The 56,102-nt window shown below is 67.4% G+C and carries 53 protein-coding genes, 4 tRNA genes and 1 pseudogene (2 of these 58 cut by a window edge); 30 read left to right on the top strand and 28 right to left on the bottom strand.

All coding sequences use genetic code 11. The features are described 5' to 3' along the window. Together ACOGI4_RS02625 and ACOGI4_RS02620 are read right to left on the bottom strand one after the other, a co-directional pair. Nucleotides 1-1,504 carry the 5' portion of a heterodisulfide reductase-related iron-sulfur binding cluster gene (locus ACOGI4_RS02625; protein WP_419842396.1) on the bottom strand. It extends 674 nt beyond the left edge of the window, so 1,504 of the gene's 2,178 nt are visible here — the first part of the coding sequence; it begins with the start codon at nt 1,502-1,504; its stop codon lies off the left edge, out of view. 111 nt (nt 1,505-1,615) lie between these two features. Continuing rightward, complete coding sequence (locus ACOGI4_RS02620) at nt 1,616-2,047, bottom strand: Crp/Fnr family transcriptional regulator (RefSeq protein WP_419842395.1); 432 nt, start codon at nt 2,045-2,047, stop codon at nt 1,616-1,618. A gap of 313 nt (nt 2,048-2,360) precedes the next feature. On the opposite strand from ACOGI4_RS02620, the gene ACOGI4_RS02615 reads away from it, so the two are divergent. Beyond that, nucleotides 2,361-2,714 (top strand): P-II family nitrogen regulator, encoded by a 354-nt coding sequence (locus tag ACOGI4_RS02615; RefSeq protein ID WP_419842394.1) that lies wholly within the window; start codon nt 2,361-2,363, stop codon nt 2,712-2,714. A 33-nt stretch (nt 2,715-2,747) separates the two neighbouring features. Here the strand turns inward: ACOGI4_RS02615 and gpmA are convergent, their stop codons facing one another. Beyond that, nucleotides 2,748-3,464, bottom strand: coding sequence for a 2,3-diphosphoglycerate-dependent phosphoglycerate mutase (gene gpmA, locus ACOGI4_RS02610; RefSeq protein ID WP_419842393.1), 717 nt, complete (start codon nt 3,462-3,464; stop codon nt 2,748-2,750). Nucleotides 3,465-3,772: 308 nt separating this feature from the next. Between gpmA and dnaK the strand changes: the two genes are divergently transcribed. The 12 genes from dnaK to purQ all read left to right on the top strand — a co-directional run bounded on the left by dnaK (nt 3,773) and on the right by purQ (nt 17,325). Then, nucleotides 3,773-5,605 (top strand): molecular chaperone DnaK, encoded by a 1,833-nt coding sequence (gene dnaK / locus ACOGI4_RS02605; RefSeq protein ID WP_419842392.1) that lies wholly within the window; start codon nt 3,773-3,775, stop codon nt 5,603-5,605. Then, on the top strand, nt 5,602-6,408 hold the full coding sequence (locus tag ACOGI4_RS02600) for a nucleotide exchange factor GrpE (protein ID WP_419842391.1): 807 nt from the start codon (nt 5,602-5,604) through the stop codon (nt 6,406-6,408). The genes dnaK and ACOGI4_RS02600 overlap by 4 nt, the downstream gene beginning before the upstream one ends. Nucleotides 6,409-6,429: 21 nt before the next feature. After that, nucleotides 6,430-7,416: a DnaJ C-terminal domain-containing protein gene (locus ACOGI4_RS02595; RefSeq protein ID WP_419842390.1), complete on the top strand. Its 987-nt coding sequence runs from the start codon at nt 6,430-6,432 to the stop codon at nt 7,414-7,416. After that, nucleotides 7,413-7,880 carry a heat shock protein transcriptional repressor HspR gene (locus tag ACOGI4_RS02590; protein ID WP_419842389.1) on the top strand — a complete coding sequence of 156 codons (468 nt, stop codon included), beginning with the start codon at nt 7,413-7,415 and terminating at the stop codon, nt 7,878-7,880. The genes ACOGI4_RS02595 and ACOGI4_RS02590 overlap by 4 nt, the downstream gene beginning before the upstream one ends. A gap of 130 nt (nt 7,881-8,010) precedes the next feature. After that, nucleotides 8,011-10,581, top strand: coding sequence for an ATP-dependent Clp protease ATP-binding subunit (locus ACOGI4_RS02585; RefSeq protein WP_419842388.1), 2,571 nt, complete (start codon nt 8,011-8,013; stop codon nt 10,579-10,581). A 46-nt stretch (nt 10,582-10,627) separates the two neighbouring features. Continuing rightward, nucleotides 10,628-11,908: an adenylosuccinate synthase gene (locus tag ACOGI4_RS02580; RefSeq protein WP_419842387.1), complete on the top strand. Its 1,281-nt coding sequence runs from the start codon at nt 10,628-10,630 to the stop codon at nt 11,906-11,908. A 97-nt stretch (nt 11,909-12,005) separates the two neighbouring features. Beyond that, nucleotides 12,006-13,355: a phosphoribosylamine--glycine ligase gene (purD, locus tag ACOGI4_RS02575; RefSeq protein WP_419842386.1), complete on the top strand. Its 1,350-nt coding sequence runs from the start codon at nt 12,006-12,008 to the stop codon at nt 13,353-13,355. Between the two features lie 84 nt (nt 13,356-13,439). Continuing rightward, on the top strand, nt 13,440-13,886 hold the full coding sequence (gene purE / locus ACOGI4_RS02570; RefSeq protein WP_419842385.1) for a 5-(carboxyamino)imidazole ribonucleotide mutase: 447 nt from the start codon (nt 13,440-13,442) through the stop codon (nt 13,884-13,886). Nucleotides 13,887-13,901: 15 nt separating this feature from the next. Beyond that, on the top strand, nt 13,902-15,335 hold the full coding sequence (purB, locus tag ACOGI4_RS02565) for an adenylosuccinate lyase (RefSeq protein WP_419843071.1): 1,434 nt from the start codon (nt 13,902-13,904) through the stop codon (nt 15,333-15,335). A gap of 90 nt (nt 15,336-15,425) precedes the next feature. Continuing rightward, nucleotides 15,426-16,331, top strand: coding sequence for a phosphoribosylaminoimidazolesuccinocarboxamide synthase (locus tag ACOGI4_RS02560; RefSeq protein WP_419842384.1), 906 nt, complete (start codon nt 15,426-15,428; stop codon nt 16,329-16,331). 8 nt (nt 16,332-16,339) lie between these two features. Then, nucleotides 16,340-16,612, top strand: coding sequence for a phosphoribosylformylglycinamidine synthase subunit PurS (purS, locus tag ACOGI4_RS02555; protein ID WP_419842383.1), 273 nt, complete (start codon nt 16,340-16,342; stop codon nt 16,610-16,612). Beyond that, a complete protein-coding gene (purQ, locus tag ACOGI4_RS02550) occupies nt 16,609-17,325 on the top strand; it encodes a phosphoribosylformylglycinamidine synthase subunit PurQ (RefSeq protein WP_419842382.1) in 717 nt (238 codons plus the stop codon). The genes purS and purQ overlap by 4 nt, the downstream gene beginning before the upstream one ends. Before the next feature lie 23 nt (nt 17,326-17,348). Here the strand turns inward: purQ and ACOGI4_RS02545 are convergent, their stop codons facing one another. Beyond that, a complete protein-coding gene (locus ACOGI4_RS02545; RefSeq protein WP_419842381.1) occupies nt 17,349-17,750 on the bottom strand; it encodes a hypothetical protein in 402 nt (133 codons plus the stop codon). A 74-nt stretch (nt 17,751-17,824) separates the two neighbouring features. On the opposite strand from ACOGI4_RS02545, the gene purL reads away from it, so the two are divergent. The 4 genes from purL to ACOGI4_RS02525 all read left to right on the top strand — a co-directional run bounded on the left by purL (nt 17,825) and on the right by ACOGI4_RS02525 (nt 24,544). Further along, on the top strand, nt 17,825-20,197 hold the full coding sequence (purL, locus tag ACOGI4_RS02540) for a phosphoribosylformylglycinamidine synthase subunit PurL (protein WP_419842380.1): 2,373 nt from the start codon (nt 17,825-17,827) through the stop codon (nt 20,195-20,197). Continuing rightward, on the top strand, nt 20,197-21,900 hold the full coding sequence (gene purF, locus ACOGI4_RS02535) for an amidophosphoribosyltransferase (protein WP_419842379.1): 1,704 nt from the start codon (nt 20,197-20,199) through the stop codon (nt 21,898-21,900). The genes purL and purF overlap by 1 nt, the downstream gene beginning before the upstream one ends. Further along, a complete protein-coding gene (gene purM, locus ACOGI4_RS02530; protein ID WP_419842378.1) occupies nt 21,897-23,000 on the top strand; it encodes a phosphoribosylformylglycinamidine cyclo-ligase in 1,104 nt (367 codons plus the stop codon). Before purF ends, purM begins: the two co-directional genes overlap by 4 nt. Before the next feature lie 128 nt (nt 23,001-23,128). Next, nucleotides 23,129-24,544: an NAD-dependent malic enzyme gene (locus ACOGI4_RS02525; RefSeq protein ID WP_419842377.1), complete on the top strand. Its 1,416-nt coding sequence runs from the start codon at nt 23,129-23,131 to the stop codon at nt 24,542-24,544. A 165-nt stretch (nt 24,545-24,709) separates the two neighbouring features. Here ACOGI4_RS02525 and ACOGI4_RS02520 read toward each other — a convergent pair. From ACOGI4_RS02520 to ACOGI4_RS02490, 7 genes and pseudogenes are all read right to left on the bottom strand, one after another. Further along, nucleotides 24,710-24,782 (bottom strand) — tRNA-Phe (locus ACOGI4_RS02520). A gap of 1 nt (nt 24,783) precedes the next feature. Beyond that, a tRNA-Asp gene (locus ACOGI4_RS02515) sits at nt 24,784-24,858 on the bottom strand. A 197-nt stretch (nt 24,859-25,055) separates the two neighbouring features. Beyond that, entirely contained in the window at nt 25,056-26,201 is a 1,146-nt protein-coding gene (locus ACOGI4_RS02510) for a winged helix-turn-helix domain-containing protein (protein WP_419842376.1), read from the bottom strand. A 151-nt stretch (nt 26,202-26,352) separates the two neighbouring features. Continuing rightward, the gene (gene rpmG / locus ACOGI4_RS02505) at nt 26,353-26,517 is read right to left on the bottom strand and encodes a 50S ribosomal protein L33 (protein WP_419842375.1); all 165 of its coding nucleotides are present in this window, start codon (nt 26,515-26,517) and stop codon (nt 26,353-26,355) included. After that, nucleotides 26,517-26,753, bottom strand: coding sequence for a 50S ribosomal protein L28 (gene rpmB / locus ACOGI4_RS02500; protein ID WP_419842374.1), 237 nt, complete (start codon nt 26,751-26,753; stop codon nt 26,517-26,519). Before rpmB ends, rpmG begins: the two co-directional genes overlap by 1 nt. Before the next feature lie 64 nt (nt 26,754-26,817). Beyond that, complete coding sequence (locus ACOGI4_RS02495; RefSeq protein ID WP_419842373.1) at nt 26,818-27,480, bottom strand: LLM class flavin-dependent oxidoreductase; 663 nt, start codon at nt 27,478-27,480, stop codon at nt 26,818-26,820. Nucleotides 27,481-27,542: 62 nt separating this feature from the next. Further along, nucleotides 27,543-27,797, bottom strand: a pseudogene (locus tag ACOGI4_RS02490) (LLM class flavin-dependent oxidoreductase); the annotation flags it as partial. Nucleotides 27,798-27,988: 191 nt separating this feature from the next. On the opposite strand from ACOGI4_RS02490, the gene ACOGI4_RS02485 reads away from it, so the two are divergent. Further along, nucleotides 27,989-28,408, top strand: a complete 420-nt coding sequence (locus tag ACOGI4_RS02485) for an NUDIX hydrolase (RefSeq protein WP_419842372.1) — start codon at nt 27,989-27,991, stop codon at nt 28,406-28,408. 56 nt (nt 28,409-28,464) lie between these two features. On the opposite strand, the gene ACOGI4_RS02480 is transcribed toward ACOGI4_RS02485, so the two are convergent. From ACOGI4_RS02480 to ACOGI4_RS02465, 4 genes are all read right to left on the bottom strand, one after another. Beyond that, nucleotides 28,465-28,537, bottom strand: a tRNA-Glu gene (locus ACOGI4_RS02480). Between the two features lie 13 nt (nt 28,538-28,550). After that, complete coding sequence (locus ACOGI4_RS02475; protein WP_419843070.1) at nt 28,551-29,033, bottom strand: DUF2017 family protein; 483 nt, start codon at nt 29,031-29,033, stop codon at nt 28,551-28,553. A gap of 50 nt (nt 29,034-29,083) precedes the next feature. After that, nucleotides 29,084-29,356, bottom strand: coding sequence for an ATP-dependent Clp protease adapter ClpS (clpS, locus tag ACOGI4_RS02470; protein ID WP_419843069.1), 273 nt, complete (start codon nt 29,354-29,356; stop codon nt 29,084-29,086). Nucleotides 29,357-29,553: 197 nt separating this feature from the next. Next, a complete protein-coding gene (locus tag ACOGI4_RS02465) occupies nt 29,554-30,633 on the bottom strand; it encodes a COX15/CtaA family protein (RefSeq protein ID WP_419842371.1) in 1,080 nt (359 codons plus the stop codon). Nucleotides 30,634-30,824: 191 nt separating this feature from the next. Between ACOGI4_RS02465 and ACOGI4_RS02460 the strand changes: the two genes are divergently transcribed. The 8 genes from ACOGI4_RS02460 to ACOGI4_RS02425 all read left to right on the top strand — a co-directional run bounded on the left by ACOGI4_RS02460 (nt 30,825) and on the right by ACOGI4_RS02425 (nt 39,730). Then, the gene (locus ACOGI4_RS02460) at nt 30,825-31,709 is read left to right on the top strand and encodes a heme o synthase (protein ID WP_419842370.1); all 885 of its coding nucleotides are present in this window, start codon (nt 30,825-30,827) and stop codon (nt 31,707-31,709) included. Between the two features lie 252 nt (nt 31,710-31,961). After that, nucleotides 31,962-33,749, top strand: coding sequence for a cbb3-type cytochrome c oxidase subunit I (locus tag ACOGI4_RS02455; protein WP_419842369.1), 1,788 nt, complete (start codon nt 31,962-31,964; stop codon nt 33,747-33,749). Next, nucleotides 33,749-34,396: a cytochrome c oxidase subunit 3 gene (locus tag ACOGI4_RS02450; protein ID WP_419842368.1), complete on the top strand. Its 648-nt coding sequence runs from the start codon at nt 33,749-33,751 to the stop codon at nt 34,394-34,396. Before ACOGI4_RS02455 ends, ACOGI4_RS02450 begins: the two co-directional genes overlap by 1 nt. A 6-nt stretch (nt 34,397-34,402) precedes the next feature. Further along, on the top strand, nt 34,403-35,218 hold the full coding sequence (locus ACOGI4_RS02445; protein ID WP_419842367.1) for a hypothetical protein: 816 nt from the start codon (nt 34,403-34,405) through the stop codon (nt 35,216-35,218). A gap of 38 nt (nt 35,219-35,256) precedes the next feature. Then, entirely contained in the window at nt 35,257-36,378 is a 1,122-nt protein-coding gene (coxB, locus tag ACOGI4_RS02440; protein ID WP_419842366.1) for a cytochrome c oxidase subunit II, read from the top strand. 100 nt (nt 36,379-36,478) lie between these two features. Then, on the top strand, nt 36,479-38,587 hold the full coding sequence (ctaD, locus tag ACOGI4_RS02435; RefSeq protein ID WP_419842365.1) for a cytochrome c oxidase subunit I: 2,109 nt from the start codon (nt 36,479-36,481) through the stop codon (nt 38,585-38,587). Beyond that, entirely contained in the window at nt 38,580-39,266 is a 687-nt protein-coding gene (locus tag ACOGI4_RS02430; RefSeq protein ID WP_419842364.1) for a cytochrome c oxidase subunit 3, read from the top strand. Before ctaD ends, ACOGI4_RS02430 begins: the two co-directional genes overlap by 8 nt. A 35-nt stretch (nt 39,267-39,301) precedes the next feature. Next, nucleotides 39,302-39,730 carry a cytochrome C oxidase subunit IV family protein gene (locus ACOGI4_RS02425; protein ID WP_419842363.1) on the top strand — a complete coding sequence of 143 codons (429 nt, stop codon included), beginning with the start codon at nt 39,302-39,304 and terminating at the stop codon, nt 39,728-39,730. Between the two features lie 81 nt (nt 39,731-39,811). Here the strand turns inward: ACOGI4_RS02425 and ACOGI4_RS02420 are convergent, their stop codons facing one another. Together ACOGI4_RS02420 and ACOGI4_RS02415 are read right to left on the bottom strand one after the other, a co-directional pair. Continuing rightward, nucleotides 39,812-40,498 (bottom strand): hypothetical protein, encoded by a 687-nt coding sequence (locus tag ACOGI4_RS02420; RefSeq protein ID WP_419842362.1) that lies wholly within the window; start codon nt 40,496-40,498, stop codon nt 39,812-39,814. Between the two features lie 813 nt (nt 40,499-41,311). Continuing rightward, nucleotides 41,312-43,054 (bottom strand): uracil-xanthine permease family protein, encoded by a 1,743-nt coding sequence (locus ACOGI4_RS02415; RefSeq protein WP_419842361.1) that lies wholly within the window; start codon nt 43,052-43,054, stop codon nt 41,312-41,314. A 187-nt stretch (nt 43,055-43,241) separates the two neighbouring features. On the opposite strand from ACOGI4_RS02415, the gene serS reads away from it, so the two are divergent. Further along, nucleotides 43,242-44,495 (top strand): serine--tRNA ligase, encoded by a 1,254-nt coding sequence (serS, locus tag ACOGI4_RS02410; protein ID WP_419842360.1) that lies wholly within the window; start codon nt 43,242-43,244, stop codon nt 44,493-44,495. A gap of 15 nt (nt 44,496-44,510) precedes the next feature. Here the strand turns inward: serS and ACOGI4_RS02405 are convergent, their stop codons facing one another. The 6 genes from ACOGI4_RS02405 to orn form a co-directional block, all read right to left on the bottom strand. After that, the gene (locus ACOGI4_RS02405) at nt 44,511-45,170 is read right to left on the bottom strand and encodes a poly-gamma-glutamate hydrolase family protein (protein WP_419842359.1); all 660 of its coding nucleotides are present in this window, start codon (nt 45,168-45,170) and stop codon (nt 44,511-44,513) included. Nucleotides 45,171-45,176: 6 nt separating this feature from the next. Then, nucleotides 45,177-46,139: a cytochrome c biogenesis CcdA family protein gene (locus ACOGI4_RS02400; protein WP_419842358.1), complete on the bottom strand. Its 963-nt coding sequence runs from the start codon at nt 46,137-46,139 to the stop codon at nt 45,177-45,179. Nucleotides 46,140-46,280: 141 nt separating this feature from the next. Beyond that, nucleotides 46,281-46,913 (bottom strand): TlpA disulfide reductase family protein, encoded by a 633-nt coding sequence (locus ACOGI4_RS02395; RefSeq protein ID WP_419842357.1) that lies wholly within the window; start codon nt 46,911-46,913, stop codon nt 46,281-46,283. Nucleotides 46,914-47,203: 290 nt separating this feature from the next. Then, entirely contained in the window at nt 47,204-47,590 is a 387-nt protein-coding gene (locus tag ACOGI4_RS02390) for a WhiB family transcriptional regulator (RefSeq protein ID WP_419842356.1), read from the bottom strand. 927 nt (nt 47,591-48,517) lie between these two features. Further along, a complete protein-coding gene (locus ACOGI4_RS02385) occupies nt 48,518-49,615 on the bottom strand; it encodes an MBL fold metallo-hydrolase (RefSeq protein ID WP_419842355.1) in 1,098 nt (365 codons plus the stop codon). 105 nt (nt 49,616-49,720) lie between these two features. Continuing rightward, nucleotides 49,721-50,329, bottom strand: coding sequence for an oligoribonuclease (orn, locus tag ACOGI4_RS02380; protein WP_419843068.1), 609 nt, complete (start codon nt 50,327-50,329; stop codon nt 49,721-49,723). 152 nt (nt 50,330-50,481) lie between these two features. Between orn and ACOGI4_RS02375 the strand changes: the two genes are divergently transcribed. Further along, nucleotides 50,482-51,672: a potassium channel family protein gene (locus ACOGI4_RS02375; protein WP_419842354.1), complete on the top strand. Its 1,191-nt coding sequence runs from the start codon at nt 50,482-50,484 to the stop codon at nt 51,670-51,672. Nucleotides 51,673-51,810: 138 nt separating this feature from the next. On the opposite strand, the gene ACOGI4_RS02370 is transcribed toward ACOGI4_RS02375, so the two are convergent. The 3 genes from ACOGI4_RS02370 to ACOGI4_RS02360 all read right to left on the bottom strand — a co-directional run bounded on the left by ACOGI4_RS02370 (nt 51,811) and on the right by ACOGI4_RS02360 (nt 53,208). Further along, a complete protein-coding gene (locus ACOGI4_RS02370) occupies nt 51,811-52,395 on the bottom strand; it encodes a hypothetical protein (protein WP_419842353.1) in 585 nt (194 codons plus the stop codon). A gap of 108 nt (nt 52,396-52,503) precedes the next feature. After that, complete coding sequence (gene dut, locus ACOGI4_RS02365; protein WP_419842352.1) at nt 52,504-52,992, bottom strand: dUTP diphosphatase; 489 nt, start codon at nt 52,990-52,992, stop codon at nt 52,504-52,506. A gap of 143 nt (nt 52,993-53,135) precedes the next feature. Next, nucleotides 53,136-53,208: transfer RNA gene (locus tag ACOGI4_RS02360), tRNA-Lys, on the bottom strand. 445 nt (nt 53,209-53,653) lie between these two features. Here ACOGI4_RS02360 and ACOGI4_RS02355 point away from each other — a divergent pair. Next, complete coding sequence (locus tag ACOGI4_RS02355; protein ID WP_419842351.1) at nt 53,654-54,127, top strand: hypothetical protein; 474 nt, start codon at nt 53,654-53,656, stop codon at nt 54,125-54,127. Nucleotides 54,128-54,204: 77 nt separating this feature from the next. On the opposite strand, the gene ACOGI4_RS02350 is transcribed toward ACOGI4_RS02355, so the two are convergent. Further along, nucleotides 54,205-55,176 (bottom strand): hypothetical protein, encoded by a 972-nt coding sequence (locus ACOGI4_RS02350; protein WP_419842350.1) that lies wholly within the window; start codon nt 55,174-55,176, stop codon nt 54,205-54,207. Then, on the bottom strand, nt 55,173-55,394 hold the full coding sequence (locus ACOGI4_RS02345; RefSeq protein WP_419842349.1) for a hypothetical protein: 222 nt from the start codon (nt 55,392-55,394) through the stop codon (nt 55,173-55,175). Before ACOGI4_RS02345 ends, ACOGI4_RS02350 begins: the two co-directional genes overlap by 4 nt. A 323-nt stretch (nt 55,395-55,717) precedes the next feature. Between ACOGI4_RS02345 and ACOGI4_RS02340 the strand changes: the two genes are divergently transcribed. Then, nucleotides 55,718-56,102 carry the start of a PDZ domain-containing protein gene (locus ACOGI4_RS02340; protein ID WP_419842348.1) on the top strand. It continues 959 nt past the right edge of the window, so 385 of the gene's 1,344 nt are visible here — the first part of the coding sequence; the start codon lies at nt 55,718-55,720; the stop codon falls past the right edge of the window.

Below are 56,102 nucleotides of genomic sequence, written 5' to 3'. Positions count from 1 at the left end.
TGGCTACCGAGACGCGACGGTTCTTGTCGTCGAATGACCCCGCGCAGCCCACCCAGTACAGGTATTCGTGACTGAAGGGATCGTCCGACTCGACGACCTCCACGCCTAAGCCGTCGGCCCAGGCGGCCCGTTCGCCGTTGTTCAGATTCCACGGGTTGGCGTTGTTCTCCATGCCCCGGAATGCTCCGCCCAGCTCGCTGGGGAACTCGCTCTCCATGAGCGTCAGGTAGCGGCGCATGTCCAGGATCTTGTCCAGGATCTCGATGTTGACCGGGCAGTGTTCGTCGCAGGCCCTGCACGTCGTGCATGCCCAGAGCTCGTCATGGGTGATGCGTTCGAACACCGAATCCGCGGTCACCGTGATCTCGGTGTCGGTGCCGATCGGCGGCGACACTCGGCCGTGCTCCCCCGTGGCCGCCATGATCTCGCCGGTCTTCAGCACAATTTCGCGAGGGTCCAGCGGCTTGCCCGTGGCGTGCGCCGGGCACACCGCCGTGCAGCGGCCGCACATGGTGCAGGCATCGGTGTCGAGCAACTGCTTCCACGTGAACTCCGGCACGGCCGAGACGCCGATGGTCTCGATGTCTTCGGCCTCGGCGAGGTCCGGCACCATCCGCATCGCGCCTTTGGGCCGTTCTCGGTCGCGCAGGTACATGTTGAGCGGCGAGGTGAACATGTGCCGCAGCATGGTGATGGGCAGCATCAACAAGAACGCCATGAAGCAGCCCACATGCGCGATCCACAGCGCCTGATGGGCGCCGTGAATGTTGGCCATGCCGTCGAAGACCGCCGACAGCGGGTAGCCGATGAACGACCACTGCTCGTAGGCGGGTCGCCCGTCGATCACGATGCGCATCGCTTCGGCGACGAATCCGGTGGCGCCGAGCACCGCGAGCACGACGAGGATGACCGCGTGCTCAGGCCGTGACTTGATCCGGATGCGGTAGGGGCGAGCGACGTAGCGCCGCACGATCGCCCACACTGCGCCGACCATGAAGATCACCCCGGCCAAGTCGCCGACGAAGCTGAAGCCTTGGTAGGTGGGGCCGATGAGGAACTTGGCCCCTGTTGGCAGCTGGTGATTGATCTCGAGCGTCGTGGTGACCGCCAGCAGCACCAGGAAGCCGTAGTAGAGCAGCGCGTGCATCACGCCGGCGCCCCGGTCTCGCAGCAATGTACGCATCAGCACGCCGCTGCGGTAGTCGCCCAGGCGCCGCCGCAGATTGGCCACCGTGGTAGCGCGCCGATCGGGCGCGCCGCGTTGCCAGTTGCGGGTGCGCTGGGCGCAGTTCCATGCTCCGTAGACGATCAGCACGCAGGTCAGGGCGTAGAACGCGAATTTGACGCCGTCCGGCACGTTGCCGAACACCTCACGGTGCGCGTCGTCGGTGTCCTCGTGGAATCCGAACACTGCCGCCGCGATGCCCGAGGCAGCCGTGATTGCTGCGAAGGCAATGCCGATGCCCAGCACCAGCTGGGGCGGCTTGAGTTTCGGCTGGCTCACGGCGGGCAAGCTAGCCTGACGGTCTCGGATCAGCTTGCGGCCCGATATGTCGGCAGCGGGCCAAAGCCAAGGTGCTGACGGCCGGGATGGAGCGAGGAGGCCCGAGGCGGCTCAGCCGTAGAGCTTGCGATTCGCCTTGCGCAGGCGACCGGCGAGTTCCGACAGCAGCTTGTGCGCCACCGACGGCGTGCTGTCGATGATGCCCTTCAGCTCGCGGCGCGCCAGCATGATCGTCTCCATGTCGGTTGCCGCTACCACTGAGGCAGTACGCGGGCCGTCGTCGAACAGCGCCATCTCGCCGATGGACTCGCCCGGGCCGATCTCTGCGACCTTGCGTCCGTTGCGCCGCACCACCGCGGTGCCGTGGACGATCACGAATGCATAGCCGGCCGATGCGCCGCCGCTGCCTTCCTCCACGATGTTGTCACCGGCGACGAAGTCGACTTGCTCGGCCTTGCGCGCGATGTGCTGCAGCTCCTTCTTGTTGCAATCGGAGAACAGCTCAACCTCGCGAAGACTCTCCGCACGGTTCGCTACAGACATATCCCGCTCCTTGCCGCAGTCGCCCGTCGCCCAGAGGCACGGTATCCCCAAGGCATGGTGGCCCGTCCGAGTGCGCCGTCCGGCACGCGCCCGGCACATCAAGACGCCGCACACGTTAGCGTGCGCCGCCGACTCGGTCGCGCATCTGCGAGACGGTCGGCGCGCGAGCAGCCTGGGAGGGCAGGACGCTGATCGCTCACGATGCCGCCAGGACGCCGGACGAGTAGTCGGGCAGGATTCCAGACCGGTCTTCGGGCAGGATGTAGGCCAAGACGCCGGCCGGGAAGTCCGGCAGGGCACCGCGGAGGTCGCAATGGTCGAGGCTGCAGTCGCGCTGGTGACAGCGGTCATCAAGCCGCACCGGCTGGAGATGGTGCTCGAGGCGCTGCGAGAACTGGACGTCGCCGGGCTGACCGCGTCTGAAGTACGAGGATTCGGGCGTCAAGGCGGCCACACCGAGACGTACCGGGGCACCGAGTACCACGTCGACTTCGTTCCGAAAGTGCGCATCGAGGTGCTGGTGTCGAGCCGTCTGGCCGAGCGTGTGGTGGACGCGATCGTCGAGTCAACTCGCACCGAACGCATCGGCGACGGCAAGGTGTGGGTGACCTCGGTGGACAGCGTGGTGCGAATCCGCACCGGCGAGCGCGGCATCGACGCGTTGTAGCGGTCATCCGGCAGCGGTAACGGGTGCAGCCGCTCAGCGCAGGTAGCGATCCTCCAGCGGACACTGCGCCACGACGTGCGCTTCGGCGTCGAGTTCGTACACCAGCGGACTGCCGGTCGGGATGTCAAGTTCGGCGATCTCGGCATCGCCGATGCCGTCAAGGTGCTTCACCAGCGCCCGCAGGCTGTTGCCGTGGGCTGCCACCAGGACGGTGCGCCCCGCCCGCAGGTCCGACGCGATGTGGTCACGCCAGTACGGCAGCAGCCTGGCCTGCACGTCGGCCAGGCACTCGGTGCGCGGCGTGTCGTCGTCGGACAACTCGGCATAACGCGGATCATCGCTGACGTCGAAGTCATGTCCGAGCGGCATCGGCGGCGGCGCCACGTCGTAGCTGCGCCGCCAGGTGCGCACTTGCGCGTCGCCGTGCTGGGCTGCCACTTCGGACTTGTTCAGCCCCGTCAGTGCGCCGTAGTGCCGCTCGTTCAGTCGCCAGTGCCGCCGGACTGGCAGCCAGCTCCGGCCCATGGCCTCCAGCGTCGCTTCGGCGGTCCGGATGGCGCGCCGCAGCAACGACGTGTGGACAACGTCGGGCTTGATGTCGGCCGCAGCCAACCGCTCCCCTGCGGCTCGTGCTTGGGTGAGTCCGTCGCAGGTGAGGCCGACATCCCACCAGCCGGTGAAGCGGTTCTCGAGATTCCAAGCGCTCTGCCCGTGACGCAGCAGCACGAGCGTGTGCGTACGGCCGGGCATCGCATCCGGCTGCTCAGGTGCGCCTCGCCGATCTGTTCTGAGATCTGTGCCGATACCGGCCGCCGATGCCATCAGCCTGCACGGTAGCTCGGCCTGCACGGTCTCTCGCCGCGCGATCAACGAGGTCGTGCGAGGCAAGACTGCGAGACACGCCGCGGAGCCAGCAGGACACTGAACTAAGTTGTGTGTAACGGACTCAACTTATATGCTCGTACCCATCTGGCCAGTTCCATATGGCCAGCTCCACACAGCCAAGCCACGTTCTCGGCCAGCCTCGGCCGGGACGTCCGACGAAGAAAGGTGCAGCAATGCCGAAAGCTGTCGGAATCGACCTCGGGACCACGAACTCGGTCGTGGCCGCCATGGAAGGCGGCGAAGCCACCGTGATCGCCAACGCCGAGGGTGACCGCACGACCCCCTCGGTGGTGGCGTTCGCCCGCAATGGCGAGGTGCTGACCGGAGAGGTGGCCAAACGCCAGGCGGTGACCAATCCCCATCGGACCATCGCCTCGGTCAAGCGCCACATGGGCACCACCTGGGGCAAGGACATCGACGACAAGACCTACACACCGCAGGAGATCTCGGCGCGGGTGCTGCAGAAACTGAAGCGCGATGCCGAGCAGTACCTCGGCGACACGGTTCACGAAGCCGTCATCACGGTGCCCGCCTACTTCGACGATGCGCAACGAACGGCCACCACCGAGGCAGGCAAGATCGCGGGTCTGGAGGTGCTGCGGATCATCAACGAGCCCACGGCTGCTGCGCTGGCGTACGGTCTCGACAAGGAGACCGAGGATCAGACGATCCTTGTGTTCGACCTCGGCGGCGGCACCTTTGATGTGTCGGTGCTCGAGATCGGCGACGGCGTGTTCGAGGTGAAGTCCACTGCGGGCGATACCCACCTTGGAGGCGACGACTGGGATGCAGCGGTGGTGTCGTGGCTGGTGAGCGCCTTCAAGGGCGATCACGGGGTCGACCTGAGCACCGACCCGATGGCCGGCCAGCGTCTGCGCGAGGCCGCCGAGCAAGCCAAGAAAGACCTGTCGTCCAAGCAGACCACCCAAGTCAACCTGCCGTTCATCACCGCGACCGACAGCGGTCCGCTGCATCTGGACTACGAGCTGACTCGGGCCAAGTTCGAGGAGCTCACGTTCGACCTGCTGAAGCGCTGCCGCGGTCCGTTCGAGCAGGCGATCTCTGATGCCGGCTTGGCGAGAGCGGACATCGACCACGTGATCATGGTGGGCGGCTCTACCCGCATGCCCGCAGTTCACCAGCTGGTCACCGAGCTGACCGGCCGCGAACCGCACAAGGGCGTGAACCCCGACGAAGTCGTTGCCGCTGGCGCCGCCATCCAAGCCGGCGTGCTGAAGGGCGACGTGACTGACGTGCTGTTGCTCGACGTGACGCCGCTGAGCCTTGGCATCGAGACCAAGGGCGGCGTGATGACGCGGCTCATCGAACGCAACACCACAATCCCCACTCGCCGGTCGGAGATGTTCACGACGGCCGAAGACGGCCAGCCATCGGTCGAGGTCCACGTGCTGCAGGGCGAGCGTGAGATGGCGTCGGGCAACAAGACGCTCGGCAAGTTCCAGCTCGTCGGCCTGCCGCCGGCGCCGCGCGGCATCCCGCAGATCGAAGTGGCGTTCGACATCGACGCCAACGGCATCGTGCATGTCTCCGCCAAGGACAGTGCTACGGGCAAGGAGCAGTCCATCACCATCACGGGGCAGTCGGCAATGTCTCCTGAGGAGATCTCCCAGATGGTGGCTGACGCCGAGGCGCACGCCGCTGAGGACTCTCGCCGTCGCGAGGAGGCGGAGATTCGCAACAACGCGGACACGCTCGTCTACCAGACCCGCAAGCTGCTCGAGGAGCAAGGCGAGGGCGTCGCCGACGAGGACAAGGCGCCGGTGGAGTCCGCGTTGGCTGCTGCCGGCGAGGCGCTCGACAGCGGCGACCTGGATGCGATCCGATCCTCGAGCGAGGCACTCGCCGCTGCCAGCAGCGCATTCAGCCAGAAGCTGTACGAATCTGCTGCTGCGAGCGCCGGAGCGGCTTCGGCCGCCGGGGCGCCAGACGGCGCCGGTTCCGACGATGACGTCGTGGACGCGGAGATCGTGGACGAGCAGAAGTGAGCGTCTCAGGTGCCGCGCCGTCTGAGTGCGCCGCGGACGGTGTCGGCGACGACCGTGCCGAGCCTGCCGTCGCCGGACCCGGTCTTTGGACCGCGCCCGATGGCGAATCCGAGACCGCACCTGAGGCCGCAGAGCCTGCATCTGCTGCACCTCCAGCCGATGCGTCGCCTGCCGGCGAAGCACGGTCGGTCCCCGATGAGCCCGATCTGAGCAAATTGCCCAGCGCTGTTGAGCTTGCGGCGCAGCTCGATGCCGTCATGGTTGAGCGGGACGACTATCTGGATCAGCTGCAGCGTCAGCGCGCGGAGTTCCAGAACTTCCGCAAGCGCGTCGAAGCCGAGCGCAGCAAGCAGGTCGCAGCCGGGGTCAGCCGTTTGGTCGAGTCGCTGCTGCCAGTGCTCGACGGTTGTGACGAAGCGGAGGCGCAGGGCCACACCGAGGTGGCTGCCGTGGGTCAGTCGCTGATGGTGGCACTCGCCAAGGCAGGACTCGAGCGGATCGACGCCGTCGGAGAAGCCTTCGACCCCACCGTGCATGCCGCGGTCGCCATCGAGGAGGCGCCCTCCGCCGACCCAGCGGATCCGAACGGGGCCGCTGACCGTGCGCCTGCCTGCGAGGACGACTCGTCGCCCGAAGACCCGTCGTCTCGCCAAGACGCAGCAGCTGCGTACTCAGCAGCGGTTGCGACACAGCAGGGGACAAGCGATGTGGTGACGCAGGTCGTGACCGAGGAACTGCGTAGCGGCTTCCGTTTTGACGGCCGTGTGCTGCGTGCCGCCATGGTCAAGGTGCGTACGGGATAGCGCACGCAAGAGGAGGTCTCGATGGACCCACGACGCGAGTGGTTCGAGGTGGACTACTACGCAGTCTTGGGAGTGTCGCCCGATGCGTCGGCCACCGACATCACCAAGGCCTACCGCAAGCTCGCTCGCAAGCACCATCCGGATGCCGAGGCAGGCGACGAGGAGCGCTTCAAGCAGATCTCCGCGGCGTACGACGTCGTGGGCGATGCCAAAAAGCGCACCGCCTACGACGAAGCGCGACGCTTGGGCCCCGCCAGGATGGGCGCAGGCATGGGCGGCTTCGCTGCGGGCCCGGGCGGCTTCAGCATCCGGCTCGAGGATTTGGGCGACCTCGGCGGCATCTTCGGCGACCTGTTCGGCAACGGTCGCGGACCGTCCGGTCCAGGCGGAGCGATACCCATGCGGGGCCGCGATCTGGAGGCGCGCGTCGGCATCTCGTTTCGCGATGCCGTGCGTGGGGCCGTCGCCGAGGTATCGGTGCCGAACGCGTCGTCAGGCAGCTTCCGCAAGGTCAAGGCGCGCATTCCCGCCGGAGTCGCCGACGGCGGACGGATCAGGCTCGCGGGCAGAGGCTCGCCCGGTTCAGGCGGCGGCCCGAACGGTGATCTGTTCGTGCTCGTCGATGTTGCGCCCGACGCCGAGTTCGGGCGAGACGGCAGGAATCTCACGCTCAGTGTGCCGCTGACGTTCCCCGAGGCGGCACTCGGCGCCGATGTGACGGTGGTGGACTTCGACGGGAACTCGATCACGCTGCGCATCCCGCCGGGCACGCCGTCGGGCAAGACCTTCCGGGTCCGCGGCCGCGGTATCGCCACCCGCCGCGGCACGGGGGATCTGCTCGTGAGCGTCGAGATCATCGTGCCGGCCAAGCTGTCGCCCGCAGAGCGGGCTGCCATCGAGGCACTGCGCAACGTCACCGACTTCGAGCGGGGCGCCGGCGAGGATGCCGCCGATGACGGGCCGGAACCCGCGACGCTCGCTGACGCAGCAGCAGGAGTGCCGACATGAGCGAGCAGCCACGTCGACCGTCGTCTGCGTCCGAACGACATCGTGCGCTCTACATCATCTCGGTAGCCGCCGAGCTGGCCGGCGTTCACGCGCAGACGCTGAGGATCTACGAGCGCAAGGGCCTGCTGGCGCCTGCTCGAACCTCGGGCGGCAGCCGTCGCTACAGCGACCGTGACATCGCCATGCTGAACCGCATCAGCCAGCTCACCAGCGAAGGACTCAACCTCGCGGGCGTCAAGCGCGTCCTGGAGCTCGAGGAGCGCGTGGCAACGCTGGAGCGCGAACTCGCCGAAGCTCGTGCCGCCGCCGCCGCTGCGGTGGCGCAGACGCACCGCCACTACCGCCGCGACTTGGTGCCGATGCCGCGGTCCGACCTCGTGCCGCATCGCCCGATCCCACCGAATCCCGCCGCGTCGAGTCCTGCCGCACAGCGCCCCGGTTCGGGTCCCGGGGCGCGGCCGTGACACCCGGAGCGATGCGTTCGGCCGACGGTTCCGAGCGAATCGCGCTGGGCGCTCTCGTCTGTTCGCTCTAATCCTCCGTATCAATAAATCTGAGTGTTGGACCATCAAGTTTAGTGATATGCTTGACAGCATGAATAGTGACATCGACCCCCGCAATCATCCGCTGCCCTCCAGTCCTCTGACCCACAAGTGCCAGGAGGCACTCGCGGCGGCCGCGGGTGCCGCGCAGAGCCAAGGACACCCGGAAGTCACTGCGGACCACGTGCTGATGGCACTGGTCTCGCAGCCGGAGGGCCTCGTGCTGCCCGTGCTCGCGCACGCCGGAATCGAACCGGCCAGTGTGCGCTCGCGTGCGATGGATGCTCTCGGACGCCTGCCGCGCAGCTTCAGCACACAAGCACAGCCGCAGCCCGGGCTCGCCCGTGACCTGGTCCAGACGCTGGCCGCTGCCGACGCCGAGCGTTCCCAGATGGGCGACGACTACCTGTCCACCGAGCATCTGCTCATTGCGCTCGCGGACAGGCTCGGCGCCGATCGGGACACGTTGGCGACCATGGTCGGCGAGTTGCGCGGCAACACACGCGTCACGTCGCCGTCGCCGGAGAACTCCTTTGCGGCGCTGGAGCGATACGGCCGAGATCTCACCGAGGAGGCTCGCGAGGACAAGCTCGATCCCGTCATCGGCCGCGATGACGAGATCCGCCGGATCATCCAAGTGCTGTCACGACGCACCAAGAACAACCCGGTCCTGATCGGAGAGCCGGGCGTCGGCAAAACGGCCATCGTCGAGGGCCTGGCCCAGCGCATCGCCCAAGGCGACGTTCCCGAGGGCCTGCGCGGCAAGCGAGTCGTGGCGCTCGATCTGGCGGCCATGGTGGCCGGCGCCAAGTACCGGGGCGAGTTCGAGGAACGGCTCGAAGCAGTGCTGGGCGAGATCGTCGAGTCCGACGGCGAGATCATCACCTTCCTGGACGAGGTGCACACGCTGGTCGGCGCGGGCGCCGGCGGCGACAGCTCGCTGGACGCTGCCAACATGCTCAAGCCGATGCTGGCCCGGGGCCAGCTGCGGCTCGTCGGCGCGACCACGCTGGACGAGTACCGCCGGCACATCGAAGACGACGCCGCCCTCGAACGGCGCTTCGCGCCGGTCTACGTAGGCGAGCCGGCGGTCGACGACGCGGTGGCCATCCTGCGAGGCCTGAAAGAGCGCTACGAAGTGCACCACGGCGTTCGCATCACCGATGCGGCCGTGGTTGCCGCAGTCACCTTGTCGGACCGGTATCTGCGAGAGCGCTTCCTGCCCGACAAAGCCATTGACCTCATGGACGAGGCCGCCAGCCGTCTGCGCATCGAGATCGACTCGGTTCCGCTGGAGATCGACGTGTGCGAGCGGCGTATGCGTCAGCTCGAGATCGAAGAGCTGGCACTGCGCGGCGACGAGGTCTCCGGCGGGCGCGCCGAACAGCAGCGGCTCGACGACATCGCGCAGGAGCTGGCCGCCGAGCGCGAACGCGCGGCAGCCCTCAAGGCACATTGGCAAGCAGAGAAGTCAGCCATCGCTGAGATCAGAGCGCTCAAGTCCACCGCAGAGTCCCTCGCTGCCCAAGTGGAGCGCGCGACCGACCTCGAACAGGCGGCGGAGATCCGCTTCGGGCAGCTTCCCGAGGTGAATCGGCGCCTCGACGAAGCCGCGCAGGAGTTGGCGCGGTTGCAAGCCGACAAGCGGATCCTTCGAGAAGAAGTGGATGCCAACGACATCGCCGAGGTGGTGTCGCGCTGGACCGGCATCGCCACGAACCGGCTGCTGGAAGGCGAGGCACACAAGCTGGTGCATCTCGAAGAGACGCTCGCCCGCCGGGTGGTCGGTCAACGGCACGCCGTGACCGCGGTGGCAAACGCCATCCGCCGAAGCCGAGCGGGGTTGAACGAGCCTGATCGGCCCATCGGGAGCTTCCTGTTCCTCGGCCCGACCGGCGTCGGCAAGACCGAGCTGGCCCGCGCGCTGGCCCAAGCGCTGTTCGACGACGAGCGCGCCATGGTTCGCATCGACATGTCCGAGTACCTGGAACGGCATTCGGTCAGCAGGCTGATCGGCGCGCCGCCTGGCTACATCGGCCATGACGACGGAGGTCAGCTGACCGAAGCGGTACGGCGGCGCCCGTACTCGGTGGTCCTGCTCGACGAGATAGAGAAGGCGCACACCGACGTGTTCAGCGTGCTGCTGCAAGTGCTCGACGACGGCCGGCTGACCGACGGTCAGGGGCGCACCGTGGACTTCTCCAACGCGGTGCTCATCATGACCTCGAATCTGGCGGTGCCGCCCGAGGAGTTCTTCGCCCCCGAGTTCGTCAATCGCGTCGATGAGATCCTGCGCTTCGATCCGCTCAGCAGAGCCGATGTCGCGGCCATCGCCGGTCTGCAGATCGAGATCCTGCGCCGCCGACTCGCCGAACGTGACATCACGCTCGAAGTGAGCCCGGCCTCCGTCGAGCTGCTGGCCAACCGCGGCTACGACCCGGCCTACGGTGCCCGGCCGCTGCGCCGACTGATACAGCGGGAGCTGACGGATCGCTTGGCCGCCGGCCTGCTCGCCGGCACTTTCGCCGAGGGTGACACCGTAGCTGCGGACAGCATCGACGGCGAGCTGGGCCTGACCAAACGAGCATCGTCCGCCACAGCCGACCCAGGACGCGTAGGCTGACTTGGTGACGACGAGTCCATCTCGCCGGTCGGCCGCGGGCTGAGCCGTGCCGGGCTCGATCGTGGTGGGAATGCAGTGGGGCGACGAAGGCAAGGGCCGGATCGTCGACATCGTTGCGAAGGACTGCCAGCATGTCGTCCGCTACCAAGGCGGCCACAATGCAGGGCACACCATCGTCGTCGACGGCCAGACGTTTGCGTTGCAGCTCATCCCCAGCGGAGTGTTGTACGACCATGTGACGCCGATCATCGGCAACGGCGTAGTGGTCAATCCCTGGGTGCTCATCGACGAAATCGACATGCTGAGCAATCGGGGAGTGGACTGCAGCCGACTGATGCTCAGCCCGGCGGCGCACCTCGTGCTGCCGTATCACCAGCTCGCCGACGAGCTCGCCGAAACCCAGCGAGGCGATGCCAAGCTCGGCACCACCAAGCGCGGCATAGGGCCGGCGTACGCCGACAAGGCAGCGCGGGTCGGGCTCCGGGTCGAGGATCTGCTGGAACCGCAGACGCTGCGCGCCCGACTGTTCGGCGTGCTGGCTGAGCGCAACGCGTACCTGCAGAACGTCTACTCGCATCCCGGAGTCGATCCTGACGAACTGGCTGACGAACTCATCACGCACGTAGCGCCGCGGCTGGCACCCTTGATCGGCGACACGGTGGGCTGGCTGCACGAAGCGCTGCACGCAGGAGAACGCGTGCTGTTCGAAGGCGCCCAGGCGACCTTCCTGGACCTCGACCACGGCACCTACCCATTCGTCACGTCCTCCAATCCGGTTGCCGGATTCGCCTTGGTCGGCTCTGGCATCGGACCCGGCGCCGTCGATCAGGTCATCGGCATCGCGAAGGCGTACACCACCCGGGTCGGCTCGGGACCCTTCGTGACCGAACTGACCGACGCCATCGGCGACGTCTTGGTCGAACGCGGCGCCGAGTTCGGCACCAACACCGGGCGTCGTCGTCGCTGCGGATGGTTCGACGCCGTCATGGGCCGCCAAGCTGCCCGCCTCAATGCCTGCACGGAGCTCGCGCTCACCAAGCTCGACGTGCTCGACGAGCTGGACACGATCCACGTCTGCGTCGCCTACGAAGTGGACGGCCGCCGCTATGACTACCTGCCGCATCTGCGCTCGCTGTGCGACCGAGCGCAACCGGTCTACGCGACGCTGCCCGGCTGGAAGACACCGCTGGAACACGTGACCGAGCGGTGGCAACTGCCCCGCCAGGCAGTGGACTACATCGTGTTCCTCGAACGTCAGCTCGGGTTGCCCATCCGCTACGTGTGCGTCGGCCCGGGCCGCGAGCAGTACATCCGCTTCGCCGCGTGAACGGCCCGGCTGTATCTGAATGGGCAGATGAGAACGGCTACACCAGAACATTCGCACCAGAACGGCCACCTGAGAGCCGCCAGATGACGGCCGGCCCATGAGAGTCTGTGTGGTCGGCCATGGCGGGCGCGAGCACGCCTTCGCGAGCGTTCTGGCACGAAGCGCGGATGTCGTCGTCACGCCGGGCAATCCAGGCATCCCGGGCAGCATCGACGCTGCTCCCACAGAGATCGATGCCGACCTGTACGTCATCGGACCAGAGGGTCCGCTGGCCGACGGCCTCGCTGACCGCCTGCGCGCAGCGGGTCGACTTGTCTTCGGGCCGAACGCAGCCGGAGCCGCACTGGAGAGTTCCAAGGCATGGATGAAAGCGGTGGTCAGCGCAGCCGGCGTGCCGACGGCGGCGTACGCCACCTTCGCCAACGCGCCGACCGACCGCCGGGCGGCACACGCCTACTTGGAGACCCTGTCGCCTCCGTATGTCATCAAGACGAGCGGGCTCGCGGCCGGAAAAGGCGTGCTTGTCACCGACGACGCCGCAGCAGCGCACAGCGACATCGACGCCAAGCTGGACGGGAGCGCGTTCGGCGAGGCAGGCCGCCGCATCGTGATCGAGCAAGGGATGCGCGGCCCAGAGGTGTCGCTGTTCGCGTTCTGCGACGGCCGTCGCGCAGTGCTGCTGCCCACGGCCGTGCGCGACCACAAGCGCCTCGGCGACGGCGACACGGGACCCAACACCGGCGGCATGGGCTGCGTGTCCCCGTTGGCCGATGTGGACCGGGCCGCCTGTGCCGAATTGGCTGCGCTGGCGTTCGAGCCCACGCTGACCGAATTGTCCCGACGCGGTGTCGAGTACCGAGGCGTGCTCTACGCCGGCTTCATGCTGACTTCCGACGGACCCCGACTGCTGGAGTTCAACGTCCGCTTCGGCGATCCCGAAGCCCAAGTCACGTTGCCGCGCATCGACAACGATCTCGCCTCGCTGCTGGCGGGCGCAGCGGCAGGCGAGTTGGCCGAAGACGTCGAACTCTCCGACGACGCCATGGTGTGCGTGGTCTGCGCCGCGCAGGGCTACCCGGCGGCACCGCGCGCAGGCGACGTGATCGCAGGTCTCGACCGTGCACGCCAAGTCCGCGGCGCCACCGTTTTCTGTGCGGGTGTCGGGGTCCGACGCTCCCCTCCCGCCGGGACCGAACACAGCCCTGCCGCCGCTTCGCCGCCTGCATCGTGGGTGACCGCGGGCGGCCGCGTGCTGAGCGTGTGCGGTCGCGGACCCGATGTGGCTGCCGCACGTGAGCGTGCCTACGAAGCTGTCGGGTGCCTCAGCTGGCCCGGCATGACCTACCGAACCGACATCGCCGCGCCGCCGCCAGTGACGCCGCCTGCAACGACGCACTCGGCGGATATGTCCCGTTCGACGCCTCCGTGCGGCGAGACTCGCGCATGACGGGTGCCTGTCGATGACGAGGGCTTGCGTCGTCGATGGTCTGCGGGCCCGTGACAACCGTGAACAAGCAGGGAGAGCCACGCCATGAAGGTCGCCATCTTGATGGGTTCGGCGAACGATGCAGCCAAGATGGCGCCGGCCACGGACATGCTCGACAGGTTCGGCATCGACCACGTGAGCGAAGTGATGAGCGCCCATCGCACGCCCGCCGCAGTGGCATCGTTCGCTGCGGCGGCGCGCCGGGACGGCTTCGCCGCGGTGATCTGCGGTGCCGGCATGGCCGCGCACTTGGCCGGTGTGGTGGCGGCGCACACGACCCTTCCGGTGATCGGTGTGCCGCTGAGCGGCGGCCTCGCCGACGGGCTCGACGCCTTGCTGTCCACGGTGCAGATGCCCAAGGGCATCCCGGTGGCTACCGTCGCGGTGAACGGATCGGCGAACGCGGCTGTGCTGGCTGTGGAGATCTTGGCGGTGAGCGATCCAGGGCTCGCTGCACAGCTCGACGAGTTTCGCGCTGCAGGCGCCCGGTGAACCCGTCGTGAGCCCATCGTGAGTACAGTCGAAGTGCCCAACGTCTTGGCGACGCGTTACGCCACCGAGGAAATGGCTGATCTGTGGTCGCCGCGCCACAAGGTGGTGCTCGAACGACAGTTGTGGATCGCCGTGCTCGAAGCTCAGCGGGATGCTGGTGTGCCCGTGCCGGACGGTGCCGTGGACGCGTATCGCAAAGTGGTGACCCAGGTGGACCTCGACTCGATTGCCGCACGGGAGCGCATCACGCGCCACGACGTGAAGGCGCGCATTGAGGAGTTCTGCGCACTCGCCGGCTACGAGCAGATCCATCGAGCCATGACCTCGCGCGATGTCACCGAGAACGTCGAGCAGTGCCAGATCAGAGCAGCATTGGACCTTGTCGCCGGCCGGATGGCGGCAGTGATCGTTCGCATCGCCGCATTGGCGAGCGCTCACCGAGACGTGGTCATGGCCGCTCGCACGCACAATGTGCCGGCACAGGCAACCACGCTGGGCAAGCGCTGGGCGACGCTCGGCACCGAGGCGCTCGTCTCGCTTGAGCGCATCGAAGGACTCATCGAGCGCTATCGGTTGCGCGGCATCCGGGGACCGGTGGGCACACAGCAGGACATGCTTGAGTTGTTGGGCGGCGACCCCGAGGCAGCAGATCGCCTTGAGCGACGGATCGCCGCCGAGCTGGGCTTCACGCGGGTGCTCGGTGCAGCGGGGCAGGTCTATCCGCGTTCGCTGGACCTCGACGTAGTCGCCGTGCTGGTGGGTGCTGCAGCGCCGCTGGGCAATCTGGCGCTCATGGTACGACTGGGTGCCGGCCATGAACTGGTGAGCGAAGGATTCGCTGCCGGGCAAGTCGGTTCCTCGGCCATGCCGCACAAGATGAACACCCGCTCCTGCGAGCGAGTCACCGGCTTGGTCACCATCTTGCGAGGACACCTGACAATGGCGTCGCAGCTCGCCGGCGCCCAGTGGGACGAAGGGGACGTCAGCTGCTCGGTCGTGCGGCGCCTCGTGTTGCCCGATGCGTTCTTCGCGCTCGACGGCGCGCTGGAGACTGCCTTCAGCATTCTGGAGGGCTTCGCCGTCTTTCCGGCACGGGTAGAGGCGGAACTCGCGACCTACCTGCCGTTCCTCGCGACCTCTCGCCTGCTCGCCGCAGCCGTGGCTGCGGGCACCGGCCGCGAAGCAGCTCACCGCCGCATCGGCGCCCACGCGACGGCCGCTGCGTTGGCGCTGCGCCAAGGCGGCGCCGACCAGAACGACCTCGCCGCCCGCATCGCCGCTGATCCGCAGCTGCAGCTCACCGCAGCCGATGTCGCAGCAGCGCTGAGCGATCCGGCGTCGTTCAGCGGCCGGGCCGGCGCTCAGGTCGACGACTTCGTCGCCGCGGCGCACGACGTGGCGCAGCGGTATCGCGACGCCGTCGACTACGAGCCGAGTCCCGTGCTGTGAACCCGGTGCAGTCGACCCGGCGCCATGAACCCGGACGGCCTCTGGCTGCCCAGCCATGCCGAGCCGGCACAGGACCAGCAAAGGAGCAACGTGAACGAGCTTGAGTTAGTCCACAGAGGCAAGGTGCGCGAGATGTACAGCGTCGACGACGAGCACCTGTTGATGGTCGCGAGCGACCGCATCTCGGCCTTCGATGTCGTGTTCGAGGCGCCGGTGCCCGACAAGGGACGTGTGCTGACCGCAATGACCGCGTGGTGGTCGGCGTGGCTCAGCGACCTAGCGCCCACGCATGTGGTCTCGGCTGATCCCGCGGACTTTCCGGCCGCTGCGCATCACAGCGACTGGGCCGGTCGCGCATTGCTCGTGCGTCGAGCGCACATGCTGCCGATCGAGTGCATCGTGCGCGGCTACATCACGGGCTCGGCGTGGAAGGAATACCGAGACCACGGCACCATGCACGACGAACCGCTGCCCGCCGGCCTCCTGGAGTCGCAGCAGCTCCCCGAGCCGGTCTTCACGCCGTCCACCAAGGCGACTGATGGGCACGATGTGAATGTCTCTTTCGCTGCGGCCGTAGAGCTAGTCGGCGCCGAAGCTGCTCAGGCCGCGCGCCGCATGAGTGTTGAGGCCTACAGCGCCGCTGCCGCGTATGCGGCAGAGCGGGGCATCATCATCGCCGACACGAAGTTCGAGTTGGGCTACGTGGACGGCGAACTGGTCATTGCTGACGAATTGCTCACTCCCGACTCTTCCCGCTTCTGGCCCAGGGAACACTGGCAGCCCGGTACCTCGCCGCCGTCGCTCGACAAGCAGCCGGTGCGCGACGCCACCGAAGCCACTGGCTGGAACAAGCAGCCGCCGCCGCCGCCGCTGAGCGACACGGTGGTCGATGCCACCCGCGCCCGCTACCTCGAGGCGTATGAGACGTTGACCGGCGAACCGTTCAACCGCTGGCTGATGTCTTCGGGCATTCCGACGAGTGCCGCGAGCACATGAATGGGCACGTGAGCCGCTGGGATGTGTTGGTTGAAGTCTCGCCTCGTGCCGAGATAGCCGACCCAGCCGGTGCCACCACAGAACGAGCTCTCGGTGCACTGGGCTTCTTGGGCGTCAGCGGGGTCAGGGTGGGCAAAGCGATTCGCATGGAGATCGCAGCCGCCGACGTCGCGCAAGCCCGCTCGATGGCCGAGCAGATGTGCGGCCGCCTGCTGGCGAATCCGGTGATCGAAGTTGCTCGCATCGAGGTGCATGCCGTACCGCAGCATCACGATCCATGAGCGTCACGGTCGGCGTCGTACGATTTCCGGGCACGAACTGCGACCTCGACACGTTCGACGCCTTGGCCGATATCGGGACGAGAACCGAACTCCTGCGAAGTGATGCGGCCTCGCTGGGCAACGCCGATGCCGTGATCATTCCGGGCGGCTTTGCCTATGGCGACTACTTGCGCACCGGCGCCATCGCCCGATGCTCGCCGGTCATGTCAGCAGTGAAGGCGTTCGCCGCCGCTGGAGGTCCCGTGGTCGGCATATGCAACGGATTCCAAGTGCTGACCGAGGCCGGACTGCTGCCGGGAGCGCTGCGCCGCAATGCCGGACTGTCGTTTGTCTGCTCGCCGCAGCGGGTGGTCATGGCGTCGGTGAAGCATGTGCTGGGCCACGGGTTGTCGCCCATGGAAGAACTGAGCATTCCGATCAATCACTTCGAAGGCAACTATGTGTGCGACGCTGCGACGCTGCGACGCCTGCACGCCAGCGGACAAGTCGTCATGCGCTACGTCGACAATCCGAACGGGTCGACCGACGACATCGCCGGCGTGCGCAACGAGTCGGGCAATGTGGTGGGTCTGATGCCGCATCCGGAGCGGGCGACATCGGAACTCCTGGGTTCGGCGGACGGGTGCAGGCTGCTCGGCGCGTTGACACATGCCGCAGCAGGCTTCCGCCGTTCGGGTGGCCGGTGCCGTACTCCGGGCATCGGCATCCGATGACCCGGTGTTCAGCAGTGCCGGGTTCAGTTGCTCCGGACGATGCCTGCGCGCGCCAAGACGTCCGCCGGAACGCCGAACTCGCGCCAAGTCGCGTACTGAATTCCCTTGCGCTGTCCGTAGCCGGCTGCGTGCGTCACAAAGCCTGCTTCGGCGGAAGCCATATCGGGTTCGACCTGCAGCCGCTCGATGGCCGTCTCGACATCTCGACGTTCCTGCATCAGCAGCAGACGCTTGATCGGCTTCGCCTCACCCATCTGTGCGTCGATGGCATCCCGCTTGGCATGCAGCGATTCGGCCGTCGGCTTGCGACCCCGCCGGGGCCGGTGTGCGTCCAGAGCCTCCAGATAGTCCCGCACCGCCGCGGCCTCGATACGGCCCGCGGCAATGGCGGCTTTGTGTTCATCGGTCATAGTGCGTTCACTCATGACATCTGTATAGCACATATTCCTGGCATTTCCACTGAACCCACCGACCAGTCCACTGACGAAGCCGGTGTGGCGTGACCGCCGAGCCGTCCGGGTCGTCGAGCATGCACGTGGCGCTTGGCTTGAGCGACGCCGAGTACCGCCGCATCTGCGAACTCCTGGATCGGGTGCCGAATCATCTGGAACTCGCGATGTATGCCGTGATGTGGTCCGAGCATTGCTCGTACAAATCGTCGCGCCACCATCTACGGCGCTTGCCGACCGACGCGCCCTGGGTGCTCGTGGGCCCGGGCGAGAATGCAGGCGTGGTCGATGTGGGCGACGGCTTGGCCATTGCCATGCGCATCGAGAGTCACAACCATCCTTCCGCGATCGAGCCCTACCAGGGTGCGGCGACCGGAGTCGGGGGCATCCTGCGGGACATCTTCACTATGGGGGCGCGACCCATTGCGCTCGCGGATCCGTTGCGCGTGGGCCCGCTCGACGAGCCGCGCAGCAACTGGATTGCCGCGGGCATCGTGAGCGGAATATCGGGTTACGGGAACAGCGTCGGGGTGCCCACGATCGCGGGAGAGTTCGTGTCGTGCGAGTCCTATCGCGACAATCCGTTGGTCAACGTGGCTGCGCTCGGGATCATGCCCGTCGAACGCTTGGTGCTCGGTCGTGCCACCGAGCCGGGCAGCGCAGCCGTGCTCATGGGAGCGGCCACCGGTCGCGACGGCATCGGCGGCGTCAGCGTGCTTGCGTCGGCAGGATTCGCCGAGTCCGACGACGAGTCGGCGAAGCGCCCGAGCGTTCAAGTCGGCGACCCATTCGAGGAGAAGCGTCTCATCGAAGCCTGCCTCGAGCTGCTCGACGCAGGTCTCGTCAGCGGCATTCAGGATCTCGGCGGCGCCGGCTTGACGTGTGCCGCGAGCGAGACTGCTGCTCGGGGCGGTACTGGCATGGAAGTCGATGTCACAGCAGTGCCCCTGCGCCAGCGCCCCATGGCCCCGTTTGAGATCATGACCTCCGAATCCCAGGAGCGCATGCTGGCAATCGTGTCGCCTGCCGATGTCGGTCGAGTGCTGGAGATCTGCGCTCAGTGGGAGGTCACTGCGACAGTGGTCGGACGCGTGACCGGCGACGGCCTGTTGCGGGTCACCGACGGCCTGGACGGTCCGGTGCTGGCAGAGGTTCCTGCTGCCACGCTGCATGACGATGCGCCGTCCTATGACCGTCCACGCCGTCCGCCGCTGGACTTGGAGACTCGCCGCAGTATCGACCCAGCCTGTGTCGCCCCAGCCGGTACTGAGCGCTGGGCCGACGACTGTGCCGGTGATCTGACGGCGATGCTGGCCGACCCGAGCTGGGTCTACCGCCAGTACGACCACCAGCTGTTCTTGAATACCGTGGTCGGCCCCGGGCACGACGCCGCGCTGCTGCGGCTGCGCGATCCTCGCAACGGCATGTCGGTCGGCCGCGGACTCGCAGTGACCGTCGACGGCAACCATCGCTGGTGCCATGCGGAACCCCGTCGTGGCACCGCCATGGTGGTGCTCGAGGCGGCACTGAACCTGGCATGTGTGGGTGCGGACCCGCTGGCGGTGGTCAACTGCCTCAACTTCGGCAATCCGACGCATCCCGAGGTCATGTGGCAGCTCAGCGAGGCCGTCGACGGAATGTCGGAGGCGTGCCGTGCGCTCGGCGTGCCGGTCGTCGGCGGCAACGTCAGCCTCTACAACGAGACCGACGGCGTGGACATTTGCCCGACGCCGGTGGTGTGCATGGTCGGCGTGCATCCCGATCTGCAGCGACGGCCGATTGCCGAGGACCTGCCGCAGGGCACACAGCTCCTGATGCTGGCCTTCGACCCAAGCCTCGTCGCCGGCGCTGCACCATCTGGCCTTGACCCACCGTTCAGCGCGCCGTTGGGCGGCAGCAGGTGGGCGTGGGAACGCCGCGGCTGCCGTGACGGAGCGCTGCCCGAGCTCGACCTCGCAGGTGTCATTGCCACGGTCCGCTTCGTCGCCTCTGCCGTGCGCGACGGTCTCGTGCTGCTCGCGCACGACGTCTCCGACGGCGGCCTCGGCGTGGCTCTCGCAGAGATGTGCTGTCACGGTCGCGTCGGCGTGCAGGCGCGCATACCGCTGCTCGGCTCGCCTGAGCCGGTCCCGAGAGCGCTGTTCGCCGAGCTGCCCGGTCGCGTCCTGGCAGCCGTTGCGCGCGAAGACGTCGAGCGTCTTGTGCGCGCCGCCGCCGCCGCGGGAATCGCGTGCGGCCATCTGGGCGTGTTCGGCGGATCGAGCGTGCAGATCGGTTGCCTCGGCGGACGGGGCAGAGACGTCGATCCCGCTGCTGATCCCGATGTCGACATTTCGCTCGACGACCTGCTCGAACGGTGGCGCGGGGCACTGCCGCAGACGTTCGCCCAGCCCGCCGCCGCGACGGCGCCACGAGGCGCGTGATGAGCGGCGTCGACCTCGACAAGCCACGCGAAGCCTGCGGTGTCTTCGGGGTGTACCTGCCCGGCGGTCCGGTGGCTCACTTGAGCTACCTCGGGCTGTACGCGCTGCAGCATCGAGGCCAGGAGTCGGCCGGCATCGCCGTGTCCGACGGCACTCACCTCACGGTCGTGAAGGACATGGGACTCGTCGCCAGTGCTTTCGACGACCGGGTGCTGGCAGGGCTGACGGGCGATCTTGCTATAGGCCACACCCGCTACTCCACGACGGGGTCGAGTTCCTGGCGCGCCGCCCAGCCGTTCTACCGGGATGTCGGCGGCACGGAGTTCGCACTCGGCCACAATGGGAATCTCACCAACACCGCCGAGCTGGCGTCCTCGTCGGGAATGCTCGACGGCACGGTCACCAGCGACAGCGACTTGGTCGCAGAGCTCATTGCCCAGCGCATCAATGCCTCGCCCCAAGCCACGCGCCTGCGCCCGCGCGAGGCCGTCACCGAGGCAATAGCGGATGTGCTTCCCCGCCTTCGTGGCGGCTTCACGTTCGTGGTCGCCGACCGTGAGCGCCTCATCGGGGTACGCGATCCTCACGGCATCTGGCCGTTATGCCTCGGCCGGTTCCCTGCAGACCGATACAGCACAGATCAGCACCGCACAGACCAGAACGGTGCCCACCAAGCCCGCGCGCAGTCGGGTACCGCTGCTCGACACAGCGGCTGGGCGCTGGCCTCGGAGAATCCCGCGCTGGAGGTGGTCGGCGCAACGTTCGAACGCGAGGTTCGGCCGGGGGAGATGATCGCCATCGACGCTGCCGGATGCCGTTCGCTGTGGCCGTTCGCCGCCCGTCCGGCAGGCAGCACACCGTCAGGCGGCAGCTCGGCACCTGCCGCCGCGGTACGCAGCGATGAGCTGTCCTCGCATCTGTGCGTGTTCGAGTTCGTCTATTTCTCGCGACCGGACACGTCCTTGGCCGGCCAGAACGTGCATGCGGCACGGCAGCGAATGGGCGCGCATCTCGCATCGAACGCGCCGGTCGACGCGGACTTGGTGATGCCAGTGCCGGAGTCCGGCATTCCAGCAGCGCAGGGCTACGCGCGCGCCAGCGGCGTGGCCTACGGCGACGGGCTGGTCAAGAATCGCTACATCGGACGCACCTTCATCGCCCCGAACCAGCACGTCCGATCCTTGGGCGTGCGAACCAAGCTGAATCCGATCCGGCCGAACATCGACGGTCGTCGGCTCGTGGTGGTCGACGATTCGATTGTGCGGGGCACGACCACCCGATCGATCATCGAGATGCTGCGCACCAGCGGCGCTGCGGAGGTGCACCTGCGCATCTCCTCGCCGCCGTATCGCTGGCCGTGCTTCTACGGCATGGACACCGGCACCTACGACGAGCTGCTCGCGGCGAATCGTGACCTGGCGCAGATCCAGGAGTATCTGGGCGTCGATTCGCTGGCGTACCTGAGTCTCGAGCAGCTCGTCGAAGCCACCGGTGTGCCCGGCGGCGGCTTCTGCCATGCGTGCCTCACCGGCGACTATCCGGTGGAGATCGGCGCGAGAGCGCAGGCAGAGGTCTTCGCCGACACGACGGGTGAGCCGCGTCGTTCGTTGATTGCGACGGGCATTGCAACAGGCGGCATTGCAACAGGCACGGCAGAGGCCAACGCGCACGCCGGCACCGTCACCGTGCCCAGCGCACGATGAAGCCCCCAAGGGCACTCGACGCCGCCGAAGCAGCGACGCCGCACACCTACGAGGCGGCCGGTGTGAGCATCGCCGTGGCCGACGAAGCGGTGCGACGTCTGGCGCCGCACGCACGCAGCACCTATCGGCCCGAGGTGCTGAGCGACATCGGCGCGTTCGGCGCAGTCACTGCGCTTCCGCCAGGTTTGCGTGATCCGGTGCTGGTGAGCGCGAACGACGGCGCCGGTACCAAGCCGCTCATCGCCGCGGCGCTGGGCCGATGGGACACGATCGGCATCGACGTGGTGGCCATGTGCGTCGACGACATCGTCACGCTCGCGGCACAGCCGTTGCTGTTCCACGACCAGATCACCGCCGGCCGGCTTGACCCCGACATTGTCGAGGCCATCGTGAGCGGCTTGGCCACGGGCTGTCGCAGCGCCGGCTGCGCCCTGGTCGGCGGCGAGCTGGCAGAGCACCCCGACTCGCTGGCGCCAGGCGAGTTCGACGTCGCCGGCTTCGCGGTCGGCGTCGCGCAGCGCGCACATCTGCCGAGTCCGCTGAGCGGCGATCGGTTGGCGCTGGTCGGGCTGGCGTCGGGCGGGCTGCGCTGCAACGGCTACAGCCTCGCCCGTCGCGTCCTGTGCGGCAGGTCGCTCGACGCGGCCCAGCTGGGCGAGCCGTGCTGGCCGGGCGCGGATCGCACGCTGGGCGACGAGCTGTTGCAGCCGTCGGTGATCTACGCCCCGGCGGTGCTGTCGATGTTCCGCGACAGCGACGCTCGCGGCGCCGCCCACATCACCGGGGGAGGCCTGGCCGCCAACGTTGCACGAATGCTGAGTCCGCACGCAGATGCCCTGCTGCGCCGCGGTACCTGGCCCGAGCCGGCCATCTTCGGCCGCATTGCCGGTGCCGGCCCCGTGTCCCCAGCGGAGATGGAACGTGTGTTCAATCTCGGCATCGGCATGGTGGTGGCGGTGCCGACATCGAACGTGGGTGTCGCCATTGACTCCGCTCACGCCGGCGGGCACGACGCTTGGGTGGTCGGCGAGATCCGATCGGGCACCGGCGTTGCTCACCTCGTCGGCCCGCACGAATCCGTGAGCGGTCGCAACTCCTGAGTGCCCAGGCGTCTAACCAGACTCGGCAGGTCAACTTCCCGACATCAGACCCTATGGTCAGACCCAATAGCCTGCCGGCGCTGCACACGCGCAGGAGCGCCCATGACTGTCCATGACTGTCACTGCCCATGACGGCCACCGAAGCGTCTCGACCCACCGCCGCGTACTCGGCCACCCTCGAAGTCGAGTTGGCACACCAGCCCGGCACTCTCGGCCGCCTGTGTACCGCGATCGGCGATGTCGGCGGCAACATCCAGAGCCTCGACGGATTCACGATCACCCACGGCGTCCTGCGCCAGCACATCGTGGTGGACGCGTCGAGCGAGCACCATGTCGAGCGGATCTGCGCGGCAGTGAACGGCCTCGAGGGCATCACCGTCATCTCAGCGCTCGACCGCACCTTCGAGTTGCACGCCGGCGGCAAACTCGAGACCGTCAGCCGGATCCCACTGCGCGGCGCCGACGACCTGTCCATGGCCTACACGCCGGGCGTGGCCCGCGTCTGTCGGGCGATCGCGGAACAGCCCGAGCGGGTTCACGACCTGACGATCAAGGCCAACACTGTCGCCATCGTCACCGACGGCACTGCGGTGCTCGGCCTCGGCGACATCGGCCCCGCAGCAGCCATGCCGGTCATGGAAGGCAAGGCGCTGTTGTTCAAGGAGTTCGCCGACGTGGACGCCTTCCCGATCTGCCTCGACGTGAGCGAGCCCGAACAGATCGTGGAGACCGTCATCCGGCTCGCGCCGACCTTCGGTGGGATCAACCTGGAGGACATCGCGGCGCCCGGAGCGTTCGAGGTCGAAGAAGCGCTGCGCGCAGCGCTGGACATCCCCGTCTTCCATGACGACCAGCACGGAACCGCAGTGGTCGCCTTGGCAGCGCTCGAGAACTCGGCACGGCTCGTCGGCAAGGAACTGGCAGACCTGCGCTGCGTCATCCTGGGCGCCGGTGCGGCCGGTGTGGCGACGGCCAAGATCCTGCTGGGTGCCGGAATCGGCGACGTGATTGCCTGCGACCGCCAAGGCACCATCCATCCCGGACGCGTCGAGCTGAACCACGCCAAGGAGTGGCTGGCTGCCAACACCAACGCCGAGCGCGTCGCCGGTCCGGCGTCGGCTGCCATGGCCGGCGCTGACGTGTTCCTCGGCCTCAGCGGACCCGGCCTGATCACACGGGACGACGTGGCGACGATGGCGAAGCGGCCGATCGTGTTCGCCATGGCAAATCCCGACCCCGAGATCCTGCCCGACGCCATCGGCGACCTCGCAGCGGTGATCGCCACGGGCCGCAGCGACTACCCGAATCAGATCAACAACGTGCTGGCGTTTCCGGGGATCTTTCGCGGCGCGTTCGACGCCGGCGCCACCGACATCACCGAGAACATGAAGATCGCAGCAGCCGAGGCGATCGCCACTGCGGTGTCGGTCGACGATCTGCGCCCCGATCTGGTCATCCCGACGGCCTTCGACCGTTCAGTGGTGCCCGCCGTTGCAGCGGCTGTCGCCCGAGCCGCCCATGCGGACCGCGTGACGCGCTGCTGATCTCTCAGGCGAGACTCGCTGCCCGAACGCTCGACAGCTCACTGCTGCGGCAAGCGAACTCGCATGCTCGGCGCAGCGGCCGTTGCCGCCACGCCGAGGGTGCAACGCGGCCGAGCGACACGTCCGGCCGAGCCAGACGCGCCGCCATGCGCGCGCACTCGTCGGTGGTCGGGACCGGCGTCGATCCGGTGACCTCACGCTTTTCAGGCGCGCGCTCTGCCAACTGAGCTACCCGACCGCGGTCCCGACGGGATTTGAACCCGCGACCTCTGGCTTGACAGGCCAGCGTGAACTCCAGACTTCACCACGGGACCAGTTGTGCTGCATGTGTTGCTGCGCCGGCTGCCGCGCCCCGCCGCATCGCGGAGGCTCGCCGCCGCACGGACGCCCAGTCTCCAACGAAGACTCAGCCTCCGCTCATGCAAGCGACGCAACGATAGCCACCCCAACCCCGCAAACACCGCCTCCGCTCAGCGCAGCCACCTTCGCGTCGCTGCAGTGCCGTTGTCAATCATGCCATCCGTCGAGCCACGGCCGACCTCAGGCGGCCAGCGAGATCGCCGCCGCTCAGCACCGACACTCCCTCGCCGCCGCACCACGCGGCCAGCGCACGCAGCTCCGCGGCCAGTGCTTCCAGCGCCGTGCGCTCGGCTGCACGTTCGTCGGGCCAGGATGCTGGCTCGGTCCAGCTCGCCGGCACCTCCAGTCGGCGTCGCGCCCGGTCGAAACGTACGTCGACACGTGCCACCAGCGCATGCTCGTGCAGGAAAGGCATCACGAAGTAGCCGTACCGGCGCTTGGACTTGGGCGTGTAGATCTCGATCCGATAGCGAAATCCGAAGAGCCGCTCGGCTCGAGGGCGGTACCACACCAGCGGGTCGAACGGGCTCAGCAGCACCGAGCGGGACCGCCGCGGAGCAGCACGCTCGGCGGCGGGCAGGTACCCAGGCCGATCCCAGCCCTCCACCGCGACTTCGCGCAGCCGCCCGTCGGCCACGAGCTCGTTGATGCGAGCGCGTGCGTCGCGTTTGGGAAGCCGGTGATAGTCGATGAGGTCGTCAGCGGCCCCGACGCCGAGGCACCCGACAGCATCGGTCAGCAGCGCCCGATGCGCCTCGGGCTCGTCCACGACCGATGCAACGACCGATGCCGGCAGCACACGTTCGATCACGTCGTAACGGCGGACGAAACCGACGCGGTCGGCCACGCCGACGCGCCCGGCCCAGAACAGCCACGCCAGAGCCAGCTTGCCGTGGCTGCGCGTCCCCCACGGACCGCGTTCTCCGGGTCCCCAGCCCAGTGCAGCATCCAGCTCGGCACTCCCGGCGGGGCCATGAGCTTCCAGCCACGCGAGCGCCTCGCGCACCTCGGACTGCCGCTCGCGCCCGAAGCGTGCGTAGCCGCTCCACATGTCACCGGCCGCGCCTCGCCGCATCCTCCAGCCGAACAGCGGCCAGTCGGCCACACGCACGTAGCACGCCTCGTGACCCCAGTACTCGGTCAGCTCGCACCCGCCCGCCCGCTGCGGGTACGCCGCTCGTGCGAGCAGTCTTGCGACCGAATCATGCGTGCCGCCCATACGGGCGCGCAGCACGAGCAGGTGTGAGCGTGCAAGCACGTTGACCGCATCGATCTGCAGCAGACCCAGCGCATCCATCGCCCGTCGCAAGTGTCGAGCGTCCAGCCGTCCCGCCGGCAGCGGCGCGGACAACCCTTGCGCGCCGACTGCGAGCCGCCTCGCGGTCCTGATGCTGAGACGAGTTGGGCCCAGACGAGCCGGTGCCTGACGAGCAGTGCTCAGACGAGCCTCAGCGCTCTTCTCGGAAGATGACGTGCCGTCTCAGCACCGGGTCGTACTTGCGCAGTTCGAGCCGGTCGCGCGTGTTCGTCTTGTTCTTGCGGGTGGTGTACGTGTAGCCGGTGCCCTCGGTGGACTTCAGCTTGATGACGGGACGCTTGTCGCTCTTGGGCATCAGACCTTCTCTCCGCGCCGGCGCAGCTCCGCCATCACCGACTCGATGCCGCGCTTGTTGATCGTCTTGATGCCCTTGGCACTGACGGTCAGCGTGACCCAGCGCCCTTCGTTGGGCACCCAGAATCGCTTCCGCTGGATGTTCGGTTTGAACCAGCGCTTGGTGCGTCGGTGAGAGTGCGACACGTTGAAGCCCGAATGCGGCCTGCGGCCCGTGACTTGACAGATCTTGCTCATGTCTTGCTCCTGGACGACGGTGCCATGCCTATGAGCTGGACAGCGCGGACAGCGCGCAGCAAGGCTACCGACTCAGTCGAGGAATGATCTCGCGTCCGACCCGTTCGAGCACCTCGTAGCGAGGGTCGAAGCTGGGCAAGATCATGATCTGATCCAGCCCACGCTCGCCGAGGTCCGCCAACCGTTCGACGACTTGGTCGGCCGTGCCGACGATGCAGGTCGCATCGATGAGTTCGTCGGTCAGGAACCGAGCTTCCTCGGGCAGCACCCAGCAGTTGTGGCCTGCGTGGATCCGCTGGTGAATGCGCTCGGGGTCGGTGTCGTCGAGCATGGCGCAGTAGTCGTCCCAGATTTCCGCCAACCGACCTCCGGGCGATCGGCCGAACTGGCGGTACTGGTCGTAGGAGTAGTGCAGCGAAGCCATCGCGAACGCGCCTGCCTCACGGCGGACGCGCTCTCGCTGGTCGGCCAGCGTCTCGCGCTCGTCGAGCACCACGATGGTGGTGAGCGAGCACATCAGGTACTGGCTGCGGTCGAGGCTGCGTCCGGCGTTCGCGGCGCCCTGCTCGATGTGCTCCCAGACGCGCGCCATGGCAGAGCCGTCAGGCGGCACCGACAGCACGGCGCCATCGCCGTAGCGGCCTGCCAGCTCCAACGATCTCGGCCCGAAACCTGAGATGTACAGCGGGATCGGGTCGTCGAAGTTGACGAATCCGGCGTCGGCCATGATGTGACGGATCGGCTGAGCATTGCCCCGAAGTGGTGCAGTGCTTCCTCCCCTCGCAGCAGCGGACGCAGTGCCGCCAAGTAGCGCTCGAATTCAGCGATGCGCTGGGGTCGCTGACCCATGATGCGCATCGCGGTGTTGCCGGTGCCGATGCCCAGGAATGTTCGCCCCGCAGCCAGCGCGTTGATCGTGGCAATGGACGCAGCGGTCACCGGCGCTGGTCGGGTGCCGGAGACCGACACGCCGGTTCCGATCTGGATCGTGCTGGTGCGCTGCGCGGCGAGTGCCAAGGTGGCGTAGCAGTCCGACCACAGCATGTGGCTGTCGGCGAACCACGCATGCGTGTAGCCGAGTTCCTCCGCGCGCGCGACGTAGTCGAGGTCGCCGATGTGGGAAGCGATGCACACCCCCAAGTCCACGACGTCCCCCTTCTGCTGGTGGCACAGCGCCGCTGCTCGCCACAGCGACTCGCCAACTGGCCGCAGTACGCACACGCTAGACACGAACCGTGGGAAGCACCGAGCTGGCCGCCGGCGGCGTGGCGTGTCACGCAGGATCGGTGCTGGTGGTACACCGCCCGCGCTATGACGACTGGTCACTGCCGAAGGGCCACCTCAAACGGGCAGAGTCCTGGGAGCAAGCGGCGCGCCGGGAGGTGTACGAGGAGACTGGCGTGCGATGCGTCATCACCTCGGCGCCCTACCCGGTCAGCTATCTCCTCGCCGGCGGGGTTCCCAAGCTCGTGCTGTTCTACGCCATGGCGCCGACGGAGCTTCCCGAACGGCTCACCGGCGACCCCGGCGAGGTCGACGAAGCGGCTTGGTGGGACATCGCCGTCGCAATGCAGCAGCTGAGCTACGAATCCGAGCGAGCTGCTTGCGCGGCACTCGCCCATGCTCATCGCAACCCAGGGGGCCGGGACGGCTGAACTGCACTCGCTGCGCCGGACCCGCTGTGCCGGCACCGATGGGAGCGTGCCGCCGGCACCCCCAACGGGATTCGAACCCGTGCCGCCGGCGTGAAAGGCCGGTGTCCTTGGCCGCTAGACGATGGGGGCGAAGCACTACAGGCTAGGCGTCGTTCGCAGCGTCGATGAGCTCGCCGAGCAGGCCGCCAAGGTAGTGATAGCGCAGCCGCGGCCGCTGCGCCGGATCGTGGGGGTCGATGTCGGCCGGGTCGTCTTCCTCGGAGACGTCCAGCTGCGTGCCGAGTACGAGACGCAGCTCGTTCAGGCCGCAGATCCAAGCAGAAATGTGCTCGTCGTCGAGGTGATCCGCGGCCAGGGTGCGCTCCAGCAGGTCCAGATGATCCAATCGCTCGGCCAGCAGCTCGTCACGCATCAGCCGCTGGTACTCCGCGTCGCGGTCAGGATCGCTCAAGTAGGCGGGCGGGAACAGCCGTCGAAGCGAGGCGTCCAGGCCGCTGCCGCCGTCGCACGCGGGCGTGTGGTCGAGCAGGTTGGTCCGCAGTTCTCCCACCATCTCTGCGAGGAGTCGACGCTCCCAGTCTGCGAGGTGCACGCTCATCAGCGAGCCACGGGCCCCGAAACGCATGCCGCTCACGGAGTCTCCACCGGTGCCACGAGCATCGTCCCGCTGTCCCCTCAGCTGTCCTGCTGCATAGTGGCCCACAGGCCGTACTCATGCAGTCGAAACACGTCCAGCTCAGCTTTCTCGCGCGTGCCCCACGCCACTGCTGCACGCCCCTTGTGATGCACGTCGAGCATCAGCTCGGTGGCCTTGGTCTCGCTGTAGCCGAACAGCTTCTGGAACACGTAGACGACGTAGCTCATCAAGTTGATCGGGTCGTTCCACACCAGCACCACCCACGGCACGTCCAAGGCGTGCTCGTCTACTGTCGTCGGCGCGCGAACGATTTCGGGGTCCGCGACCGCAGGCCCCTGCGCCCACTCACGCGACACAGGCGACGCCGCCGCGGGTGACACAGACGGCACGGCCGCGGGCGACACAGCGGGAGCGGTCGGGCTCACGGGTGCATTCTGCGAAGCCGCGGCCCGCGATGCCAACCGGTTTGGCCGCCGGCGACGCGCTCGCTGCGACACAGGGCGCCGGCTCATCGTCGCAACACGCTGGGGTCAAGGCCGTGGCTGCTTTCGCTCAACGCCGGGTTCGATGCGGGATCGCCGGTTTCGGGTCCAGCCTGATGTCCAGACTCGGCGGCCAGCACCAAGCGAGTCATCGCCATGGTGAGCCACGTGGCGCCGGCCACGTGCAGCGCCACGAGCAGGACGGGCAACTCGTTGAAGTACTGGATGTAGCCGATCGCCGCCTGCACCGCGATGACGGCAATGACGATCCGGACCCGCCGCGCGAGTGCTGCGCATCGTTCGGCATCGCGCGGGCCGGCATCGCGCGGCTCGCCGCCTCGCCGCCCCTCCGATGTTCGCCGGGCAGGTGTTCGAGCAGCGTTGCGCCGAACCGTTGCGCCCAGCAGCAGGGTGACCCCAGCGAGCAGGGCCACCGTCACGCCGTGGAAGCGCGCCACGGAGGGCAGCGCGAACTGCAGTCGTTCGACGTGCTCGTCGCCGCCGTGGGGCCCGGTGCCGGTGACCACGGTTCCGGTCCACAATGCGGCTGCCGTGAGCGCCGCCGCGAGCCATGCGAGCGTGCGGATACGGGCCGACAAGGGAGCAGCGCAGGCGTGCTCGGACCCGGGTTCGGTGCCTGCCCGATGAGCGAGCACGACCGCAGCGGCCACCAGCACCTGCGATGCCAGGAAGTGAGACATCACGATTGGCGGGGACAGGTGCGTCAGCACGGTCACAGCGCCGAGACCGACTTGGAAGGCGACGCCTGCAACGAGGCCCAGCGACCACCACGCCAAGTCGTTTCGTCGCGGCCGTCGCCACAGCGATGCGCCGACCGCTGCCACCACAGCGACCGAGACCAATCCGGTCACCAGGCGATTGCCGAACTCCACCCAGCCGTGAAAGTCTGCCGCCGGCACGAACTCCCCGGGTTCACACGTCGGCCAGTCGCTGCAGCCCAGGCCGCTGCCGGTGAGCCGCACGAGTGATCCCGTGATGACGATGGCCACCAGCGACCACGCAGCCCAGCGCGCGACCTGGGCGAACCGCTCGGGCGTCACGTGCCACGGTCGCTCGCTGTCTTGCGGCAGGCCCGGCACGACCACACCGAAACGCTAGAGGCCCGAGGTGCCGCAGGACCCAGCTCGCGGGACCTAGAGGCCTCTTCTGCCGCATCCACAGCCCCATGCGGACCAGAGCGGACTGCTCACCACCAAGGCGAGCTGCATGCCGCCAGATGCCACTAGTTCCACCGCTGGAGGGCAGAACAGCAAGTCCCCCGCGTACGCTCACGGCGATGCTGGCGACGCTGCGCCCGACCTTGCGGGGATACGTCGCGCTCACCAAGCCGCGCATCATCGAGCTGCTGCTGGTGACCACCGTGCCGCCCATGTTCGTGGCCGAGCGCGGTGTGCCCAGCTTGATGCTGCTGCTGGTCGCCGTCGGCGGCGGCACGCTGTCCGCTGCCGGCGCCAACACCTTCAACATGTTCATCGACCGCGACATCGACGCCAAGATGGCTCGCACTGCGCAACGTCCCTTGGTGGTGGGCACCGTGAGCCCGCGCGCGGCGCTCGTCTATGGCCTGGTGCTCGAGGCAGCGGCGTTCGGGATCCTGTGGTTGGGCGCCAATCTGCTCGCAGCATTGCTCGCGCTGTCCGCCTGCTTGTTCTATGTGTTCGTGTACACGCTGTGGCTGAAGCGTTGGTCCGCCCAGAACATCGTCATCGGCGGCGCTGCCGGCGCGGCACCGGTGCTCGTGGGGTGGGCTGCGGTGACCGGCTCGCTGTCGCTCGAAGCGTGGATCGCGTTCGCCATGGTGTTCTTCTGGACGCCGCCGCACTTTTGGGCGTTGGCGATCCGCTACGCGAAGGACTACGACGCGGCGGACGTGCCGATGCTGCCCTCGGTCGCCAGCGAACGCTCCGTGCTGGTGCAGATGACCCTGCACACCGCAGTGTTGATCGGGTTGTCGCTGTGGTTCGCAGTGGCCGCCGACATGGCAGGCCTGTACTGGATGGTGGCGCTGGCCGGCGGTGCCGCTTTCGGATGGCAGCTGATCATGCTGTGGCGGGAGCTGACGCTTCGCCAAGCGATGCGCGTGTTCCACGCATCGATCGCCTATCTGGGGCTGCTGTTCGCGGCGATGGCCGTCGATGTCGTCGTTCGGCTCGGCTGGTGACCGTGCACCGTCAGAGCCTCGCGGCGCCGCGTAGCCGCCAGAGCGGCCTCCGAGCAGTCCGCACACAAGTCGCCCGTACCCAGCAAGCCTGTGCGCAGCAAATCTGCCCGAGAGAAGTCGGTAGGCGGCAGCCGCGGGTCGCTAGAGTGCCCCGTTGGCGTCGCCCCCAAGCGGTGCCGTCTGCCGAGTTCGGAGACCACTTCGCCGCATGACCGAGGCCACTGTCGAAGCAGTGCATCCAGGAGAGCAGCCGTGACCGGTTCGGCAGCGACCGCCCCGGCGGCAGCCAGTCCGGCCGTCACTGATCCGGCTGCAACGGGTCCGGCAGAGGATCCGTCGCCGCTCGGTTGGCTCAACACGGCCGACCACAAGCGCATCGGCCGAATGTTCATCGCCTGTTCGCTGTTGTTCGCACTCGCCGGCGTGGTCGCCGACCTGCTGGTGCGGGCTGACTTGGCCTCATCGACGGGACACACCGTCCTCGGCGGCGACTCGTTCGTGCAGGTTTTCTCCTTCACGCGCGACGCACTGGTGTTCGGCATGCTCATCCCGCTGTTCTTGGGCATCGCCATCTATGTGGTGCCGCTGCAGGTGGGCGCGCCGAACGTGGCCTTCGGGCGAGCGGCCGCGCTGTCGTTCTGGGGCTGGCTGGTGTCAGCTGGTGTGCTCGTCGGGGCCTATGTCGCCAACGGCGGTCCCGGAGGAGGCTTCAGCGCCGGCGTCCAGCTGCACCTGCTGGCGCTCGCTGGACTCGTCATGTCGCTGCTCACCGGCGCGATCTGCGTCGCGGTCACCACGCTCACCATGCGGGCGCCGGGCATGTACATGGACCGCACGCCCCCGTTCGCCTGGTCGGCGCTGGTCACGGCTTCGATGCTGGTGGTCAGCCTGGGGGTCGTGCTCGGCCAGATCGTCGTGCTCTACATCGAGCACCGCTACGGTCCCCGTTTCCTGGGCGGCAACTACGGCATCTGGCCCCGCATCGACTGGATGTACCGCACGCCGCAGCTGTTCATCTACGTCGTGCCGGTGCTCGGAGTCGTCGCCGAAGTCGTGCTGGCCGCCGCTCGGCGCTGGGTGTTCGAGCCGCTGGCGCTCTACTTCACCATGGGCTTGGTTGGCCTCTTCGGCTTCGGCGCTTGGGCCAACTTCGGCATCACCGATGAGGGTGCCGATGTCGTTGACGGGCTTGAGGGCATCGTGCTGGTCGGCCTGTACGGGGGTGCCTTCGCAGCCGTCGCCGGCCTGTTGGCGCTGTTGGGGTTCACGGTGTGGCAGGGCCGTGCGTGGCCTCGCCCGACCACCGCATTGGTCGCTGCTTTCGGGGCCGGCACGCTCGTCGCCGTCGCCGCGCTTGCTGGCTTGATCGGCGCCGTCGCGGATTGGTTGCAGCTCGGCGGCCTCGGCGTTGACGGCAAGGCCCCGTTGCACGTCACCACGTGGGTCACCGGTCAGCAGAGCCTGCTCGTCTACGGAGCGGGACTGCTCGGCGGACTGGCTGCGCTGCACTGGTGGGCGCCCAAGATCTGGGGCTGCAAGCTGTCCGAGCTGGCCGGCTGGGCCTGCCTGCTGGCGATCGGCGGAGGCGCTGTGCTGGCTTGGCTGGGGTCCGCGCTGTCGGGCGTGCTGACCAAGCAACCGCAGTTCGTCTACGGCGAGCCGCTGCTCACCTCTCGCTATTCCGGTCTCGTCGACTCGACGGGTCCGTCCGCTGCTGAGGGACTGTCCGGCGTTGCTGCGATCGGCGTCGGCATGGTGCTGGTCGGCGTGGTGGTGATGGTGGCGAACCTGGCGGTGTGTGCTGCGCTGCGCAAGGGTGTCCGAACGACGGCTGCTGACCCGTGGGGCGGACTGACGCCGGAGTGGCTGCTGGCCTCACCGCCCCCGCTCGGACCCGCCAATGTCCTGCCGGTGCTGTCCTCGGGAACTCCCTTGCTCGATGATGCCGTCGGCGGGGCCAACGGGGCTGGTGTACCAAGCGGCCCAATCAGCCCTGTAGTCGCTCATGCAATGGGCGAATCAGCCAAGGTGCCGGCCTGATGTCGGAAACCCTGACCTCGGAAGTGGCGGATACGCCGAACGCGGCCGCTCGCGCCGCCGCGCCAGGTCAGTACAGCGTCCCGGGTCCCGCGCCGCGTCCCCGCAGCCAACTGGTCGGCACCGGGTTCGCCGTGGCGGCGGGGGCCATGGCCGTAGCGGGGGCGCTGGGCCACTACATGGCCCGTCGCCATGCATCCGGCGCAGACCCCGGACACGACTGGCTCGCAGGGCAGTCGGTGCCGAATCCTCAGCTGGCCTACGCGCTCATCACCTTGCTGCTGTCGGTGGTCACGGCCCACTGGGCGGTGTGGGCGAGCAGTCGCGACGAGCGCGGCCACACGTGGGCGGGACTGGCGCTCACCTTGGTGCTGGGCTTGGCGTTCTTCAACATGGTGATGTTCAGCCTGAACCGCATGGAGCTGGAGATCGGCTCGGGAGAATGGGCCACCCTGGCGTTCGCCGTCACCGGGCTCTCGCTGGCCATCCTGATCGTGGGCATGTTCTACCTCGGCCTGATGACGCTCCGAGCATTGGGAGGCAGCGTCGGCCGAGACCGTTCGACGCCGCTGGGTGCGGCGGTCTTCTTCTGGGACTTCGGCGTGCTCGCGTGGGCCGCCACGTGGTACGTCGTGTACGTGGTGAAGTAGGCACGGATGGTCGGCATCGCAAGCAGGTACTTCGCCGGGCGCATTGCACTGGCAGCCGCCGCTGCCTTGGCGATCGGCGTGCTCACCGGCATGGACGGCGCGGGTCACGTGGTCATGTACGCCACGATCGTGCTGGGCACCGCCGCTGGGGCCTTCGGCTTGCTGTTCGCCTTGGCGCTCACCGTGGGCGACGGCGACTCGCTGGACCGGGAACATTCGCACCGTTACCAGCCGGTGCCCGCCTACTGGCCGATCATGGCCGCCACCGGCCTCGGCGTGCTCATGGTGGGGCTGGTGACCGATGCCTTGCTGACCATCGCCGGCATGGCCCTGCTGGTGATCTCCGCGATCGAGTGGACGATGAGCGCTTGGGCCGAGCACTTGTCGAGCGATGCGACCGAGAATGCGGTTGAGCGAGCACGACTGCTGCGGCCCTTTGAGATCTCGCTCTACGGCGCGCTCGGCATTGCGGTGCCGGTGGTGCTGGCTTCGCGCATCTTCTTGACCGTGAGCAAGGCTGCGGCGAGCTACGCGGCAATCGTCATCTCCGCGGTGATCTTGGCGTTCGCCTTCGTGCTGTACGCGAAGCCGCAGCTGAGGCGGGCGTTCACGGCATCGGTGCTGGTGCTGGGCGGCATCGCGCTCATCGTGGCCGGCATCACCTCCGCAGTGATCGGCGAGCGCGACTTCCACCCCCATGGCCACACAGAATCGTCTGGCGATCATGCCGAGGAATCCGGCGACCACGCCGAGAGCCCCGGCCCCGTCGTCGATCACGGTGACGAGGATGCCGACGGCGAACCTGACGGAGCGCACGAGTGATCGGCGCCCGGTGCATTCGACGCTGTCGGTTTGTCGTCTTGGCGCTCGCAGGTCTGACCGCTGCGGGCTGCGCCACCGGCCGACTCGACGCCACCAGGCCTGCGGGCCCGAACGCTCGCGACATCGACTGGCTGATGCGGTTGTCGGGCTGGATGGCCGTGGCCGTCGGGCTGTTCGTGGCGGCTGCGGTGGTCACGATCATCGTCAAATTCCGGGCGCGCCCCACCGACGACCCCGACGATCTGCCGCCTCAGATCCACGGCAACCGCAAAGCGGAGCTGACGTGGACGCTCATCCCCACAGCGATGCTGGTGTTCTTGACCGTCGTGACGCTGCCGACCGTGTTTGCGCTGGCTTCCGAAGGCGAAGGCCGCACCATCAAGGTCGAGGGCCAGCAGTGGTGGTGGCAGTTCAGCTACGACCTGGACTCCGACGGCAACGACGACATCGTCACGGCCAACGACCTGGTCATTCCGGTGGGCGAAGAGGTCAACTTGGAGATTCACTCCAACGATGTCATTCACTCGTTCTGGATACCTCAGCTGAACGGCAAGCGCGACGCCGTGCCGGGCCGCGTGCATCACTGGAAGATCAGCGCGGACGAACCGGGCGTCTACTACGGCGAATGCGTGGAGTTCTGCGGGCTGAGCCACGCCCACATGCAGATGCGGGCCATCGCGCTCGCCCCAGCGGACTACCAGCGCTGGGTGACCGGCCAGCTCCGCGGGCAGGCCGCCGCACAGACGGCACCGCCGGAGGGCTCGTCCGAAGCTGCCGGCGCCGCCCTGTTCGAGACCCACTGCATCAGCTGCCATGTCGTCGATGGGGCCTATGAGAGCGCCGCCGGCGGCAACGCAGCCCTGCTGTCAGGCATCGCGCCGAATCTCACCAATCTGATGAGCCGCACCGCCTTTGCCGGGGCGCTGTACGAGACGTATCGCACGGGACCCGACGGCAGCTATGCGCGCGGACCCGACGGCGAGCTGGTGCTCAACACCGCCGAACTGCGGGAGTGGGTGCGCAATGCGCCCGCGATGAAGCCGGCTCGCGCGGACAATCAGCAGGGCATGCTGGGGTTCGCTGAGGTCTTGACCGAACAAGATCTCGATCATCTGATGGCGTACCTGAAGACCCTCGGCAGCCCGCCGGTGCTGCCCTGATGAGCGCTGGCATGCAGGTCCTGCACAGCGCAACTCGCCGAGAACGACCGGCACGATCCGATGAGCTACCTGATGAGCACAACCAGATGAGCACGACCTGATGGCAGTCATCACCGATCGCCCAGAAGGCGAAGCGCCGAGCACCGAGCTGGAGGTCGCCGACCCTGATCTGCACGCGCAGACGTTGCCGCGCACAGGTGTGTTCGCTCGACCCACTCAAGCCACTGGCTGGCGTGAATGGCTGTTCACGGTGGACCACAAGAAAATCGGCATCATGTACGGCGCAGCCGCCATGTTCTGGTTCTTGGTGGGCGGCCTCGAGATCGGTCTGGTGCGCTTGCAGCTGTGGGCGCCCGACAGCGAGGTGCTGAGCGCCGACGCCTACAACCAGCTGTTCACGATGCACGGCGTGACCATGGTGTTCTTGGTCATCATGCCGTTGGCCAATGCGTTCGCAAACTATCTCGTGCCGCTGCAGATCGGCGCTCGTGATGTGGCCTTCCCGCGATTGAACGCGTTGGGCTTGTGGGTGTTCGTCTTCGGCGGACTGTTCTTGAACCTCAGCTGGTTCCTGGGTGGCGGTGCCGACGGCGGCTGGTTCGCCTACGCGCCCAACACCGGCATGACCTACAGCCCCGGCCACGGCATGGACTTCTACGCATTGGGCTTGCAGATCGCCGGCATCGCCTCGCTGCTGGGCGCGCTGAACCTGCTTGTGACCATCATCAACATGCGCTGTCCGGGCATGAGCTTGCTGCGCATGCCGGTGTTCACCTGGATGATTCTGGTGGTGCAGTTCCTGCTGGTGTTCGCACTGCCGGTGATCACGGTGGCGCTGGTGCTGCTGACGTTCGACCGCACCTTCGACTCGAACTTCTTCGATGTGGCGGCCGGCGCCGATCCGCTGCTGTGGCAGCACTTGTTCTGGATCTTCGGACATCCGGAGGTGTACATCTTGATCCTGCCGGCGTTCGGTGTCGTGTCCGAGACGCTGCCGGTGTTCAGCCGCAAGCCGCTGTTCGGCTATCCGATCGTGGTGCTGTCGGGCGCCGCCATCGGCTTCATGGGATGGGGCGTGTGGGCGCACCACATGTTCACCTCGGGCATGGGACCGGTCTCTGTGGCGGCCTTCTCGGCGACAACCATGTTCATTGCGGTGCCGACGGGTGTGAAGATCCTGAACTGGATCGCGACCATGTGGGCTGGCAAAGTGCGCTTCACGGTCCCGATGATGTTCTCGGTGTCGCTCGTGGCCATGTTCACCATCGGCGGCCTGTCGGGGGTGATGCATGCAATCGCGCCGGCCGACACCCAGCAGACCGACACCTACTTCATCGTCGCGCACTTCCACTACGTGCTCGTCGGCGGTGCGCTGATGGGCATGTTCGCTGGCATGTACTACTGGTGGCCCAAGGCGTTCGGCTACCACTTGAACGACCGACTCGGCCGCTGGCACTTCTGGCTCATGCTGGCCGGCTTCAACATCACCTTCGGGCCGATGCACATCGTGGGCTTGCAGGGCATGGCCCGCCGCCACAGCAGCTACGGTACCTTCGACGGATTTGAATTCTGGAACAAGATTGCGACCATCGGGTATTTCTTCATGCTGGTGGCCATGGTGATCCTGGCGGTCAACATCTTCCGCACGTGGGGGCGCTACCGCCGAGGTCTCGAGCCGGCCGCCGAGGCCGACCCGTGGGACGGCCGCACGCTGGAGTGGGCAATTCCCTCGCCAGTACCTGAGCACAACTTCGACTACGTGCCGGTGGTCAGCGACGTCGACGACTTCTGGCACAAGAAGTACCAGCCCGACGAGACCGGCAAGCTGCGGCGCATCGCCAATGGCAACGACATTGCCCAGCGCGGCGATCAGCATCCGCATCTGCCGTCGCCGTCGTACTGGCCGATCGTGCTGGCAGCAGGGTTGCCGCTCATCGCGTTCGGGCTGATCTACAACCTCTGGATCGCCGGCGTCGGACTGCTGCTGCTGGTCGGCGCCATGTACGGCTGGACGCTCGAGCCGTCCACCGACCCCAGCGCGGGCCATGGCCACGATCACGGTGACGACAGCGGCGGTGCCGGTGTGGAGCTCGACGACGATCCCGCCGGGGGTGCCGCCAGCCATGTCGGTGCCAATGGTGCTGGTGCCAGTATCGCGGCCGGTGTCTCTGCAGCGGGCGCATCGAACGGGGAGGCCGCCGGTGAGTGACACCACTGAAGCGGTCGTCGCGCCGGCCGACGGCGATCAGCCCCAGCCTCAGGCTGCCTCGCAAACTGCCTACCCGCGCACGGAATGGGACGACTACGAAATCGTCCCGCCGACGACCAGTCTGTCCAACGAGAAGATGACGATGTGGGCCTTTCTGGGCTCGGACTGTTTGCTCTTCGGCGCGCTCATCTCCACCTACTTGTTGCTGCGCAATCGACGGCCGCTGTCCGGCGAAGAGACGCTGCGAGCCGCCGATCTGTTCGACATCCCGTTCACGTCCGTCAGTTCGTTCGTGCTGTTGATGAGTTCGCTCACGATGGTGCTGGCGGTATCCACGATCGCCCGAGGCGAGCTGGAGCGCTGCAAGATGTGGCTGCTCACGACGGCTTCGCTCGGGGCAGTGTTCATTGCTGGGCAGGTCTACGAATTCACGAGCTTCTACCGCGAGGGCCTCGGCTACACGGTCAGCATCTCGTCGTCGGCGTTCTATACGCTCACCGGCTTCCACGGCGTCCACGTGTCGTTGGGCATCATCATGCTGGTCACGCTGTGGGCAATGGTGAAGCGGGGAATCATCGGTGCTGAGCGGGCCGAGACCGTCGAGATCATCGGCCTGTACTGGCACTTCGTCGACATCGTCTGGATCGTGATCTTCGCTGTCGTCTACCTGATTCCCTAGCTGATCCCTGAGCCGATTCCTGAGGACGTGCAGCGATGAGCACCGCCACCCAAGCCGCACCAGACGCTATCGCAGCCGAAACTGAAGTCGGGCATGACGGTCACGGCGAGCATGAAGGGCCAGAGCACGACGGGCCAGAGCCCCATGGTCAAGAGCACGGCCTGAGCGATTTCGGCTACATCAAGGTCGCGCTGCTGCTCGGTGTGCTGACCGCCGCGGAAGTCCTGACCTATTTCGTTGATACCGGCCCGGTTGAGGTGCCTGCGCTGCTGATCCTCATGGTCGTCAAGTTCGAGATCGTCGTTGCGTACTTCATGCACCTGCGTTTCGACAACAGGCTGTTCACATGGCTGTTCGTCGGCGGCTTGGTACTTGCCGTTGCTGTGTATGCGGCGATGGGCACGTCAATGCTGTTCTGGACGGACCCAGCCGGCTGCGAACTCAGTCCCAACCCGAACTGCTGAACCCCAGCCCGCACCCGCCCGCCGGCTGAACCGGCTTGTTGAACCCGGTCCGACTGAGCCCCCGCCGAGCCCCGACCCGGCCTAGGAAGCCGCTGCCGGTGTGAGTTCGAGACGATCCTCGACTCTGCCCAGCCGACCCTCGATGAAGCTTATCCGACCCGACAGGTCCGAGACATTGATGGCCAGTTTGTCGATGCGTTCGGTTTGGGCGTCGATGCGTGTGCCGAGTTCGGTGCGTAGCGCGTCGATCTTGTGGTCGAGTTTGTCGATGCGTTCGGTTTGGGCGTCGATGCGTGTGCCGAGTTCGGTGCGTAGCGCGTCGATCTTGTGGTCGAGTTTGTCGATGCGTTCGGTTTGGGCGTCGATGCGTGTGCCGAGTTCGGTGCGTAGCGCGTCGATCTTGTGGTCGAGTTTGTCGATGCGTTCGGTTTGGGCGTCGATGCGTGTGCCGAGTTCGGTGCGTAGCGCGTCGATCTTGTGGTCGAGTTTGTCGATGCGTTCGGTTTGGGCGTCGATGCGTGTGCCGAGTTCGGTGCGTAGCGCGTCGATCTTGTGGTCGAGTTTGTCGATGCGTTCGTCGACTTTGTGGTCGAGTTTGTCGATGCGTTCGGTTTGGGCGTCGATGCGTGTGCCGAGTTCGGTGCGTAGCGCGTCGATCTTGCCGTCCAGCCTGGCGAGCTGCGCGGTCACGCCGCGGCCTTGCCACAGCATCCCGATCACCCCCACCGCTACCGTCAATGCCATTGCGAACATCGCTGCGCTCTCCATAGCTGAATGCTAGCTCAAGCGACTCCGGCTGGCGCCGACACACAGGAACCTGACAGCGCACCGCACCGCCGTTCACTGCCGCCCACGATGCGCCCTCACGGACGACCCGCCGCCCACAGTCAAGCGCGGCCCGCGGCATCTAGCGGTGTGTACGGGGGTTCCGGCATCGACGGCGTGGCGGTTGCTGGTCCGTCACGGCTTGAACCCTCTGTCGTGGAGGGACCGCCCGACTGAGACGCGGATCAGCCGCTACGAAGGCGACCGTCCCGGCGAGCTAGTCCACCTCGACGTGAAGCAAGTCGCCAAGCTCCCCGGAGGCGGAGGCTGGTGCGTCCACGGACGCGGCTCCCCACGAGCCAAAGCAGCCCGGCACGCTTCCAAGCGGTTCGGCTGAAGCCACGTGCATATCGCCATGGACGACAACAGCCGCGTCACCCACGCCGAGCCGGCTCGACGGCGAACGCGGCACGCTTGGCTTTGACCACCTGCCCGCCCTTCTTGCGTCACCCACGCCGAGCAGGCTCGACGGCGAACGCTCCGACACCATTCTCCGGTTCGGGGATCGCGCGCACGCCAAATTCGTCGCCTTAGGTATCCAGGTCGGACGAAGTGCTCACCGACAACGGTTCCAACTTCGTCTCCCGCGCGTTCGCTGCCCAGCTCGCCGCGCAAGACATCACCCACCGGCACTCCCGCCCCGGCCCCAGACCAACGGTAAAGCAGAACGGCACGACCGCACTCTCGCCGATGAATTGGCTTACGCCCACACCATCCGCACGTCTCGTCCTCGTTGCAGAGGCAGTTGTGTTGCTGTCATAGCACGTCTACCTGGACGGTGACGATGTCGACTTCGTGGTACTGCTGATGGACGACTGATGATGCATAGTGCGCGAGCACTCGAAGCGAGAGGTCCCGCTCGGCTGGGCGTTCGGCGCTTGGTTCGTCGAGCACAGCGAGGCGGTCGGAGATGTTCTCTTCGCTGGCCGCAGCCACGAACTCGAGTACAGCGCGACCCTCCTGTTTGCTCGCGGTCACGCGCAGCGCCCGTCGCGCCGTTGCTCCGGCTGGCAGAGGTGCGTCGATCATCGTCAGCAGCGACTCCTCGGCCACTGCCCCGAGGCGCGCAGACATGGCAGCGTCCCACCCGCAACGGCCAGCGAAAGCGCTCAAAAAATCGCGAATCTCCGGCAGGTCCTCGACATCGAGCGCACAGTGCAACCGTCGCGGACGCGCTCCGGTGACTTCGGTGAACAGTGTCAGCACGATCGCCGTCAGTCCGCCCGCGGTCATGCCGTTCTCCAGGAAACCCCCCGCGAAGTCGGTCAGATACTCAGGGAAGATCAAGTTGTTCTGAAAGCCCACGCCGATCCAGAACGAGAAACCGGCAATCAGGCCCCGGCGGTAGTCGGTGGCATCGGCGATCACAATCTTCATGCCCACTACGAACAGCAGCCCCAGCAGCACTGTCAAGTAGGCCGCGACGACGGCGTCGGGCACCGCCAGCACCAGCGCCAGCAGCTTGGGCACGAAGGCCATCACGATGAACGAGACGCCAATGGCGACACCTACCCGGCGCGCCGCCACTCCGGTCAGCTCGGTGATGGAGACAGATGTGGAATAGGTGGTGTTCGGCACGGTGCCGGCGAGTCCGGACAGCAGGTTGCCGGTGCCGTCAGCCGCCACCGCCCCCTGCACAGCCCGATAGTCGACGGCACGGGGTCGCCGCCACGACACGCGCTGGATGGCCACCGAGTCGCCGATGGTCTCCACAGCGCCGATGAGCGTCACGAACACGAACGCGGGCAGCAGGCCCCAGAAGTCGCCGCCGAACGAGAAATCGAAGCCTGGCCAGCCGCCGTCGGGCAACCCAATCCACTTGGCTTCGGCAACCCGATCGAATTCGTACAGTCCGAACAACGCCGCAACCACCGATCCGACCGCAATGCCGATCACCGGCGCCCACAGCCGCAGTCGCCCGCTGGCCTTCAGCGCGATCACCACGATGACGCTCGCTGCAGCCAGCGCGCTGAGCGGAGCGCTCGCCGCCGAAGCATCTTCGGGCGAAGCAGCCACCATGTCGAACACGAGCGGCATCACGGTGACAGCGATCAGCATCACCACAGTGCCGGCCACGGTCGGGGTCAGCAGCCGTCGGAACAGCGCCAGCTTCGCGGCGAGCAGATACTGAAACAGCGACGAGGCCACGACCAGCGAGGCCAGCAGACCAGGACCACCGTCGGCGAGCGCGGTCACGCACACCGCGATGAAGGCCCCGGAGGTACCCATCAGCAGCACGTAGCCGGCACCGATGCGGCCCAGCCGCACTGCTTGCAGGATCGTGCTGATGCCGCTGATCGCGGCGGCGGCGAACACTGCCCACGTCAGGTACTCATCGGTGCCGCCCGCGGCACGCACGACGATGGCCGGAGTGAGCACGATGCCCGCAATGGCGAGAATCGCGAACTGCAGTCCCAGCCCGGCGGTCAGCGGAATTGGAGGCTTGTCGTCGGCTTCGTAGCGAAGGTGACGACCGGCGCCGTCGGAAGATTCGTTCATTGGCGAATGCTTGCCGGAACGGAGGGTGAGCGCAAGCGTTTGCGAGATCGAGAGTCCGTCGAACCCCGTGGAGCAAGCCGCGCCGAAGCAGGTCGAACGGTGCTGAGCGTCGTTGGACCCTGCGTGCTGGGGTCGCGGTGCGGAGGCCTCGGGGGGAGGGTTCGCGGTGCCGGTAGCTTCGCTCGGCGTGATCGATCTTCGCAGGCTCCGTGAGGACGCGTCGTATCGGGAGGGCGCGGTGCGCAAGGGCGCCGCGGCGGAGCTACTCGATGAGGTGCTGGCAGCGGACGCGGCGTGGCGAGCCGTCACCCACGAAGCCGAGCAGGCGCGGGCCGCACGCAACGTGGCGTCTCGGGACATCGGCCGTGCTGCCCCAAAGGAGCGAGCGGCCAAGATCGCCGAGGCCTCCCGCCTGAAGGAGGAGCTGGAGCGGCTTGAGAACGCCGAGCAGCAGGCTTCGCGGCGGCGCGCGGAACTGGCGCTGACGGTGCCCAACCCAGCGGCCGCCGATGTGCCCTCGGGTGGCGAGGAGCACTACGAGACCATCCACGAGGTAGGCGAACGCAACGAACCGCCCGCCTTTGACCACGCGGAGATCGGTGTGCGAACCGGTTTGGTGGATGCGCACAGCGGCGCCCGCAACAGTGGCGCACGCTTCGCCTACCTCAAGGGCGCAGCGGTACGCCTGGAGTTCGCCCTCGTGCAGTGGACGCTGGATCTGCTGGAGCGCTACGGATTCGTGCCAGTCGTGCCGCCGGTGCTGGTGCGCGAGGAGATGATGGTCGAGGCGGGGTTCTTTCCCGCTGACCGACATCAGGTGTACGAGATCAACAGCGACGATCTGTTCTTGATCGGGACGTCGGAGGTGGCGCTGGCGGGGCTGCACCGCGGCGAACGCCTGGAGCGGGCTGGCTTGCCGCTGCGCTACGCCGGATTCTCATCGTGCTTCCGGCGAGAAGCGGGCACTTACGGCAAGGACACACGCGGGATCTTCCGCGTGCACCAGTTCGACAAGGTGGAGATGTTCTCGTTCTGCGATTCGGACGCGAGCTGGGACGAGCTGGAGGCGCTGCGCGACATTCAAGAGGAGATCGTCGGCTCGCTGAACTTGCCCTACCGGGTCATCAACGTGGCCGCCGGCGACCTCGGGGCAGCGGCGGCCAAGAAGTACGACCTCGAGGTCTGGCTTCCGTCTGAGCGGGCCTACCGCGAAGTCACCTCATGCTCCAACTACACGGACTACTCAGCGCGACGCCTCGGGACCCGCTGGTTCGACGAGCAAGGCCACGGGCTGGTCCACACGCTCAACGGCACGGCCTGTGCCATCGGCCGTACCTTGGTCTTCATCATGGAAAACCATCAGCGGCCCGACGGCTCGATCGCCGTGCCCGAGGTGCTGCACCCGTGGCTCAGCTTCACCGAGATCCCCGCTCTCGGATAACACCGCTTGCGGCGCTCAGGCAAGGTTGACGCTGTCGCACGGCCAGGCTTGAGCCGCTGCAGCCAGTCCTTCGATCAGCGCCTCGTGGTGCGGGACGCGGCCGGGGCCGACGAAGCCCGTCCACATCGGGCTCTTGCCCCGGATGCGCGGAGGCAGCTCGATCTGCACGCCGCCGAGGCGTGGCAGGTTGCACGGGTTGCGCCGGTGCTGGCCGGCCAGCGACTTCGGGATGTCTTCGAGCCGGTGAAGGATCTCATAATGGGGCAACCGCCCGATCAGATGCACCGCAACGTGCGCGGCCAGCGTGCGGTTGCCTCCGCCGAGCAGCACGGCCCGCAACAGCCGCGGGCTGCCGAAACCGTGTACCGCGACGACCACGTCCACATGCTCGAGGAATTGGCGCAGCACTGGGGAGTCCTGCGGGTCGAAATAGTGGCTCGGCAGGTGCCACTGCTCGTCGGGGCCTTGCAGGCAGGCGTACACCGAGGCGTCGCTGCGTTGCGCGGCGGTCATCGCGATGTCGTCGGTCACTTCCTCGAGCCAGCCGCCGTGAAAGGCCATGAAGCCGAAGCGCGAGCGGACCTGCAGCACCTCGCTCACGCCGGGTCGCCCCAGCAGCTCCGCGAAGGGGCGTTCAGCGTCGAGGAGCGAACGGTCGGCCAAGTGCAGTGCCATGCCAAGTCAGTCGGCGTCAGTACGGCAGCTGCGCAGCGGCTCGTTCGGTGTCTGCCCCTCCGACGGCTGCCTGCGGGAAGCCGGGCTGTGTGACGGTGCCGGTCCGCCGTCTGCGTGATTCGCGGGGGCTGTGGGGCGCCGGCCGGTGGCCAGCATCACCATGGCGCCGACGGCCAGCACGATGCTCATGGCGAGTCCGAGGCGCACCCCGCCCACCGAGGCAACCCAGTTGCTCACGCTGCCGCTCCAACGCTCCACCGTCATGACGAGTCCGTCGCTGCCGCGGTCGGTGAGGTCCACCAGCCAGTACCAGATGGTGAACGCTCCTGCCGCGATCAACAGGACCGCAGCAATGGTGTCGGTGTGCCGCATGAGCAGCCGAAGCCTGCTCAGCAGCCAGCCGCGAGCCAGCGCCAGGCTCACTGCCAGCGAGGTCAGCGCCATGCCCATGCCGAGGGCGTACAGCACGAATGAGACGACGCTGCCGACGAAGCTGTCGTCGCCCGCCGAAGCGGTGACCACCACCAGGAACGTGGCGAGCCCGCACGAGACCGAGGCCACGGCGTAGCTCACGCCGAACGCGAAGAGCGAGCCGAGGTCTCGCCCGCTCGGGCCCCGCTCGAACTTCGGCAGGAATGCGGTCAGGCGGAAGCCGGCGAGCATCGAGGCCCCCAAGGCGACCAGACCCGCACCGATGGCGATGGCCACCCAGGGCACGTAGCTGCGCAGTGCGCTCAAGCCTGCCGACAGCGCTATGCCGACGATGCCGAACACCACGACGATGCCGGCGGTGACCACAGCACCCGTGGCGAGCGCGCGTCCGATGCCGACCTGCCGACTGCCCTCGCTGGCGCGCCGGTCGATCCCCAAGAAGAACGAGAGATAGGCCGGCAGCATCGCGAATCCGCACGGGTTGACCGTTGCCACGATGCCGGCGGTGAAGGCGAAGCTGAGCCGCGCGCTGTTCACGAAGAGAGCCTGACAGCTCGCCGCTCACCTCGCCCGGCACGGAGCGTGCTCATCAGCCGATGCCTGCGCTCGCTCGGAGCGAACGCGTGCCGGTCGGGTGATGGCGGCGATTGAGTTGCTGTTGGGTTCGGCGGCAGGTGTTCATATGCCGAAGTGTGCGCGTGCGCGTCGGGTGATCTCGTCGAGGGTGAGCAGACCGCTGTGGGTCTCGAGCAGTTCGCCGCTCGGCGAGACGAAGACCGTGGTGGGCATGCCGAGCCCGCCGAAGTCGATGAAGAGTTCGCCTTCGTCCAAGCCCGTGGGGTAGGTCACGCCGCGTGATCGCACCGTCGCGATGGCATCGGCGAGCCGATCATTGGCAGCGAGGCCCAGCACGGCCACGTCGGTCCCGTGCGCGTTCCAGAAACGCTCGAAGTCGGGCATCTCGGTCACGCAGGGCGCGCACCACGATGCAAAGAAATTCACGATGAGCGGACATCCTGCGTAGCCAGAGAAGGCGGCAGGCCGTTCGTCGAGCGTCACGAATCCGAGCCTGTGTACGCCGGCCAAGCTCGCATCCACACCGTGAGCGGCAGGGTCGATCTCGCTGCACGCCGTCGCCTCGACGTCCATGATGTCGGCTTCTGCGGTTGCCAAGGAAGTCTCGTCCGGCCCGCCGCCGCCTGCGATCAAGAACCCTGCGGCACCCAGGGCATAGAGGCCAAGCAGCCCGAACATCCAGCCCCGCCAGCCCGACAGCCGTGCTCGCCGCCGCTCGCCAGCGGGATCCTCCATGCAGCATCGAGGCTACTTGGCAGCTAGCCGGAGCTGCTGAGACGTTGCATGGAGGTTGCACGGCACCTGTGCAGTGCTGCGTTCAGTCGATGAGGTGCCGCAGCTTGCCGTGCTGGGACGTACCGCGTGCTGCGACGTGCCGCTTGCCGTGCGTCGCCGGGTGCCGCTGCGCTTTTGTCTGCCGCTGCGCTCTGGGAGCACCCCGGCGTGACGGCCCGCCCCGGGGCTGTCAGCCACCCGTTTCGGGCAGCCTCAGTCCACCGGAACAGTCCGTCGAACCCGCGCGCAACTCAGGCGCGGGCCAAGTCAGGCGGCAGCGGCACCTCCTCCATGACGAGCGGCGGCCGGGGACGCTTGGGCGGCCGACCGCGCGGGCGCTTGTTGATGCACACCCGCCCGTTCTCGAACAGCTCGCCGCCCCACACGCCCCAAGGCTCATGGCGTGCTTGCGCGGCCTCCAGGCACTCGCCCGTGACCGGGCATGTGGAGCAGATGGCCTTGGCGCGGGCGATCTCGTAGAAGTTGTCCGAGAAGAACAGTGGTGTCATGGTGCCCACGAGGTCGCGGCAGCGGCCTTGTGAGCGCCAGCTCACCGCAGCATCGGCAGCACCGGCTGACTTGGCGGCACTGGCCGGTTCAGCATGGGCCGACGTGTTGTCGACGACGAGTTCCAGCATGAGGTTCCTCCTGTTCAGCTGGTTGTGCCCATTGGTTGCGCCGATGAGTTGCGCGGATCGATGGAGCGGTCTGTTGGCCCCGCCTGGGCGCGAGGTCTGGTTGCGCGGGCTGAGAGGTCGGGCCGGTTGCGCGGTCTGCCAGCCGGCGCCGAGCCCGGACGGCACCGAGCCCGCACGGCGGCGGCCGGATCCAGCGACGCAGTGCCCGCAACGCAAAGCGGCCGCCGGGTCGTCCCAGCGGCCGTAGGGAGCGTTCTGATGTCGCAGAGGACTACATCAGAAGCTCCCAGAGCCGCGGTTGACCGCTCTTGGTGGCCGGTGTCGGACTGGTTGCGGTTGGGACGGTTGCGTTCGGGACCGACGCGGACGGGTTGGGTGCCGTCGGGCTGATCGCTCTAGCGGCGCCTGCCGCCGATACTGCTGCCGCCCGAGGCCTGCCAATGGAGCGGCGGCAGCCATGCGCATGCGGCCACCGCACTTCGTCGGCAAGCACGAGCCCGATGCAGGCCTCACTGCATCGCCCGCCGTCCAACTGCCCGCCAGCAGAGACGAGCGCCCTGCACGCACGCCTCACTGTGCGCTGGCCATATGCACTGGCCATATGCACTGGCCGAGATCGAACATCGGGAGTGCCCGTGAGCGAACGGGTCCCGCTGGACGAGTAGTCGGGCGTATGGTCGGGCGAAAGGTCGGGGCTCGCCGCTCGTTGCGGCTACCCGACGATATGCCGCAGCGATGCACACCTCAGCATGTGCGACTAGTCCGTGTCAAACGTATTTCCGCATCTGCGAACTCCGGGTCGCTGCGCCGCACATGCCCAACCCAACACCCGGCGGCACCTGAACGGCTCGGCGGTACGGCCGTTGCCCGCCCAAGCCATGCCCGCACACAGCAACGTGGCACGCCGCCACGCACTCGTCCAGCGGCTCAGCGGAACTCGTACTCGAGGACGTCGTCGAGTCGCCGGGAGACCTTGACTTCGCCGGTGTAGCGCAGGTGCTCCAGGTGAGCGAAGGTTTCGGACTCGGCCATCGGGCCCCACGAACGTTCTTTGAACAGCTGCTTCATGTAGTCCTGCACGGAGGCACGTCCGAGGCGGTCTGAGGAGGCCCGCAGCAAGTCGAGGCGTTCGACGTGGTGGCGCTTGATGTCGGTGACCCGGCCGGACAGGTCGGTGAAGGGCTGACCGTGCGCCGGCAGGCCCAGCTTCACGCCGTCGAAGCCGGCGACCCGATCCAGACTGGAGAAGAAGTCCTTGAGCGGATCACGTGCCGAGGTGATGCCCGAGATGTGCGGCGTGATCGTGGGCAGCACGTGGTCGCCGCAGATCATCAGGCCCCCTTCGGGGTCGAAGAGGCACAGATGGTCGATGGTGTGGCCCGGCGTGTGGACAGCGACGAACTCGCGTCGCGCCAGCTTGATGCGGTCCGCATCCTCGACGCGGTGGGTCGGATGCGGTGTGGCGAACCAGCGTCCGCCCCAGCCCTTGCGCATGGCCAGGTACCCGAGCTTGGCCCTCATCGGCATCTTGTAGTGCTGTCCGCCCCATGGCGTGGGCCCGCCCGGCCCGGTGTCGCGTCCGCTGTACACCGGGTCGGCCACCAGCTCGTTGTTCTCGCCGTCGGCGGTGACCGGCTCGAGCGCTTCGTCGTCCTCGTCGGCGGTATCCCACCAGAGCCGAAATCTGCGATGAGTCACCAGCTCGGCGCCGAACTGACGGACGAAGCGGCCTGCTGCACCGAAATGATCGGGGTGGCTGTGGGTGACGATGATCGAGTGGACCCGTTCGGGCGGCACCTCGGCTTGGGCCAAGCCGGCCATGAGCGCCTTCCAGTTGGCCGGGCCCGGCAGTCCGGGGTCGACGAGCGCCGCGCCGCGGTCGTCGTCGAGGAGGTAGCAGTTCACATGTCCGAGACCAGGCATCGACATCGGCAACTGAAGTCTGCGGACGTCGGTCGCAAGCTCGATGATCTTGCCGTCGGGCGGCAGCTGCTCCTCGCGAGTCGGGCGTGACGCCAGTGACACGTGGTGCAGGCTAGCGAGTCGCGCGAACTCTCTAACGAGTGTTCGATTCTGGAGTGCTCGATGTTGGGCCGGTGCCGGCCGAGCCAGTCGATGCTGTCGTCGAAGTCATCGCGGCGGCACGGCTGCGCCTGCGGTGCGGGCAGCGGTGTCGGACTGGCCAGTCGCGCTCGGCATCAGCCAGCGCTCGCGGTAGAAGCGAAGCTCGTCGATGCTCTCGAGAATGTCGTCGAGGGCACGGTGCTTGGTGGTGCCAGAGCGGGCACGGCTCAACTCGGCCCAAGCCTCGGCCACATCGGGTCGCCAGCGCTTGGCGAGTTCCTTGAGCGACGACACATCGACCACCCGGTAGTGCAGGTACCGCTCCAGCGCCGGCATGTACTGGTCCAGGAAGCGGCGGTCGGTCCCGATGGAGTTGCCGCACAGGGGCACCGTACGCGGCTCGCGGACGTGCTGCGTGACGAAGCTGAGCGTGCGTTGTTGGGCCGCCTCCACGGTGACCTGCGATGCAGCGATCTCGTCGAGCAGCCCCGTGCCGGCATGCATCGTGCGGACCTCGGGATCCATGGCCTCCAGGTCTGCCTGCGACGCCCGGATCACCAATGCTGGACCCGTGGCGATGAGTTCGAGAGCGTCGTCGGTGATCACGGTGGCGATCTCCACGATGCAATGTCGCCGGTGATCCAGTCCGGTCATCTCGAGGTCCAGCCAGACCATCACGGCCGCATCGTATGCCTCTCGCCGCAGGTCACCCATCGCCGTTCCCGCCGGCAACGACGCACCGGCACAGCCCCGGCATTTGGGCTCGGTCATCAGGCCCGCCGGGCGCTGCGGACCTCTCACACCCGTCAAGCCGGTCGAATCCCGTCATGCGCGCCGAAGCCCGCTGGCCGCTGGCGACAATAGCGTTCGCACCGATGAAGGGCGTGCTGGGCAGAACTCGGCCGCCGCGCAGAACTCGGGTGCGACGCAGGCCAGGACGCCGCATGGCGGCCGGCGGCTTGGAGCCCAGCGAGCGGCTGATCGGCGGTCTCATCGTCCTCACTGCGATCTTGACGGCGGGCACGGTCGGCTACATGGCGCTGGGTCTCGGCCTGCTCGATTCGCTCTACCAGACCGTCATCACCATTTCCACGGTCGGCTACAGCGACCCCGAGAACGTCGGCGGCCGCTATCAGCTCTTCACGATCATCCTCATCCTGCTCGGAACCGGCACCTCGCTGTACATGATCGGCGTCGTCTTCGAGATGTTGCTGGAGGGCCGACTCGACGACCAGCTCAGGAGGCGGCGCATGCAGCGCGACATCGACCAGCTCAGCGGCCATTCGGTCATCTGCGGTTACGGCCAGGTCGGCCGGGCCATAGCCGCAGTGATGATCGACCAAGGTGCCGACGTCGTCGTCATCGATCGGGATCCCGATGTGTCGATGCTCGATGCTGCAGACCTCAGTCTCCGTTGGGTCAGCGGCGACGCCACGCACGACAGCGTCCTGCGCGACGCGGGCGTCGAGCGAGCCGAGACGATGGTGCTGGCGCTCGACTCCGACGTGGACAATCTCTATGTGGCGCTCAGCGCCCGGTCGTTATGCCCGGAGCTGTTCATCGTGGCCCGAGCGAACTCCGCAGACGCAGCGCCGAAGCTGCACCGAGCGGGCGCAGACCGTGTCATCAACCCGCATCAGCTCGGCGGCTCGCGCATGGCCGCCATTGCGTTGCAGCCCGGCGTGGCGGACTACCTCGATGAGGTGATCGGGCGGACGGACCAGGACGTGCGGCTGCTTGAGCACCGCATCGTGCGAGGCAGCAAGCTCGTCGGCAAGTCGGTGGCGGAGCTGGATCTGGCCCAGCGTGCCGGCTGCGAGATGCTGGCGATCAGACGTGACAATCGCTGGTTCGCCATTTCGCGGGCCGCCCAGCAGTCGGATGCCCAGCAGTCGGCTCACCGGCTGGCGGAGCACGACCTCTTGGTAGTGCTGGGCACCGCAGAGCAGCTGAGCCTGGCGCTCGCCCTGTTCGACGCCGAGCAGTTGTCTGCAAATGAGCTGTCCAAGGAAAATTGACAGCGCTGTGCAACTGCAGCACCCGACTGCGCAACGCAGCTGACAGCCATGCGGGTTCAGCCGTGCCGACTCGGCTCTGCGGGTTCGGCCGCATGGGTTCGCCTGCAGGTTCAACTCTGCCGGTTCAGCGCAGCGGCTTCAGAGCGCGGCCGGGTCGTGGTCTTGGATGAGTCGCAGAGCGCTGCGGATCTGCTCCATGCGCGCGTACCCCTCGGCATCGACGAGGTAGCGACGCTTGGCCAGCCGCGCAAGCGAGCGATGCCTGCGGGACTGCGCCGTCTCGCCGCGGAGCGTGCTACGGGAGATGCCGAGAGACCGGACCGGAGGCACGGCTGGAGCGTCGGCAGTCCGGGAGTGGGCGGTGCTTGGCTGCTGCTCGGCGGCGTCGTGCGCCGCGAGCACTAGCTGCTCCAGCTCGTTCGGCGGATTCGGCGCCCGTCGTGCAGCGCGCAACGGTTCGCCGCAGTCACGCTTCTCGTTGCTGTGGCGCAGATCGAGTTCGGCCGGCTCGGACCGCTGCGAGACGAGGGTCGGCGCGGCCCACCGCGGCGGGCTGAGGCGAGGGTCGACTTCGGCCGGCGCCGGCAAGCTCGCCGCAGTGAACGTGTGGGACACCTCGGCGCAACCGGCGTCGAACTCCGACGCTCCGATGTCTGACGCTGCGCTGTCGAACAGGGTGGGCGCTTGCTGTGTTGGCGGCATTGGTGGCGAGTGCTTCGTCATGGGCATATGGCTACTGACGGGGTGTGACATCAGACCGTGTGACATCAGCCGAGACATGACAAGGCCCGGCGAAGTCCGGCCGCGATCCGCCGGTGAACGCGGACACCCTCAGCGGCCGGAGTGACCGAACCCTCCGAGGCCGCGCTCGCTCTCGTCGAGCGCTTCCACCTCTTCCCATTCGGCTTGTTCGACCCGCTGGATGACCAGCTGGGCGATGCGGTCGCCGCGCTGAACTTGGTAAGGCTCGGCCGGGTCGGTGTTCAGCAGCAGCACCCGCAGCTCGTCCCGATAGCCGCTGTCGATCAAGCCGGGCGAGTTCACACAGGTCACCCCGTGTCGCCGCGCCAGTCCGCTGCGAGGCTGCACGAAGCCTGCGTAGCCGACGGGGATGGCCACGGCGATGCCGGTGGGCACCATGGCGCGCCCGCCCGCTGCGGCGAGCGTCACCGTCTCAGCAGCGAGCAGATCGCATCCGGCGTCGCCCGGTCTTGCGTACGCCGGCAGTGCAAGTCCGTGGTCCAGACGTCGGATCGGAACGGCCACCACGGCGGTCACCCTATGAGCATCGTGCGACGTGATGGCTAGCGCGAGGTGCATCGGGCTGAGCTGTCACCGCGCCCAGACGCCGCCTGCCCTTCGTGCGAGCCGTCCCTGTACGTCGGGATGCGTCAGGCTGAGCAGCCACGGCACCGGGAGGTTTCTCGCCGGGAGGCTGCTGTCGTTGTCGGCGGTTGCCGCAGTAGGCCGCCCGGGGCTCGAACCCGGCACCTTGGGATTAAAAGTCCCCTGCTCTACCCGATGAGCTAGCGGCCCCCAACGTCGCTGGCGCTGATCCGGCACTAGTCCGGTACTGCAACGGCACCTGCAACTGCTCAACATACCGGCAGTGCGCCACTCCAGCAGGCACCGCAAACAAACCCCGAGCACGGGCACCGGGTTGCGTCACTGATGACGCGTGCGACCGAAGGCGTCGGGTGCCAGCCGCACTGCTCCGCGAGACGGCGGGCCGTGGCCGGCGGGACAGAGGAACCGACCTCTTGCGAACCAACACCGGCGAGTTCGCACACACCCGGCACGTCCGCGGGCACGCAGCGTCGAACCCGGACCGCTCCAGAACCCGCCAGTCAGCGCTTACAGGAAATATATTGAAATATAATAAGACGACGCTTAGCCCTAGTGTTCGGTGCCTCATCGTCGCCTGTGCTGGACAGGCGACGGCGTGTCGCAGATTGCGACACCACACCGGACAGGAGATGCTGTGCCTGAAGATGATCGTTCCCGCTTCTATGATTGGTTGTGTGACCATGACGATGGACGACTGGTTGAGTACGTGATGTCACGCTTGCTCCCTGCGGCGCTGTCGGAACTGGTGACCAAGAGCGATCTCGACGTTGCGATCTCGCGCTTGAAGGTTGAGATGGCCGAACAGCGCGACGCGGATCGCAAGGCCGCGGCGGGTCAGCGCGAGGCCGACCGCAAGGAGATGGCGGATCAGCGCGTGGCGGCTCGTAAGGAGTTCTCGGCGAGACTGGATCAGCAGGACGAGAAGTTCTCGGCGAAGTTGGAACAGCAGGACCAACGGGTCACAGCCCAGCTCGACGGCTTGCGCAAGGAAGCTCGCGATCGTCATCGGCTGCTCGTCGGCGTGGCAGTGTTTCTGGCCCTTGAGATCGCGGCCGTGCAGGCGGGCTGGCTGCAGCGTGGCCTGGACGTGCTCTCGGCCGCCTTCTAGAAGCCGGATTGGACCCAAGCGGACCACAGACCCAGTTGGATCACCAGGCCCAATGGGATCACGTGGAGCAAGCGGACTCAGCGCACGGGCACGCCGAGCAGTTCGCCGGCCACGGCCCGCACCTGGCTGTCACGATCCTCGAGCGCCGCTTGCACGGCACCAACAGCGCGATGGTCCTCGAACTGATGCAAGCCCAGCAGTGCGCGGCGGCGAATCTGCGGCCGGTCGCTCATGGCGTGCAGCAGCGTCTGCAGCATCATCGTCAGCGCAGTGTCACGTCGATCAGTTGCAGTTGGCGCAGCATCGTGTCGAGCATCGGGCCACGCACCGACCGCAGCACTGGCCACAGCCGTACCGCCGGCCTCCGCACAAGCGGCGCTGTCTGGGTCGTGAGCGCTGGCCACGGGTTCGGCCTCTAGGTGGTGCCCGCCGGCTTCATCGCCGCCAACGCGTTCGGCGCAGCGTGTACTCGCACCAATGCGGCGCTGCGCCACGACGCCCGCAAGTCCGTTGGCCGCGTCGCCAGTCCGGAAACCTGCATCCAAGCCTGCGGCAAGGGCGCCCAGTGCAGCGATGGCGCTTTCCCGACAGAGCGGTTCGCTGTGGTCCGCGGCGACTCGGCACAGCGCCGCCACCGCCCCGAAGTCCCAGCTGCGTTCCCCCAGCGCCGCCGCTGCTGCCTCAACCACCGATGAATCAGTGTCGCTCAGCAGCTGTACCAGCGCGACTCCCGGCGGTGCTACCTCGGCCGCCCGACGCCGCACCGCAGCCGACTCGTCGTCCAGCGCACGCCTGACCTGCTCGACACCGAGCGTGCCGCACCGGGCCAGCGCCCCCAGTGCCGCCCCGCGCACGCCTGCGTCGACGTCGTCGAGCAGCGATTCCGCCAGCCTCGCGTCGCCCCGATGACCGGCCACCACCGCTGTCAACCGACGTGAGTACGCCTCATCGGTGCCATTCATGCCGCCGAGGTGGACCGTGCGGCCCGCTCCGTTGACGTCGGCCGTGTCGTTGATGCCGCCCGCGTCGCCCGTTGCTTCAGCGCTCATCCGATCAGTGCTTCGAGCATGAGAGCCCCCACGGCTGCGGCTGCCACGACCAGCGACACCAACGCGACGACGCAAAGCGCCGTGAACGCAACCAGCCCGATCACTGCGACCAATCTGCGCCACACGGCCGTCGGCTTGTACGGCCAGCTGCCCGCCCCCATGTCCTGCTCGGCATGTTGCGACGGCGCCTGCTCCGCCTGCGCTCGTTTCAGCGCCATGTGACCAATTCAATAAGGTCCATCTCCATGCGGCTCATCGGTGCGTGCAAGCGACGCGCGAAGAGCCAGCAAGCGCCGCCGTCTGCACGTGCCCGCAACTGCCGCATGGCACGCTTGCGCCCGTGACCCACGCCGCTGGCGACACGCCGCAAGACGGTGCAACCGGCACGCGGCAAGACACTCGGCGAGTCTCGCCCGCGGACGCGCGGCGAGATGCTCTGCAAGTCAGTCCACAAGACGGTTCCGAGCCACAGGAAGCCACCGAACCAGGCTGCGCAGCGATCGGCTGGCACGCACTGGCTGGGTCGCTCGACGATCCCGGCTTGACACCGCTGCGCGCAGATGAATTCGAACGACCGGACCGGGTATGGCGCACAGCCGACACTGCCAGGCTCGCCGACGCCGCTGTGGATGCTCTGGATGTCTGCGGCTCGGCGAATCGGTCTCGTCCGGCGGCCGCTGCACCAGGCGGGCTGTCCGTCGCGGCTGACGAGCGGCCTGTTGCTGCGGCTGATGCCGTCGGCTCGGCGGCTGTCCCGGCCGGTGCGACCCTTGCCGATGGCCCGGCGTCGTCTGCTGCTGGCCTGCCGTCCGGCCACCCGCTGCCGGTCCGCCCGTACCCGCCGTCGAACGACGACTCCGTGCCACCCCACCCCCGCCCACGCCAGTGCTCACGCGCTGTCACCACGCTCATCGCCGCCCTGCTGA

The sequence above is a fragment of the Candidatus Poriferisodalis sp. genome (assembly GCF_965205175.1).
In the GTDB taxonomy this organism is placed as follows: Bacteria; Actinomycetota; Acidimicrobiia; order Acidimicrobiales; family Poriferisodalaceae; genus Poriferisodalis.
Note: the sequence above shows the minus strand (reverse complement) of the source record. Positions and strands in the feature narration are given on the sequence as shown.

Excerpts from the sequence above, each read along its gene's own strand:
- ACOGI4_RS02620 (WP_419842395.1), bottom strand. The coding sequence starts at position 2,047 with ATGTCTGTAGCGAACCGTGCGGAGAGTCTTCGCGAGGTTGAGCTGTTC.
- ACOGI4_RS02615 (WP_419842394.1), top strand. The coding sequence starts at position 2,361 with ATGGTCGAGGCTGCAGTCGCGCTGGTGACAGCGGTCATCAAGCCGCAC.
- gpmA (WP_419842393.1), bottom strand. The coding sequence starts at position 3,464 with ATGCCCGGCCGTACGCACACGCTCGTGCTGCTGCGTCACGGGCAGAGC.
- dnaK (WP_419842392.1), top strand. The coding sequence starts at position 3,773 with ATGCCGAAAGCTGTCGGAATCGACCTCGGGACCACGAACTCGGTCGTG.
- ACOGI4_RS02595 (WP_419842390.1), top strand. The coding sequence starts at position 6,430 with ATGGACCCACGACGCGAGTGGTTCGAGGTGGACTACTACGCAGTCTTG.
- ACOGI4_RS02590 (WP_419842389.1), top strand. The coding sequence starts at position 7,413 with ATGAGCGAGCAGCCACGTCGACCGTCGTCTGCGTCCGAACGACATCGT.
- ACOGI4_RS02585 (WP_419842388.1), top strand. The coding sequence starts at position 8,011 with ATGAATAGTGACATCGACCCCCGCAATCATCCGCTGCCCTCCAGTCCT.
- purD (WP_419842386.1), top strand. The coding sequence starts at position 12,006 with ATGAGAGTCTGTGTGGTCGGCCATGGCGGGCGCGAGCACGCCTTCGCG.
- purE (WP_419842385.1), top strand. The coding sequence starts at position 13,440 with ATGAAGGTCGCCATCTTGATGGGTTCGGCGAACGATGCAGCCAAGATG.
- purQ (WP_419842382.1), top strand. The coding sequence starts at position 16,609 with ATGAGCGTCACGGTCGGCGTCGTACGATTTCCGGGCACGAACTGCGAC.
- ACOGI4_RS02545 (WP_419842381.1), bottom strand. The coding sequence starts at position 17,750 with ATGAGTGAACGCACTATGACCGATGAACACAAAGCCGCCATTGCCGCG.
- purF (WP_419842379.1), top strand. The coding sequence starts at position 20,197 with ATGAGCGGCGTCGACCTCGACAAGCCACGCGAAGCCTGCGGTGTCTTC.
- purM (WP_419842378.1), top strand. The coding sequence starts at position 21,897 with ATGAAGCCCCCAAGGGCACTCGACGCCGCCGAAGCAGCGACGCCGCAC.
- ACOGI4_RS02525 (WP_419842377.1), top strand. The coding sequence starts at position 23,129 with ATGACGGCCACCGAAGCGTCTCGACCCACCGCCGCGTACTCGGCCACC.
- ACOGI4_RS02510 (WP_419842376.1), bottom strand. The coding sequence starts at position 26,201 with ATGGATGCGCTGGGTCTGCTGCAGATCGATGCGGTCAACGTGCTTGCA.
- rpmG (WP_419842375.1), bottom strand. The coding sequence starts at position 26,517 with ATGCCCAAGAGCGACAAGCGTCCCGTCATCAAGCTGAAGTCCACCGAG.
- rpmB (WP_419842374.1), bottom strand. The coding sequence starts at position 26,753 with ATGAGCAAGATCTGTCAAGTCACGGGCCGCAGGCCGCATTCGGGCTTC.
- ACOGI4_RS02495 (WP_419842373.1), bottom strand. The coding sequence starts at position 27,480 with ATGGCCGACGCCGGATTCGTCAACTTCGACGACCCGATCCCGCTGTAC.
- ACOGI4_RS02475 (WP_419843070.1), bottom strand. The coding sequence starts at position 29,033 with ATGCGTTTCGGGGCCCGTGGCTCGCTGATGAGCGTGCACCTCGCAGAC.
- ACOGI4_RS02460 (WP_419842370.1), top strand. The coding sequence starts at position 30,825 with ATGCTGGCGACGCTGCGCCCGACCTTGCGGGGATACGTCGCGCTCACC.
- ACOGI4_RS02450 (WP_419842368.1), top strand. The coding sequence starts at position 33,749 with ATGTCGGAAACCCTGACCTCGGAAGTGGCGGATACGCCGAACGCGGCC.
- ACOGI4_RS02445 (WP_419842367.1), top strand. The coding sequence starts at position 34,403 with ATGGTCGGCATCGCAAGCAGGTACTTCGCCGGGCGCATTGCACTGGCA.
- ctaD (WP_419842365.1), top strand. The coding sequence starts at position 36,479 with ATGGCAGTCATCACCGATCGCCCAGAAGGCGAAGCGCCGAGCACCGAG.
- ACOGI4_RS02425 (WP_419842363.1), top strand. The coding sequence starts at position 39,302 with ATGAGCACCGCCACCCAAGCCGCACCAGACGCTATCGCAGCCGAAACT.
- ACOGI4_RS02420 (WP_419842362.1), bottom strand. The coding sequence starts at position 40,498 with ATGGAGAGCGCAGCGATGTTCGCAATGGCATTGACGGTAGCGGTGGGG.
- ACOGI4_RS02415 (WP_419842361.1), bottom strand. The coding sequence starts at position 43,054 with ATGAACGAATCTTCCGACGGCGCCGGTCGTCACCTTCGCTACGAAGCC.
- ACOGI4_RS02405 (WP_419842359.1), bottom strand. The coding sequence starts at position 45,170 with ATGGCACTGCACTTGGCCGACCGTTCGCTCCTCGACGCTGAACGCCCC.
- ACOGI4_RS02395 (WP_419842357.1), bottom strand. The coding sequence starts at position 46,913 with ATGGAGGATCCCGCTGGCGAGCGGCGGCGAGCACGGCTGTCGGGCTGG.
- ACOGI4_RS02390 (WP_419842356.1), bottom strand. The coding sequence starts at position 47,590 with ATGCTGGAACTCGTCGTCGACAACACGTCGGCCCATGCTGAACCGGCC.
- orn (WP_419843068.1), bottom strand. The coding sequence starts at position 50,329 with ATGGTCTGGCTGGACCTCGAGATGACCGGACTGGATCACCGGCGACAT.
- ACOGI4_RS02375 (WP_419842354.1), top strand. The coding sequence starts at position 50,482 with ATGCGCGCCGAAGCCCGCTGGCCGCTGGCGACAATAGCGTTCGCACCG.
- ACOGI4_RS02370 (WP_419842353.1), bottom strand. The coding sequence starts at position 52,395 with ATGACGAAGCACTCGCCACCAATGCCGCCAACACAGCAAGCGCCCACC.
- dut (WP_419842352.1), bottom strand. The coding sequence starts at position 52,992 with ATGCACCTCGCGCTAGCCATCACGTCGCACGATGCTCATAGGGTGACC.
- ACOGI4_RS02350 (WP_419842350.1), bottom strand. The coding sequence starts at position 55,176 with ATGAGCGCTGAAGCAACGGGCGACGCGGGCGGCATCAACGACACGGCC.
- ACOGI4_RS02345 (WP_419842349.1), bottom strand. The coding sequence starts at position 55,394 with ATGGCGCTGAAACGAGCGCAGGCGGAGCAGGCGCCGTCGCAACATGCC.